Annotated in this window: 62 protein-coding genes, 1 tRNA gene, 2 pseudogenes and 1 riboswitch (2 of these 66 running past the window's edge); of the genes and pseudogenes, 30 read left to right on the forward strand and 35 right to left on the reverse strand. The window is 63.5% G+C overall.

Translation table 11 applies throughout. The features are described 5' to 3' along the window. Together LB577_RS01600 and LB577_RS01605 are read right to left on the reverse strand one after the other, a co-directional pair. Positions 1 to 201, reverse strand: the start of a protein-coding gene (locus LB577_RS01600) for a hypothetical protein (RefSeq protein WP_224685275.1). Its footprint begins 318 nt before the window's first position; 201 of the gene's 519 nt are visible here — the first part of the coding sequence; the start codon lies at positions 199 to 201; its stop codon lies off the left edge, out of view. 445 nt (positions 202 to 646) lie between these two features. Continuing rightward, on the reverse strand, positions 647 to 1,372 hold the full coding sequence (locus LB577_RS01605) for a methyltransferase family protein (RefSeq protein WP_224685276.1): 726 nt from the start codon (positions 1,370 to 1,372) through the stop codon (positions 647 to 649). Between the two features lie 196 nt (positions 1,373 to 1,568). Here LB577_RS01605 and LB577_RS01610 point away from each other — a divergent pair, with 196 nt between their 5' ends. Together LB577_RS01610 and LB577_RS01615 are read left to right on the forward strand one after the other, a co-directional pair. Beyond that, entirely contained in the window at positions 1,569 to 5,687 is a 4,119-nt protein-coding gene (locus tag LB577_RS01610) for a tetratricopeptide repeat protein (RefSeq protein ID WP_224685277.1), read from the forward strand. A gap of 45 nt (positions 5,688 to 5,732) precedes the next feature. Next, complete coding sequence (locus tag LB577_RS01615; protein ID WP_224685278.1) at positions 5,733 to 6,488, forward strand: hypothetical protein; 756 nt, start codon at positions 5,733 to 5,735, stop codon at positions 6,486 to 6,488. 65 nt (positions 6,489 to 6,553) lie between these two features. On the opposite strand, the gene LB577_RS01620 is transcribed toward LB577_RS01615, so the two are convergent. The 4 genes from LB577_RS01620 to LB577_RS01635 form a co-directional block, all read right to left on the reverse strand. Further along, entirely contained in the window at positions 6,554 to 7,570 is a 1,017-nt protein-coding gene (locus LB577_RS01620; RefSeq protein ID WP_224685279.1) for an ABC transporter substrate-binding protein, read from the reverse strand. Continuing rightward, entirely contained in the window at positions 7,563 to 8,330 is a 768-nt protein-coding gene (locus LB577_RS01625) for an ABC transporter ATP-binding protein (protein WP_224685280.1), read from the reverse strand. Before LB577_RS01625 ends, LB577_RS01620 begins: the two co-directional genes overlap by 8 nt. Beyond that, positions 8,327 to 9,079, reverse strand: coding sequence for an ABC transporter permease (locus LB577_RS01630; protein WP_023768324.1), 753 nt, complete (start codon positions 9,077 to 9,079; stop codon positions 8,327 to 8,329). Before LB577_RS01630 ends, LB577_RS01625 begins: the two co-directional genes overlap by 4 nt. A 109-nt stretch (positions 9,080 to 9,188) precedes the next feature. Beyond that, entirely contained in the window at positions 9,189 to 9,797 is a 609-nt protein-coding gene (locus LB577_RS01635; protein ID WP_224685281.1) for a Ykof family thiamine-binding protein, read from the reverse strand. After that, positions 9,788 to 9,901: riboswitch (TPP riboswitch) on the reverse strand. (Overlaps the previous gene by 10 nt.) A 183-nt stretch (positions 9,902 to 10,084) precedes the next feature. On the opposite strand from LB577_RS01635, the gene LB577_RS01640 reads away from it, so the two are divergent. Next, positions 10,085 to 10,399 (forward strand): hypothetical protein, encoded by a 315-nt coding sequence (locus LB577_RS01640; RefSeq protein ID WP_224685282.1) that lies wholly within the window; start codon positions 10,085 to 10,087, stop codon positions 10,397 to 10,399. A gap of 69 nt (positions 10,400 to 10,468) precedes the next feature. Here the strand turns inward: LB577_RS01640 and msrA are convergent, their stop codons facing one another. Together msrA and LB577_RS01650 are read right to left on the reverse strand one after the other, a co-directional pair. After that, on the reverse strand, positions 10,469 to 10,987 hold the full coding sequence (msrA, locus tag LB577_RS01645; protein ID WP_224685283.1) for a peptide-methionine (S)-S-oxide reductase MsrA: 519 nt from the start codon (positions 10,985 to 10,987) through the stop codon (positions 10,469 to 10,471). 189 nt (positions 10,988 to 11,176) lie between these two features. Continuing rightward, positions 11,177 to 12,721, reverse strand: a complete 1,545-nt coding sequence (locus tag LB577_RS01650; protein ID WP_224685284.1) for a glycosyltransferase family 39 protein — start codon at positions 12,719 to 12,721, stop codon at positions 11,177 to 11,179. A 197-nt stretch (positions 12,722 to 12,918) separates the two neighbouring features. Between LB577_RS01650 and LB577_RS01655 the strand changes: the two genes are divergently transcribed. Then, positions 12,919 to 13,626, forward strand: a complete 708-nt coding sequence (locus LB577_RS01655) for a hypothetical protein (protein ID WP_224685285.1) — start codon at positions 12,919 to 12,921, stop codon at positions 13,624 to 13,626. Positions 13,627 to 13,728: 102 nt separating this feature from the next. Here LB577_RS01655 and LB577_RS01660 read toward each other — a convergent pair whose 3' ends face one another. The 3 genes from LB577_RS01660 to LB577_RS01670 all read right to left on the reverse strand — a co-directional run bounded on the left by LB577_RS01660 (position 13,729) and on the right by LB577_RS01670 (position 15,106). Continuing rightward, entirely contained in the window at positions 13,729 to 14,127 is a 399-nt protein-coding gene (locus LB577_RS01660) for a GNAT family N-acetyltransferase (protein ID WP_224685286.1), read from the reverse strand. A 240-nt stretch (positions 14,128 to 14,367) separates the two neighbouring features. Beyond that, positions 14,368 to 14,703 (reverse strand): hypothetical protein, encoded by a 336-nt coding sequence (locus LB577_RS01665; RefSeq protein ID WP_224685287.1) that lies wholly within the window; start codon positions 14,701 to 14,703, stop codon positions 14,368 to 14,370. Next, positions 14,696 to 15,106 (reverse strand): hypothetical protein, encoded by a 411-nt coding sequence (locus LB577_RS01670; protein ID WP_224685288.1) that lies wholly within the window; start codon positions 15,104 to 15,106, stop codon positions 14,696 to 14,698. Before LB577_RS01670 ends, LB577_RS01665 begins: the two co-directional genes overlap by 8 nt. 484 nt (positions 15,107 to 15,590) lie before the next feature. Here LB577_RS01670 and LB577_RS01675 point away from each other — a divergent pair, with 484 nt between their 5' ends. From LB577_RS01675 to LB577_RS01685, 3 genes are all read left to right on the forward strand, one after another. Next, positions 15,591 to 16,355: a class I SAM-dependent methyltransferase gene (locus LB577_RS01675; RefSeq protein WP_224685289.1), complete on the forward strand. Its 765-nt coding sequence runs from the start codon at positions 15,591 to 15,593 to the stop codon at positions 16,353 to 16,355. Positions 16,356 to 16,789: 434 nt separating this feature from the next. Further along, positions 16,790 to 17,044 carry a hypothetical protein gene (locus tag LB577_RS01680; protein WP_224685290.1) on the forward strand — a complete coding sequence of 85 codons (255 nt, stop codon included), beginning with the start codon at positions 16,790 to 16,792 and terminating at the stop codon, positions 17,042 to 17,044. 83 nt (positions 17,045 to 17,127) lie between these two features. After that, the gene (locus tag LB577_RS01685; RefSeq protein WP_013894492.1) at positions 17,128 to 17,433 is read left to right on the forward strand and encodes a hypothetical protein; all 306 of its coding nucleotides are present in this window, start codon (positions 17,128 to 17,130) and stop codon (positions 17,431 to 17,433) included. A gap of 24 nt (positions 17,434 to 17,457) precedes the next feature. On the opposite strand, the gene LB577_RS01690 is transcribed toward LB577_RS01685, so the two are convergent. Further along, the gene (locus tag LB577_RS01690) at positions 17,458 to 17,886 is read right to left on the reverse strand and encodes a DoxX family protein (RefSeq protein ID WP_224685291.1); all 429 of its coding nucleotides are present in this window, start codon (positions 17,884 to 17,886) and stop codon (positions 17,458 to 17,460) included. Between the two features lie 644 nt (positions 17,887 to 18,530). Between LB577_RS01690 and LB577_RS01695 the strand changes: the two genes are divergently transcribed. From LB577_RS01695 to LB577_RS01705, 3 genes are all read left to right on the forward strand, one after another. After that, positions 18,531 to 18,710, forward strand: coding sequence for a DUF3606 domain-containing protein (locus LB577_RS01695; protein ID WP_013894490.1), 180 nt, complete (start codon positions 18,531 to 18,533; stop codon positions 18,708 to 18,710). 83 nt (positions 18,711 to 18,793) lie between these two features. After that, positions 18,794 to 19,237 carry a GFA family protein gene (locus tag LB577_RS01700; RefSeq protein ID WP_224685292.1) on the forward strand — a complete coding sequence of 148 codons (444 nt, stop codon included), beginning with the start codon at positions 18,794 to 18,796 and terminating at the stop codon, positions 19,235 to 19,237. A 103-nt stretch (positions 19,238 to 19,340) separates the two neighbouring features. Further along, positions 19,341 to 19,577, forward strand: a complete 237-nt coding sequence (locus LB577_RS01705) for a DUF982 domain-containing protein (RefSeq protein ID WP_224685293.1) — start codon at positions 19,341 to 19,343, stop codon at positions 19,575 to 19,577. 121 nt (positions 19,578 to 19,698) lie between these two features. Here the strand turns inward: LB577_RS01705 and LB577_RS33055 are convergent, their stop codons facing one another. Continuing rightward, positions 19,699 to 19,833 carry a hypothetical protein gene (locus tag LB577_RS33055; RefSeq protein ID WP_263495810.1) on the reverse strand — a complete coding sequence of 45 codons (135 nt, stop codon included), beginning with the start codon at positions 19,831 to 19,833 and terminating at the stop codon, positions 19,699 to 19,701. Between the two features lie 88 nt (positions 19,834 to 19,921). Beyond that, entirely contained in the window at positions 19,922 to 20,215 is a 294-nt protein-coding gene (locus LB577_RS01710; RefSeq protein ID WP_023768192.1) for a hypothetical protein, read from the reverse strand. 148 nt (positions 20,216 to 20,363) lie between these two features. On the opposite strand from LB577_RS01710, the gene LB577_RS01715 reads away from it, so the two are divergent. The 5 genes from LB577_RS01715 to LB577_RS01735 all read left to right on the forward strand — a co-directional run bounded on the left by LB577_RS01715 (position 20,364) and on the right by LB577_RS01735 (position 22,805). Beyond that, positions 20,364 to 21,251 (forward strand): alpha/beta fold hydrolase, encoded by an 888-nt coding sequence (locus LB577_RS01715; protein ID WP_224685294.1) that lies wholly within the window; start codon positions 20,364 to 20,366, stop codon positions 21,249 to 21,251. Positions 21,252 to 21,733: 482 nt separating this feature from the next. Continuing rightward, positions 21,734 to 22,024, forward strand: coding sequence for a hypothetical protein (locus tag LB577_RS01720; protein ID WP_224685295.1), 291 nt, complete (start codon positions 21,734 to 21,736; stop codon positions 22,022 to 22,024). Between the two features lie 36 nt (positions 22,025 to 22,060). Continuing rightward, a tRNA-Gln gene (locus LB577_RS01725) sits at positions 22,061 to 22,134 on the forward strand. A 99-nt stretch (positions 22,135 to 22,233) separates the two neighbouring features. Next, positions 22,234 to 22,440, forward strand: a complete 207-nt coding sequence (locus LB577_RS01730; protein WP_013894483.1) for a hypothetical protein — start codon at positions 22,234 to 22,236, stop codon at positions 22,438 to 22,440. A 119-nt stretch (positions 22,441 to 22,559) separates the two neighbouring features. After that, positions 22,560 to 22,805: a DUF982 domain-containing protein gene (locus tag LB577_RS01735; RefSeq protein ID WP_140576255.1), complete on the forward strand. Its 246-nt coding sequence runs from the start codon at positions 22,560 to 22,562 to the stop codon at positions 22,803 to 22,805. 19 nt (positions 22,806 to 22,824) lie between these two features. Here the strand turns inward: LB577_RS01735 and LB577_RS01740 are convergent, their stop codons facing one another. Further along, positions 22,825 to 23,898, reverse strand: coding sequence for a sensor histidine kinase (locus tag LB577_RS01740; RefSeq protein ID WP_224685296.1), 1,074 nt, complete (start codon positions 23,896 to 23,898; stop codon positions 22,825 to 22,827). Between the two features lie 86 nt (positions 23,899 to 23,984). Further along, entirely contained in the window at positions 23,985 to 24,227 is a 243-nt protein-coding gene (locus tag LB577_RS01745) for a hypothetical protein (RefSeq protein ID WP_023768197.1), read from the reverse strand. A 247-nt stretch (positions 24,228 to 24,474) separates the two neighbouring features. On the opposite strand from LB577_RS01745, the gene LB577_RS01750 reads away from it, so the two are divergent. Next, positions 24,475 to 24,813, forward strand: coding sequence for a hypothetical protein (locus LB577_RS01750; RefSeq protein WP_224685297.1), 339 nt, complete (start codon positions 24,475 to 24,477; stop codon positions 24,811 to 24,813). Positions 24,814 to 24,898: 85 nt separating this feature from the next. On the opposite strand, the gene LB577_RS01755 is transcribed toward LB577_RS01750, so the two are convergent. The 6 genes and pseudogenes from LB577_RS01755 to LB577_RS01780 all read right to left on the reverse strand — a co-directional run bounded on the left by LB577_RS01755 (position 24,899) and on the right by LB577_RS01780 (position 29,798). After that, the gene (locus LB577_RS01755; RefSeq protein WP_224685298.1) at positions 24,899 to 26,008 is read right to left on the reverse strand and encodes a D-alanine--D-alanine ligase family protein; all 1,110 of its coding nucleotides are present in this window, start codon (positions 26,006 to 26,008) and stop codon (positions 24,899 to 24,901) included. A 17-nt stretch (positions 26,009 to 26,025) separates the two neighbouring features. Then, a complete protein-coding gene (locus LB577_RS01760) occupies positions 26,026 to 26,643 on the reverse strand; it encodes a C39 family peptidase (RefSeq protein WP_224685299.1) in 618 nt (205 codons plus the stop codon). Between the two features lie 103 nt (positions 26,644 to 26,746). Next, positions 26,747 to 27,263 (reverse strand): annotated as a pseudogene (locus LB577_RS01765) (hypothetical protein). 209 nt (positions 27,264 to 27,472) lie between these two features. Continuing rightward, positions 27,473 to 27,901 carry a VOC family protein gene (locus tag LB577_RS01770; protein ID WP_224685300.1) on the reverse strand — a complete coding sequence of 143 codons (429 nt, stop codon included), beginning with the start codon at positions 27,899 to 27,901 and terminating at the stop codon, positions 27,473 to 27,475. Between the two features lie 71 nt (positions 27,902 to 27,972). Continuing rightward, on the reverse strand, positions 27,973 to 29,172 hold the full coding sequence (locus tag LB577_RS01775) for a PLP-dependent aminotransferase family protein (protein WP_224685446.1): 1,200 nt from the start codon (positions 29,170 to 29,172) through the stop codon (positions 27,973 to 27,975). Between the two features lie 131 nt (positions 29,173 to 29,303). Then, entirely contained in the window at positions 29,304 to 29,798 is a 495-nt protein-coding gene (locus LB577_RS01780; RefSeq protein WP_224685301.1) for a hypothetical protein, read from the reverse strand. Between the two features lie 146 nt (positions 29,799 to 29,944). On the opposite strand from LB577_RS01780, the gene LB577_RS01785 reads away from it, so the two are divergent. Beyond that, complete coding sequence (locus tag LB577_RS01785) at positions 29,945 to 30,511, forward strand: DUF922 domain-containing Zn-dependent protease (RefSeq protein ID WP_224685302.1); 567 nt, start codon at positions 29,945 to 29,947, stop codon at positions 30,509 to 30,511. A gap of 12 nt (positions 30,512 to 30,523) precedes the next feature. On the opposite strand, the gene LB577_RS01790 is transcribed toward LB577_RS01785, so the two are convergent. Then, complete coding sequence (locus LB577_RS01790) at positions 30,524 to 31,057, reverse strand: RBBP9/YdeN family alpha/beta hydrolase (RefSeq protein ID WP_224685303.1); 534 nt, start codon at positions 31,055 to 31,057, stop codon at positions 30,524 to 30,526. A gap of 108 nt (positions 31,058 to 31,165) precedes the next feature. Between LB577_RS01790 and LB577_RS01795 the strand changes: the two genes are divergently transcribed. Continuing rightward, positions 31,166 to 31,645 carry an Lrp/AsnC family transcriptional regulator gene (locus LB577_RS01795; protein ID WP_224685304.1) on the forward strand — a complete coding sequence of 160 codons (480 nt, stop codon included), beginning with the start codon at positions 31,166 to 31,168 and terminating at the stop codon, positions 31,643 to 31,645. A gap of 33 nt (positions 31,646 to 31,678) precedes the next feature. On the opposite strand, the gene add is transcribed toward LB577_RS01795, so the two are convergent. The 3 genes from add to LB577_RS01810 form a co-directional block, all read right to left on the reverse strand. Continuing rightward, positions 31,679 to 32,671 (reverse strand): adenosine deaminase, encoded by a 993-nt coding sequence (add, locus tag LB577_RS01800; protein WP_224685305.1) that lies wholly within the window; start codon positions 32,669 to 32,671, stop codon positions 31,679 to 31,681. 123 nt (positions 32,672 to 32,794) lie between these two features. After that, on the reverse strand, positions 32,795 to 33,853 hold the full coding sequence (locus tag LB577_RS01805; protein WP_224685306.1) for a Gfo/Idh/MocA family protein: 1,059 nt from the start codon (positions 33,851 to 33,853) through the stop codon (positions 32,795 to 32,797). A gap of 151 nt (positions 33,854 to 34,004) precedes the next feature. After that, on the reverse strand, positions 34,005 to 34,622 hold the full coding sequence (locus tag LB577_RS01810) for a helix-turn-helix domain-containing protein (protein ID WP_023768209.1): 618 nt from the start codon (positions 34,620 to 34,622) through the stop codon (positions 34,005 to 34,007). Between the two features lie 136 nt (positions 34,623 to 34,758). Between LB577_RS01810 and LB577_RS01815 the strand changes: the two genes are divergently transcribed. The 3 genes from LB577_RS01815 to LB577_RS01825 all read left to right on the forward strand — a co-directional run bounded on the left by LB577_RS01815 (position 34,759) and on the right by LB577_RS01825 (position 38,834). Next, on the forward strand, positions 34,759 to 35,877 hold the full coding sequence (locus LB577_RS01815) for an NAD(P)/FAD-dependent oxidoreductase (RefSeq protein ID WP_224685307.1): 1,119 nt from the start codon (positions 34,759 to 34,761) through the stop codon (positions 35,875 to 35,877). A 57-nt stretch (positions 35,878 to 35,934) separates the two neighbouring features. Continuing rightward, positions 35,935 to 37,551 carry an ABC transporter substrate-binding protein gene (locus LB577_RS01820; protein ID WP_224685308.1) on the forward strand — a complete coding sequence of 539 codons (1,617 nt, stop codon included), beginning with the start codon at positions 35,935 to 35,937 and terminating at the stop codon, positions 37,549 to 37,551. 185 nt (positions 37,552 to 37,736) lie between these two features. Then, positions 37,737 to 38,834, forward strand: coding sequence for a serine hydrolase domain-containing protein (locus tag LB577_RS01825; protein ID WP_224685309.1), 1,098 nt, complete (start codon positions 37,737 to 37,739; stop codon positions 38,832 to 38,834). A 2-nt stretch (positions 38,835 to 38,836) separates the two neighbouring features. Here LB577_RS01825 and LB577_RS33235 read toward each other — a convergent pair whose 3' ends face one another. Next, complete coding sequence (locus tag LB577_RS33235) at positions 38,837 to 39,151, reverse strand: 3-keto-5-aminohexanoate cleavage protein (protein WP_224685310.1); 315 nt, start codon at positions 39,149 to 39,151, stop codon at positions 38,837 to 38,839. 137 nt (positions 39,152 to 39,288) lie between these two features. Here LB577_RS33235 and LB577_RS01835 point away from each other — a divergent pair, with 137 nt between their 5' ends. Further along, a complete protein-coding gene (locus LB577_RS01835) occupies positions 39,289 to 39,483 on the forward strand; it encodes a hypothetical protein (RefSeq protein WP_181176884.1) in 195 nt (64 codons plus the stop codon). 131 nt (positions 39,484 to 39,614) lie between these two features. Here LB577_RS01835 and LB577_RS01840 read toward each other — a convergent pair whose 3' ends face one another. Beyond that, on the reverse strand, positions 39,615 to 41,708 hold the full coding sequence (locus LB577_RS01840) for an EAL domain-containing protein (protein ID WP_224685311.1): 2,094 nt from the start codon (positions 41,706 to 41,708) through the stop codon (positions 39,615 to 39,617). 228 nt (positions 41,709 to 41,936) lie between these two features. Here LB577_RS01840 and LB577_RS01845 point away from each other — a divergent pair, with 228 nt between their 5' ends. Next, on the forward strand, positions 41,937 to 42,386 hold the full coding sequence (locus tag LB577_RS01845) for an ester cyclase (RefSeq protein WP_224685312.1): 450 nt from the start codon (positions 41,937 to 41,939) through the stop codon (positions 42,384 to 42,386). Positions 42,387 to 42,462: 76 nt separating this feature from the next. On the opposite strand, the gene LB577_RS01850 is transcribed toward LB577_RS01845, so the two are convergent. Together LB577_RS01850 and LB577_RS01855 are read right to left on the reverse strand one after the other, a co-directional pair. Continuing rightward, complete coding sequence (locus LB577_RS01850) at positions 42,463 to 42,963, reverse strand: hypothetical protein (protein ID WP_411969178.1); 501 nt, start codon at positions 42,961 to 42,963, stop codon at positions 42,463 to 42,465. A 151-nt stretch (positions 42,964 to 43,114) separates the two neighbouring features. Next, positions 43,115 to 43,441 carry a DUF1330 domain-containing protein gene (locus LB577_RS01855; protein WP_013894455.1) on the reverse strand — a complete coding sequence of 109 codons (327 nt, stop codon included), beginning with the start codon at positions 43,439 to 43,441 and terminating at the stop codon, positions 43,115 to 43,117. Between the two features lie 199 nt (positions 43,442 to 43,640). On the opposite strand from LB577_RS01855, the gene LB577_RS01860 reads away from it, so the two are divergent. The 5 genes from LB577_RS01860 (at position 43,641) to LB577_RS01880 (ending at position 47,391) form a co-directional block, all read left to right on the forward strand. After that, positions 43,641 to 44,333: a winged helix-turn-helix transcriptional regulator gene (locus tag LB577_RS01860; protein WP_013894454.1), complete on the forward strand. Its 693-nt coding sequence runs from the start codon at positions 43,641 to 43,643 to the stop codon at positions 44,331 to 44,333. 81 nt (positions 44,334 to 44,414) lie between these two features. Next, the gene (ada, locus tag LB577_RS01865) at positions 44,415 to 45,539 is read left to right on the forward strand and encodes a bifunctional DNA-binding transcriptional regulator/O6-methylguanine-DNA methyltransferase Ada (protein WP_224685447.1); all 1,125 of its coding nucleotides are present in this window, start codon (positions 44,415 to 44,417) and stop codon (positions 45,537 to 45,539) included. An 11-nt stretch (positions 45,540 to 45,550) separates the two neighbouring features. Further along, a complete protein-coding gene (locus LB577_RS01870; RefSeq protein WP_224685314.1) occupies positions 45,551 to 45,775 on the forward strand; it encodes a hypothetical protein in 225 nt (74 codons plus the stop codon). 321 nt (positions 45,776 to 46,096) lie between these two features. Further along, positions 46,097 to 46,651, forward strand: a complete 555-nt coding sequence (locus LB577_RS01875) for a methylated-DNA--[protein]-cysteine S-methyltransferase (RefSeq protein ID WP_224685315.1) — start codon at positions 46,097 to 46,099, stop codon at positions 46,649 to 46,651. Further along, a complete protein-coding gene (locus tag LB577_RS01880; RefSeq protein WP_224685316.1) occupies positions 46,648 to 47,391 on the forward strand; it encodes a 2OG-Fe(II) oxygenase in 744 nt (247 codons plus the stop codon). The genes LB577_RS01875 and LB577_RS01880 overlap by 4 nt, the downstream gene beginning before the upstream one ends. A gap of 8 nt (positions 47,392 to 47,399) precedes the next feature. Here the strand turns inward: LB577_RS01880 and LB577_RS01885 are convergent, their stop codons facing one another. Further along, a complete protein-coding gene (locus LB577_RS01885; protein WP_224685317.1) occupies positions 47,400 to 48,302 on the reverse strand; it encodes a LysR family transcriptional regulator in 903 nt (300 codons plus the stop codon). A 120-nt stretch (positions 48,303 to 48,422) separates the two neighbouring features. Between LB577_RS01885 and LB577_RS01890 the strand changes: the two genes are divergently transcribed. Continuing rightward, complete coding sequence (locus LB577_RS01890; RefSeq protein ID WP_224685318.1) at positions 48,423 to 49,337, forward strand: alpha/beta fold hydrolase; 915 nt, start codon at positions 48,423 to 48,425, stop codon at positions 49,335 to 49,337. Positions 49,338 to 49,492: 155 nt separating this feature from the next. Then, positions 49,493 to 50,205 (forward strand): annotated as a pseudogene (locus LB577_RS01895) (alpha/beta fold hydrolase). A gap of 16 nt (positions 50,206 to 50,221) precedes the next feature. Here the strand turns inward: LB577_RS01895 and LB577_RS01900 are convergent. The 4 genes from LB577_RS01900 to LB577_RS01915 form a co-directional block, all read right to left on the reverse strand. After that, the gene (locus LB577_RS01900; protein ID WP_224685319.1) at positions 50,222 to 51,040 is read right to left on the reverse strand and encodes a sigma-70 family RNA polymerase sigma factor; all 819 of its coding nucleotides are present in this window, start codon (positions 51,038 to 51,040) and stop codon (positions 50,222 to 50,224) included. Positions 51,041 to 51,149: 109 nt separating this feature from the next. Further along, a complete protein-coding gene (locus tag LB577_RS01905; RefSeq protein ID WP_224685320.1) occupies positions 51,150 to 51,680 on the reverse strand; it encodes a dihydrofolate reductase family protein in 531 nt (176 codons plus the stop codon). 2 nt (positions 51,681 to 51,682) lie between these two features. Next, complete coding sequence (locus tag LB577_RS01910; protein WP_224685321.1) at positions 51,683 to 52,624, reverse strand: alpha/beta hydrolase; 942 nt, start codon at positions 52,622 to 52,624, stop codon at positions 51,683 to 51,685. Positions 52,625 to 52,732: 108 nt separating this feature from the next. Then, a protein-coding gene (locus LB577_RS01915; protein WP_224685322.1) for an SDR family oxidoreductase crosses the window boundary here: on the reverse strand, positions 52,733 to 53,255 show its 3' portion. The gene runs 359 nt beyond the window's last position; the window shows 523 of its 882 coding nt (coding positions 360–882); its start codon lies beyond the right edge, outside the window — the gene reads right to left on this strand; its stop codon occupies positions 52,733 to 52,735.

Here is a 53,255-nt window from a genome sequence, read left to right on the forward strand (position 1 = left end):
CAATCCGCCGACGGATGCACCAAGTCCGGCGTTGACGCCGCTGGAGCCACCGACAGAAGCACCGACGCCGGCGTTGACACCGCCGTTACCCCCGACCGACGCGCCAACGCCGAGCCCTGCCGCATTTGCCGGCAGGGAAAGAACCAAGACCATTGCACTACCCGCCAACACACTGGCGACTGTCTTGATGGTGGAAGCCATAACATTCTCCTGTTGTGGTTGCGCTAAGGCAGTCGGCTCACGGCCGATTGCAAAATCAACTACGTCGGGAGTGATTTTTCAGTTTCAAAATCGCTTTCTAAAATATATATGGTGGTTTTTATTTAAGAAACGAAATATATTTAATAGTATTAAAATTATAACATAAGTTTCTAAAAAAAGCAGATAACATTGCGTTATATGTACCGATATTTTCCGGTCATACAGCATTAAGTCGATTTTATGAAGCTGAGATTATACTGAGGTCTACCGGCACGGGACATCGCTTCAACAGTCGCTCTGGCCGACATCGTCGTTCGAGAACCGAAACATGGTGAGCGCTATGTCCTTAGCGCGGAAAACGCGTTCCCATGGCGGGCAGGGTAAAAGATTCCAAGCGATCTCAACCAGTCCGAACCAGTTGGCCCTCCGCTTGGGGCGGGAACTGTCAGGCGATGCCGTAGAACAGCCTGTAGCGCACGCGGCTCATGTAGTCGCGGTATTCCGGCAACGCCGCCAGCAGGGCCTCTTCACGCAGGATTCGATAAAGCTGAAGGTAGGTTATCACGGCGTAGACAGCGAGATTGTAGAAGGAAAAGGCCGACAGCAGGAACAGGATATGGCCGGCAAGGTAGCCGGCATAGATTGGATGCCGCACCAGGCGGTAGGCACCGCCCGTCATCACGCCGCGATTGCCGGGCAGCAAGGCAAACGAACGCCCCAGCGATGCTTTCCCCCAGATGACAAACGACACCGCCAGTATCTGCAGCGGGGCTGCGACATACACCGGAATGATGGCCGCTCCCGGTTCCAGCGTGATGAAGCCGGCGCCAAAACTGGCAATCATGGTGACAATCACGGTGAGAGGGTTCCAGTCGCGTGTCACCGGGCGCCGCGACAGCATCAGCCATGTGAAGGTGAGCACCTCCGAGATTGCCAGCAACGCAATGTTGAGTCGGGTCGGATCCTCGATGAGATGGGATACGCCGCGGTAGACGAATATGCCAGCAAAGGCCAACGCACACACACGAAAGAAGCCTTCGCGCAGGTCGATAAGGTTTTCGCCCTTTCGTGCCGCGGACAGAATCCCGCTCTCATTGGCGCTCGAAAGGGTTTCACTTTTAGACATGAGCAAGCCAAGCACCCCAATGATCCCTCCGGGTGACCTTTGCACGCAACCATTGCCGGGCCGTTAACCGAGAAGTTCAGATCGGCACTAAATAGGGCTTCCGAAAGGCATGCGAGCCCCTAGGAAGTGCCTATCGTCTCAGCCGTATTGCAATTTATGCTTGCATTTTTGGAACAAATAAAGAACAATAAGTCGATTGTTATTGAAACGATCAAAGGTTTTCGGGGGGAGGACCGGTGAAATGGTGAGCTGGAAGGCTGCGGGGCTGGTCGCCGCCGCGATCGGATCGCGCTTGCTGGCGAGAGCTTTGCGCCGAGGGTGGCCGGCAGGCCTTGCCGCTTTTCTCGCGCTGAACACGGCCGCGCTCGCCGCCGGCAAGGACTACGCCGTCTGCTTCAGCGACGGCAAGGTCGATGCCGACCAGCTCATTGCCGCCTGCACGCCGATTGCCGAGGACAAGACGGAGCCGTCGCGGAATCGCGTTATCGCCTATTTCAACCGCGGGACTGCCTGGTACAACAAGGGGGAAAACGACCGCGCCATTGCTGACTTCAACGTCACCATCAGTCTCGAGCCGGACTCCAGCGATGCCTACTACAGCCGTGGCCTGGCCTTCTTCCGCAAAGGCAAAACCGACGCGGCCATTATCGATTTCGAACAGGCGATCGCGGCCGATCCGAACTATGGCAAAGCGCATAACAATCTTGGCGTGGTCTGGCAGCAAAAGGGCGACCATGACCGGGCGATCACCGAATATGGCGAGGCGATCCGGAGCGATCCGCGGGATGTCCAGGCGTATGTCAACCGCGGCATAGCCCGCGCTTCCAGGGGCGACTACGACCTTGCCATCGCCGATTTCGACGCGGCCACGGGCTTCGATCCCGAGAGCGTGGACGCCTATACCAATCGCAGTGCCGCCTGGATCGCCAAGGGCGACTGGGCTCGCGCCTTCGCAGACGCCGATCGGGCGGTTGGGCTCGATTCCACCAGCATCGACGGCCACTACAACAGAGCCGTCGCCTTGACCAACAGCGGCGACGACGACCGCGCCATCGCTGATTTCGACAAGGTGATCGCCCTCAAACCGACGGACGCCGACGCCTACTTCGGCCGTTCGCTCACGCGGGCACGTAGCGGCGACACGGTCGGTGCAGTCGCCGATTGCCGAAAGGCCATCGAACTCGATCCGAAGAAGGCAGGTCTTTGTGACACAGGACCGGTCGGCACGAAGGCGCCGGCTGTGTCACAATCGCCCGACCCTGGCGCATCCCCCCTGTACGAACCGCTACAACTATATCCCAAAGAGGATCACTCCGAACTCGTTGCCTGGAACCTCGAACGGGGGCTGGAGCAGCAGGTGCAAGGCGACGTCGCAGGCGCGATAGAGTCATTCAGCTTCGCGATCCAGCTGGATCCTTACAACGCCGAAGCTTTTTACGACCGGGCGTTCGCCGAAGCGTCGCAAGGAAACCACGCGATTGCCGCCAGCGACTGTCGGCGCGCCATCGAACTCGAGCCGAAGCGCGCAGGCTCTTGCAGCCAACGCGCACCTGGCGAAACAGCTCCGCTGCCTGTCACGGAGACAAGAAACCCGGCAGCCGCAAAAGCCTTGCTTGAACGCGCCGAAACGCGGCTTGCAAAGTATAGTGTCGAAGGCGCACTTCTCGATTTCGACAAGGCGATCAGCCTCGATCCGGAGAGCGCTGAAACCTATTTCAGCCGGGCCGCCGCCAGGACACTGAAGGGCGATACGGCCGGTGCGGCGGAGGATTGCCGTCGCGCCGCCGAACTCGATCCAAAATGGGCGGCAGGCTGCAGTGAACGGGTTGCGGGCAACGAGAGGAAGTCGGCTCCACCGCCGGATGCACGACAGCCGAAGCCGCGAGCCGTCGTTCCGAATATTACGGCCACACAAGACACGCTGGCCGCGAGGGCCATGGAGGCGACCGATCCGCAAACCCTGGAAGCGGTCCTTGGCGGCGATGCCTTCCTGGACATGGGCAAGTACGATCAGGCGATCGGCGCCTACAACCAGGTGATCTCGCTCGATCCGAACGACCGGTTTGCCTATTTCGGTCGCGGCAAGGCCTGGGCTGCCAAACGCGCCTACAAGCAGGCGATCGCAGACTACGACAAGGTCATCGAACTCGCCCCCAATTTTGCCGCGGCGCATCTTCGCCGGGGTCTCGCCAAGGTTACGTCAGGCGATGCCGAGGGCGCGCTTGCCGATTGCAGCCGGGCTGCAACACTCTATGCAAAGGCGCGCGACGCATACTTCTGCAAGGGCATGGCATGGCAAGCGAAGGGCGACGCTGCCGGCGCGGTCGCCGCTTATTCGGCGGCGCTCGAGATCGATCCGAAGGATGACGCGAGCTATTACGGGCGCGGCATGGCGAGGGCCGGCAGGAAAGACTATGACGGCGCCATTGCCGATTTCGACAAGGCGATCGAGCTTGATCCAGGCAATGCGGACTATCTCGCCAGCCGCAGGGCAGCGGTGGCGACGAAAGCCGAGCTGCAACCCGGCGCCGAACCTGCGGTCCCGCAGGACGTCGACAATGATAGCCAGCCCGAGGCCAAGCTTTCGACCGCTGAGATGGCGAAGCTCATTCAGGCGACCGACCCGCGCGTTCTGGCCGCGGTACGGCACGGCGACAGCCTGTCGGATGCCGGCAAGTATGACCAGGCAATCAGCGCGTATGGCAAGGCGATCGCGCTCGACCCCGACAGCCCCCTCGCCTATTTCGGCCGCGGCAACGCCTGGAACGACAAGCGCGCCTATGATCGGGCGATTGACGACTATGACCGCGTGATCGAGCTCCTGCCAAATATGGTCTCTGCTTATGTTCGCCGAGGCATGGCCAAGGCCACCACCGAGGATGCCGAAGGTGCCCTCGCCGATTGCGGTCGGGCCGCCGCGTTCGATCCGAAGCTGGTGGATGCCTATTTCTGCATGGGCATGGCATGGCACGTGAAGGGCGATGCCCAGCGAGCGATCACAGCCTATTCGGCGGCGATCGAGATCGATGCCAACGATGCCCCCAGCTACTACGGGCGCGGCATAGAACGGGCCGATAGCAAGGATTACAGCGGCGCGATTGCCGACTTCGACCAGGCGATAAGACTCTATCCGGGCAATCCGGACTACGCGGTCGTCCGCAAGGCGGCCGTGGCCGCCTTGAAGAAAGGCGGCGCCGCGCCGCTCACCGTCGGTTCCGATCCCAGGAACCTCCAAGCCTTCATGGATCGTGGCGATGCGTTCTACGATAAGGGCAAATTCGATCGCGCCATCGCCGAATATAGCAAGGCGATTGCGCTCGACCCAAGGAAAGCCTCGGCCTATGTCGGCCGCGGTACGTCGCTTGTCGCGAAAGGCAAATATGACGCAGCCATCACGGACTACGGCAAGGTTATTGAACTCTATCCCGCTTATGTCGACGCTTACATCGGTCGCGCCGTCGCCTGGAGCAAAAAGAACCAACTGGATCGTGCCGTCGCGGACTACAGCCGCGTGATCGAACTCGACCCGCAATATGCTCCGGTTTATTTCGGGCGCGGCAGCATCTGGTTCACCAAGGGCGAGTACGACCAGGCCATTGCCGACTACGACCAGGCGCTGAAGCTCGATCCAAAGCTGGCCCTCGCCCGCAAGGGCCGCCAGATCGCCATGGCGGCGAAAGCGAACGCCTCAAAAATGCCAGGCAAAGCCGTTGGCGAGGCGCCGACCAAGCCAAGCAGCGCTTCGCCAGCCGCGCAGGCGTTCAGCAAGGGCTGGACGCTGCATGAGAAGAACGACTATGACGGCGCCATAGCCCTGTACGGCAAGGCGATTGCATTCTTTCCGGCGTTCCACGACGCCTATCTGGCGCGAGCAATGGCCTGGGAGGCCAAGCGGGACTACGCTCATGCCGTCGCTGACTACAGCCAGGCGATCGCGTTCAATCCGAATCGTGCCGAGACCTACTACGACCGCGGCCAGAATCTCGGTTTCCAGGGAGATTACGACGGTGCGCTTGCGGACTACGACAAGGCCATCAGTCTCAATACCAGGGACGCAAAGGTCTATGCCGATCGGGGCCTCATATGGATGGGCAGACATGAGGACGCCGCAGCGCTGCGCGATTTCGAAAAGGCGCTCGGCCTCGACCGCAAGAACCCCTTCGCCTATTTGGGCCGGGGCGTGATCCGGATCAGCAAGGCGGATTATGACGGGGCCATCGCCGATTTGAGCCAGACGATAAAGCTCAAACCAGATTTCGCCACCGCCTACAAAGTGCGCAGCAAGGCGTGGGACGCCAAGGGCAACCACAAGCGTGCCGAGGCCGACCGCAATAAAGCGTTGAGCCTCGGCGCGAAATAGACAGTTTAGGGAGGGTCGGCGATGGCGCGTTGGAGAGGCTTGGGCGTGACGGCGGTCGCCGCTTTGTCTTTCGTTGCGGTAAAGATATTGCCTTGGGCGCTCGGTTTTTCCGGCGGCAAATATCTCTACCAGACAGTGGCGGGCTCGCCCGATCCGCAGACCCTGACCACAGCTCAGGTGAGCGAACAGATTCAGAGCCAGGGAAGCCAGATATTCATGGCGATCCAGCAGGAGTTTCCAGACGACTATGACGCCGTCGTGGAAAAGATCACTGCCGTGGCCAGACTTGGAAACGTGGAGCAAGTGCGAAACACGAGCAGGATGGCGGTCGCCAGCCTCAGGCAAAAATATGCATCCCTGCTGTCTTCGTCCCCAGACGGCAATGCCGCCGAGGCGCTGCGTGCACAATTGGCCATGCTCAACCATGTCATGGCGCGGGAAACCGCAATCACTTGCAACAACTACCTTCGCAACGGGCCGGACGCGCTCAGCATGCCGGATCAGGACTTCCTGACCGACATGGACAAGATCGGAGCCACCCTGTTCCACGCCTTCGGCGCGGCGAAGAAGAGCGGTCTGGCTGCCGCTTCAGCCAGCGATGAGGACTGGTCACTGCTGGCCGACGCTTTCATCAACGCTGGCGGCACTCCCACCGAGATGAATGCCATAGCCAATGTCAGCCCGGAATTCGAAGGTCTCTGCCCGGCAGTCGCGAAACTATATACATCCGCTCTTTCGCTGCAGGGCGAGCCCGGGCGGCACGTCAAAACAACTTTGCTCTATGAGATCGCCCGGAATTAGCCAAGGTCTGCGCATCCGCGCGATTGATGAGGACCCATCAGTTCCGAGAGCCGGATTGGCCTCCCCTAGCCCAGAGTTGAATTGCTGAAATACTTCGTGAAATCAGGGCGTTGCGTCAGAACCTTGCCATCGGCGTCGCGCAGAATGCCCGCAGTGAAAAGATAGTCGCCGATCGCATCCATCTTGGCCGGATCCATCGTGCCGATGGCGCCGTTTTCCGCGCGCAGATAGTGCCCGTCGATCAGCACCTTCAGCGAGGCCTCGATCAGCGCCGGATTGGTCAGCGCATCCTTGTTGGCGGCGATGAGCAGCGCGGCCGCTTCATCGGGATGCTCGACGGCGAACCGGTAGCCACGCTGCGTCGCCTCGATGAAGGCCTCCGCAAGCTTTGGGTTCGCCGACAGATACGCCTCGCTCGACGAGATCAGCGTCGTGTGCTCGTCGGGCACGCCATAGTCGGCATAGACGAAGCTGCGCTGATGGACGCCTTTGAGTTCGGCCTCGACGCCCTCCCAGGTCAAAACCTCCAGCGTGAAGTCGACGGTGCCGTTGGCAAGGGCTTCGTAGGCGGAGGTGCCGAGCGTCACCGTTTCGAAATTGCCCTTGCCGCCATCGTGGCGGATGATGGTCGAGATCAGCGCGTTTTCCCAGGCGCTGCCGAAACCGCCATAGGTCAGGCCGTCAAGGTCCTTCGGGCCCTTGATCTCGCTGCGCGCGGCATTGAACACCAGCCGGCCGGTTTCGGATTGCACCACGGCGTAGACGGCTTTCAAGTCCGCTCCGGCGGCTTTCTGGGTGAACAGGCTGATGGTGCCGTTGATGCCGAAATCGGCGACACGGTTGGCGACCAGCGTGCCGGCGCCGGTATCGCTGTAGGGCAGAATGTCGACCTCGAGGCCGGCGCCCGAATAAAACCCTTTGTCGCGGGCGACGAACAGCCCGATGTGGTTGGTGTTGACCGTCCAGTCCAAAGCGACGGTGATTTTCTGCATCGCCGCGAAAGAGCGGCCCGGTCCGGCGATCAGCGGAAGACCGCTGGCGAGGGTAAGCAGCAAGGCCTGCCGGCGCGTCAGATCAGTCATGTTCATGTCCTTTGGAGGGTTGAGGGTTGAGCAAAATGTCGAGGATCTCGGCCTCGAGTGCGATGGCCTGTCGCGCGGCGGCACCGGTCGGGTCGCGCGGACGCGGCAACGGCACCTTGATCTCGCGCAGCACTCGGGCCGGGCGCGCCGACAGCACATAGATGCGGTCGGACAGGTGCACGGCTTCGCGCACATCGTGGGTAATGAGCAGTGCCGTCCAGCGATGGTGCCGCCACATCTGCTCGAGCCAGCGCTGCATTGCGGCGCGGGTCAGTGCGTCGAGCGCGCCGAAAGGCTCGTCGAGCAAAAGCATGTCGCGCTCCTGCACAACGGTGCGCAACAGCGCCGCGCGCTGGCGCATGCCGCCCGAAAGCTGCGCCGGAAAATGCCGCTCGAAGCCGGCAAGTCCGAATTCGGCGAACAGCGGCGCGACCCGCGCCCGTGCTGCCTTGCGCTTGATGCCTTGCACTTCGAGCCCGAGTGTCGCGTTGTCGATGATGCGCCGCCACGGCATCAACGCATCGCGCTGTGGCATGAAGGCAAAATGCCGGCCATGATCGTCGAGCGGCGCGCCGTCGAACAACATCTCGCCTTCGCCATGTTCGGCGCCGGTCAGAAGCTGGAACAGCGTCGACTTGCCGGCGCCCGAAGGCCCGAGGATCGAGACGAATTCGCCGGCACCGACGTTGAGCGAAATGTCGGCAAGCACGTCGAGCCCGCCAAACGCCTTGCGCACATGTCGCAATTCGAGCCGGCTCATCTTCGCGCCGCCTTTGCCGCGGCTTGCTTGCCCGCGGCCCGTTCCCAGGGCATGGCAAAGCGCTGCAGCAGCACCGTCAATCCGAACAGGATGAGAGTAAGCGCGGCGCTGACGCCGACGGCGGCCAGCACCAGGTCGGGGCGAAAATTGTTCTTGGCGTTGAGCATGTAGATGCCCAGCCCTTTGGCGGCACCCGCATATTCGGCGAAGATGGCGCCGACAACGGCATAGGTGATGGAGATCCGCAGGCCAGCGAAGAAATATGGCAGTGCCGAAGGCAGCCGCGCCAGAACGAAGACGCGCCAGCGCCCTGCCCCCATGGCGCGTAGCATCTGGCCGATCTCGGGCTCGGTTGCCTCGTAGCCCTCGACCAGCGCCACCAGCATCGGGAAGAAGGTGACCAGCGCCACCAGCATGATCTTGGGCGCCAGCCCGAAGCCGAACCACAGCACCACCAGCGGCGCGATCGCAACCAGCGGCAAGGTCTGGCTGACGATGAAGACGGGAAAAAGCGCGCGCCGCAGCGGTTGGAAGAAGTCGACCAGCATCGACAGCGCGAAAGCGGCGCTGAGTGAAAAGACGAAACCGATGAGCGTGGCGCGGATAGTGGGAACTGCGTTGTCGACCAGCGCGTCACGATTGAGCATCGCCTGCTCAAAGACACGTGAGGGCGCCGGCAGCGTCGTCGGCTTGATGCCGGAATAGGTAGCGTAGAGTTCCCAGGCCACGAGCAGCAGCCCGACCGACATTATGGCCGGCACTGCCTTGGCGAGGATGCCCGCGAGGTGACGCGGCCGGTTGAATGACGATGAGACCACGAGAGGACAACCTTGACGGTCGCGCATCAGCGCGAGCGGTTCAGACAGCAGTGGGGCTGTTGGCGGAAACCGTGACGTCGAGGGTTACGTGGCCGACACCCGGCCCGAAGCGGCAGAAAGCTTCGTTGAGCGCCGAAAAGATCGCGCCCGTATCGCCGCGCAGTTTGGTGCAGAAATTCTTGGAGCGATCGTAGACGCCGGACTGTTTCAAGAAATCGATGCAACCATAGATCTCGTCCATGTGGTCGCCGGTACCCATCACATAAAGCGAGAATTGCGCCGCCGCCGGCTGGCCGGTGGCGACCGCGCCATGCACGGCTGCGATGGCGGCTTCCTTGCGCGGGCCGAGCGGCCCGACAGGCCCGCCGAAGGCCTCGGAGCGGCAGATCGGATCGTCCGGCTCGCCTGGGCAGCCACGCGAAATGGCGGCTGACAAAACGCAATGCTTGCCGCTGCGCGCGGCCGCCACGAACAGGTCGCGCAGAGCCGGGAACAGCACTTCGGGCGGCCCGACCAGCAAGGTCGAGATGTCGTCGGTCTCGATCCTGAGCCGGTCACGATAGGGATCGAGCGCACCGAGCGCGCCCAAAATGACGCCGACGAAATCGTCGGCCATGGGATATAGGGAAATCTGTGCGCCTGAAAACATAGCCCGCCTCGCTCCGCTGGTATTACCCAGATCAGCTTCTAGGGTCTGTGGGCTTGCCGCCCCCGTCTCAGCCCCGACCGTACGGAGCACCCCTGTGGATGGGCGCGTTAAAGCACCATTCGACCGATTGGGGAAGCCGTTTTTTCAGCGAACTGCGCCAAAAGCATTGCGCCAGAGCGGGAGCGGTTGGCTCTGCCGGCGCGAGAATTTATCGGGAACCTTCACCAGACCGAGCGGTTGTCCTACCAGTCGCTACGCGACGAGTTCACAGAAAATGGAGACAAACCATGTTCATGAGAATCCTCGCAGCTTCGACGCTCACCATCGGCCTGGCCACATCGGCCATGGCGCAGAGCAATGGCACAAGCGGCACCGACGGAGCCGGTAGCGGCAGGTCGGTCACGGTCGATCCGAATACGCCAGCTTCGCCGAACACGGTCGACCCGTCGGTGACCAACAGCACGACTGGCACGCTGGATGATATGAATTCCAACGCGGATCGGAATTGCCCTGCCCATCCACAGGGCGCGCAGCCCGATGCCAACGGCATGTCGCCGGGCACCACAGCGCCGACGGTTAACGACAACCATTGCGGCAAGTAGGATGTGCAATGAGAAGAAGCCGCGGAGCGCTCGCTCCGCGGCTTCTCAAATCCTGTCGTATGGCTGAATCTATGGCACCGCTTTTTCTCGAACCGGCAGCTTCCAGCCTGGCCTGACGAAATGGCAGGTGTAGCCGTTGGGATATTTCTCCAGATAATCCTGATGCTCCGGCTCGGCCTCCCAGAAGGCACCAGCCGGCGCGACTTCGGTGACGACCTTGCCCGGCCACAGCCCAGAGGCATCCACGTCGGCGATGGTGTCCTGTGCGACGTTTTTTTGCTCGTCGCTGGTATAGTAGATCGCCGAACGGTAACTCATCCCGACATCGTTGCCCTGTCGGTTGCGTGTCGTCGGATCGTGGATCTGGAAAAAACGCTCCAACAGCGTCCGATAGCTAATCACGGCCGGATCGAAATTGATCTCGATCGCCTCGGCGTGCGTGCCATGATTGCGATAGGTGGCGTTTGGCACATCGCCGCCCGAATAGCCGACACGAGTCGAGACGACGCCGGGATAGCGCCGTATCAGATCCTGCATGCCCCAGAAACAGCCGCCGGCAAGCACTGCGCGTTCGGTCGAAGTCGCCATGTCACCTCTCCTCAAAAAGCAATTCACAGAAAACGGACCGCGGTTCCGTCTTGAATTGCACGACAACAAATTGGATTTCCCATAAATGGGCATTGTCGGCGACTTCGTCCAGTCGCCCGAACGCGGCGCCGGCAGTGCGTGCGGCCATGCACCGAAGAAATAGCACGACGCGGAACGGGATCGTGGACTTCAGCTGTGCGGTTGTCCAGTCGGGCTGTCGACAGCAACGGGCAGGCGCGTGCCGGGCGGGATGGCGGCAAAACTGATCGCCACCGGCGGCGCCTCTTGCGACCAGTTGAAAAGGACGGTCTTGACCTGAATGTTGTCCAGCCATGCGTGCAGCTGCGGTGGCACGCGACTGCCCGGCCAAACCATCAGCATGCCGTGGTCGTGCAACCGCTTCGGTGTGATCCAGGGTGCGAACCGCATATCGAGGTCGGTGAAAATCGACGGCTTGTCATAGGCATTGAGACCCGCCAGCATCGCCAGATTGGTGTCGCCGCCGACGATGTCGAGTCGGCCGGGCACAGCCGCGTGCCAGACCGCCTCGGCCTCGTCCGAGATCGGTCGTGCCGGCCAGCAAACGGCGTCCATGCGCCCGCGCACATTGCAGTCCGTCCAGCGGATGGCCGCATACGCGCCTGACATGCCGACGATGCAGATGAATGCGCAGATCGTCAGTTTTCGCATCTCTGTGGCGCCAAGCCGATGGCCCAAGAACGCGAGCGCGACGACGCCGACAAGATTGTACATCGGCGCGCCCCAGGCTTCGCCGGTGCCGGTAAACAGCGAGGCGACCATGACCAGCGCCGCGGGCCCAAGGCCCATCCACATGAGATAAACACGCGAGCCGCGCTCGACGGGCTCTTGCGGAGCCGGCGAGTGCCGCAGCAGCCCTGATATCGCCAGCACCAGCAAAAAGCCGGAGAGCCCGGCCATCTGGACACCGGCATAATAAAGGCGCGCTCGGTGTTCGGTCACCCATTCGTCACGACCGGCGAAATAGGTCAGCGGCAGGAAATCGATGCGGTAGAGTTCGACGGCCAACGGCATGGCGACGGCGAGAAAGACGGCAAGGCCAAGCCACGGCCAAGGTGTCTCCAGCCGGCTGCGCGCGCGCGCATCGGACAACAGCCACAGAGCGCCGAAGGCAAGCAGCAGGCCGGTGGAGAATTTGGCATAAAGCCCGACGCCCGAGACCAGCCCGAGCGCGAGCCACCAGCCCGGCCCGCCACCACGGCCCGCGCGCCAAAGCAGCCAGCAGATCGCCGCCCAGAACGGCATCTGCGCATAGTCATGATTGAATTGCGGGGTCGGCCAGCCAAAGAAATAGACCGACGGCATCAAAAGTACGGCAGCCAGCGCCCGGCTTTGGCCCAGCATGTCGCGGGCCAGCAGATAGACCAGGATGAAGGTCGCGGAGATGGTCAGCTGGGCGAGCAGATATTGCGGCCAGCGGAACGATCCGGTCAGAAGATGGCTGGTCTCGAGCAGCCAACCAGGGAGTTGCGGGTGCTTGTAGGTCAAAAGCACCCATTCGCGGCCCCACATGAAGCCCTCCACGACATCGCCGGGCGGCGCGGGATCGACGAGCGCTGGCACCACCGTCCAGCACAAGATCTGCGCCAGGCACAAAAGCGCCAGCAAATGCCAGGGTTGGCGAAGCAGGCCGGACCAGACAGATAACGAACTCAAACCCGGGGCAGGCAGCCCCGCCGGCACCCAGCGATCCAAGGAGTCATCGATCCCCACCATGCGGCGCTTAAACCACATCGTCCGGTTTGCCGAACAGCCCAAACACCAAAGCTTACAAAAATGTATACTTGCGTGCCATTGCGACACCAAGATTGAACTGGAATTTCAACGCTCTGCAGCCCCCGCCTTCTCAAGGCACATGGCCTGAAGGCCCTGCCTGAACATCCGGATTCCAGATGCGCCATCAACATGCCGTCATTCACTACCGTGCGCTCGACTTCTGGCTGGCGCGCGCAGCGGTTCTCGTCATCATCTGCCTGCAGCTTCTGGTCATCAACAATCTCTCATTCGGTCCGCGCTGGCTGGCGCCGGGACTGGAAGCGGCCCTGCTCGTGCCGTTGTCGGTGGCGACGGCATGGACACAGGTCGTCACCAGAAAAGCGGTCGAGGACCACGAATGGCATGCGATCGGCCAGTTTCGCGCCATGATCCGCCGAACCGCCCTGGCCATGACCGCTGTCATCAGCGTCATGAATTGCGGCTCGCTGGTCTTGCTGGTGCGTGCCTTGCTGGAGGGACATGCCGGCAGCAGCGGCACGACACTGCTGATCGACGCTCTCAACATCTGGGTGACAAACGTCATCGTCTTCGCCTTGTGGTTCTGGAGCACCGACCGCGGCGGCCCCCCGACCTGCGGCCTCGTCAAGCTTGCGCAGGCCGATTTCCTGTTTGCGCAGATGACGCTGAACGACCGTGAGCTTAGCCAATGGCTGCCGGGCTTCGTCGACTACTTCTTCCTCGCCTTCACCAATGCGACGGCGTTTTCGCCGACCGACACCTTGCCGCTCTCCCAGCGCGCCAAGCTGCTGATGATGGCGGAAGCCATGATTTCACTGCTGACGATCGCGCTGGTCGCGGCCCGCGCGGTCAACATTCTCGCCTAGGGTAAAAGCGCGAAATAGCCCGCTCCGGCGAACCGGAGCGGGCTATTTCGTCGTCTTCCATGGTCGCGATGCTGCGCTTGCTGAGCTTGTAGCTGTTGCCGCTCAATCCGCGCCGAGGTCGCGTTCGAAGATCACCTGGTCGCGCAGCGGAATGCCATTCACGAGCAAGCCTTCGGGATAGCCGCTCGACGGCCCGAACGCGTCCTGCACGATGCGGCACATCCGAAAACCCTGTCTCTGGTAAAACCGCAAATTGCCGATATCGGCCGTTGCGGTCGAGACGATCAGGCGTTGGCCGTTGCGCTCGCGGCAGCGGGTGATTGCCGCTGTGACAAGGGCCCGCCCCAATCCCTCGCTCTGCCTTGCCGGACGGACCGCAAGGCTCTTGAGTTCGAAGACACCGCCCTCGCCCGTCTCGATGATCTGCACATGGCCGACGATCCGGCCGCCCTCGCGAGCGACCATCACCTCGCCACGACCGATATAGCCGGAAATCTGCATGGGAGAATCGTCTGCCAGGGCAAACAGAGGCCGTAAAGCCTCGCGGTTTCCATCGTATCGTTCAATAAGCATTCACAAGTCCGGACTGGATCAACGCCACCGCAAGTTCGGCATTCCTGCGCTGGGATATAGCAGCGGCTGGCCATGAGCCACAAACGCAAAAAACCCGCCCGGCGCGAGCCGAGGCGGGCTTTGGCTTGATCGAGTTGTCAAATGCGAGATTCTAAACGCCCGGCAAAGTTACTCCTCCGGTGCCGGCTTGAACTTGCGCACGATCACCTCGAACAAGATATCCGACAGCCCGTCCAGTTGGTTGATGGAGACATCGAAATCCTTGGGCAGCACCGAAAGCACGATCTTCAGATATTGGTCCGGCTTGTCGGCCCGCACCTCGGCGATGACGCCGGCGCCATGGGCCCGGAAATCGGCGCGCACGGCGGTGAGAAAGTCGTCGCCCAGCGTCTTCTTCGCCCGCTTCGGGCGGGGCTTTTGGACAATCGCCGGGCTGGCGGCAGGTTTACGCCTTGCCGGCCTCGCCTTGCGCCGCGCCGGCACGGCATCGGCCTGGTCAGCCATCGGCTTGCCCCTCGGTGTTGGCGTCGCCGGAGGAAACCGCCGCCTTCGGCAGCGCTGGTCTGGCCCGCCTCGCCGGCTTTTTCGAGCGGGTGATTTTCTTCCTGGCCTTCCTGGCGCGCTTCGGCCTTGCGACCTCGGCAGGCTTCGCCGCCCGGGCCGGTTTTGCAACACCGGCCTGTGCCTTGAACCTCGCCATGGCAAGCCCGACAGCGCGGCCATCGACGCCAGCTTGCGGGAAACAAAAGCCGCCGGCCGCATCCCGCACCATGCCGACCAGCACGCCGGGCGCGACCTGCTCGACCCGGCCCAGCCGCGCCTGCGGCGCCGCGCCCTCGAATTCCCCGATGGCGCTGACAACCTCGCGGCCGTCGTCGCCGATGATGATGGTGGCGTAGCGTGGCATGGGATTTCTCGCAGACGTCGCGTTCTGTGGCGCCCCCCTCTGTCCTGCCGGACATCTCCCCCTCAAGGGGGGAGATTGGCAGCTTCGAGCGCCCGCTCCCTTGCGACGTCGAAAGGTCAGCGTGGCCGTGACTAGATCCGATCTCCCCCCTTGAGGGGGAGATGGCCGGCAGGCCAGAGGGGGGCACTGTCCCGCCAGCCCTCAAAATCGGCAACCAGAATCAAAAACCCGCCTCGGGGGCGGGTCGTTGGCGCAAATCAGCACCATGGACAAATATGTAGCATAGCTGCCCTCACCCGGTCAACGATTTTCTGAGAAAAAATTCCTATTTCGTTTTCCCCGGCAGCGTTGCCCTCGAGGCCCCTCGGGTCGCCCCCCCGTTGCCTAAAGAATCCATTGATGGGAAGCTGCGCATGAGGATGGAGGATGCGCCGTGAGCAACGTCACCACGCACTACGGCAGCGACGGCATAGTCGAGCGCATATTGGCCGCCATCCCCGATGCCAAAATCGACGCTCTCGATGCCAGGCAGCTCTATCCGTTCGACCAGCTTCACGGCCGCGAACTGATAGCCACGCAGGACCATGCCGCCCGCTTGGCGCCTTCATCTTCCGACCGCATCCTGGATATCGGCAGCGGCATCGGCGGTCCGGCGCGGTTCCTGGCCTCCACCTATGGCTGCGCCGTCGACGGCGTTGACCTGACCAGGGCTTTTGTCGACGCGTCCGCCCAACTGACCAAGCTCAGCGGACTAAGCGAGAAGGTCCGCTTCCACGAGGCGGATGCGACCGGACTGCCTTTCGCCGGCGATACGTTCGATGCGGCGATCTGTTTTTATGTCGGCATGAACATCGCCGACAAGCCCGCAGTCATCGGCCAGGCTTTTCGCGTGCTCAAGCCCGGAGGCAAGTTGATTTGGACCGAAGCGGTGCTTGCTGGCGGAGAGCCGTATTATCCCTTGCCCTGGGCGGTCTCACCGGCGACGAGCCACCTCGTCGATCGCAGTGCCCTGAAAACCCTGTTCGTGGACGCTGGATTCCGGATCGACGAAATCATCGACGAAACGGGCGAACACGTCGAACTGGCGCTCAAAAGGGCCAACTCCGGCATCTTGCCCTCGCCCGCCCAGCAGCAGGCCAATGAGATCGTGCTCGGCGCCGAATTCGTGCAGCGACGCAGGAACTACATTCGCAGCCTGAGTGAGGGCAAGCTCGCATCGCTGGCCGTGATCATCTCGAAGACTGGCTGACCGGAACCGATCCGCCAGAGGCCCCAGAAGGTCGTCGCAAGAATCAAAAACCCGCCTCGGCGGCGGGTCGTGGCGCAAATCAGCACCATGGCCAAATATGTAGCATGGCTGCCCTCAGCTGGTCAACGACTTTCTGAGAAAAAATTCCTATTCCGCACCCCTTCGGCCCGGCACCGAAGAGTGACCGGCATCGCTTGGGAGGCTAGAAAAACAAAAACCCGCCTAGCGGCGGGTCATCGGCGCAAATCAGCACCATAAGCAAATCATAGCATAACTGCCTTCACCCGACAACAGGATCGGCACCGCGCGGCCACCGAAGCCCGTCTTTGCCAGCCGGCTTTTCATCGGCCGGCACCTGTGAAATCATTAGGGGAAGCTCATGGAATGATTCGCGTCACGGCCTTTGTGGGAGAGGACGTTTGGACAGACCAGCCATGGCATCCGTCTTCAGGGTGCGACATGCTCCGGCAACGGTTTCCGGCGTGCGCAGCACCGGCCAGGGCCAGGCCGACCCTGTGATCCGGGTGCACTCGCTTGGCGAAGCGGTCCGCTTCGTCGCCAACGCTTTTGCCAATTACGACATCAGCGCCGTCGCCATCACCTGCGGCGATCCCTCGATCCCGCGCCTCGGCAGCCTGGAGGTCAAGGCGCTGTGGCGCGAATATGGCGAGCGCCTGACGCAGGAATAGACCCTACCCGCCGCCGACCCGCGCTTCGGATCGGAAATGCCGCTGGTGCGTTTCAACTTCGGTCAATGGAGGGAAAAAGCGCCATGAACGTCGCCAATCTGCAACTCGAGGGCCTGCTGATGGCCGTCGCATCGATCAACCACGTGCTGGTTCGAAAGGGCGTGCTGACATCGGAGGAGATCGACATCGCCTTGCGCAAGGCCGAGGCCGGCGAGACCGGTGAGGAACGGTCCGGCGGCATGTCGGCGTCGAGCCGCGACGCCGTCAACTTTCCAATCCGGCTGCTGGAACTCGCCAATCAATGCCAGCCGGAAGCTGACATGCCGTCCTTTTCGAAACTGGCCCGCATGGTCGGCCAGATGAAGGAGCCCTACAACGACCAGATGTGAGGCCACGACCAAAGCCGGGCCGGCTCACGCCCTGCCCGGCCATCCCAGGTTCAGCGCCAGCGCCGTGCCCGGCCCATGCACCGCCGCGAACAGCAGCCCGGCCACGAAGGAAAAATGGTCGACGAAGAAGCCGAACTCGGCCTGGTTGCCAGCCCAGTGGCTTGGCCCGTGGAAGGCGAAGGCCAGGAACAGGACATAGGCGGCGGCGACAAGGGCCGCCTGCGTGAAGAAGGCGCCGCTCAGGAAACACAGCACCAGCGCGACCTCCAGTATCGCCGCGCACCAGGCGAGGAAGAGCGGGAACGGAAAGCTGGCGGCGGCGATGTAGCCGGCCGTGGCTTCCATGCCCATGAATTTGAAGGTTACCGCCATCAGGAAGACGGCGGCGAAGATCAGGCGGGCGACGAGAAGGGCCGCTGTCTGCCAGGACGATTGGGTGATTTGCGAGGGCATGGATTGGTCTCCAGTTTCATTCGCCCCAAAGGACGCGCCGCCTGGCGCCGATCCGACATGGCATGTGAAGTTTTTTCCAAAGCCTGCCATCGGATGTCGCAAAACCCCGCATAAACCGATTTCGGCCCATCGCTGCCAACACGCTCCAAGCCGCGAAACTTGTTCGTAACCATGATCGTGCTAATATTAAGCTGGGGCTAATGCACTGGTGTCCAGTGCAGCGATTTCGGGTGGGTTCAAAGTGGGCGTGGGTATCAAATTAGGGGCAAAATCTTATCTGGTCCGGTCACCGGTTCTGGAGTGTATTGGCTGCGGCGGCACCGGGCAGGTGTTCCAATGCCCCCGCTGGACGAGTTCAAACGGCCTTTGCTGCCCGGCCGGCACGCACCAGCGCGGCTGTCCTGGCGCCAGCACGGGTTGCGCCGAATGCGGCGACGCCGGCAGCCACGACGCCGGACCGGTCCGCCCCTCGACCTGAACCGGCGGCTTGCGCTCCGCGCCGGGCGGGCCTTGTGCACGCGTCCGCCGCATGTCATGGAACCAGCAGCGCCGATCGCTGTTATGTCTGACTGCGGCATCGCTTGCCGAACCACGGTGGTTCGATGTCCGCGCGACCATGCGGCTGACAGAAAGTGAGGCCCGGCATGCCCGACGATAAATCCAAGACCAAGCAGGACCGCAAGCTGGTTTCCAGCGAAGACACCTATGAGGTTGCCGCTTTCGCGCGCAAATACGGGATCCCGCAGAGCGAGGCCCAGACCATCATCAAGCGTTATGGCCCATCGAGGAAGAAGCTCGACAACCACATGGCCGCGCGCGGATAGGCCTCGGCGGTACGGTGAACTGCCAGACTGACGAGGCCAGGCAGGCGGGCGAAGCCGGACTGGCGAGAACGGAGGCTGCAACCATGTCCGACACCATACGCAGGACCGGCAGCTGCCTGTGCGGCGGCGTGCATTTCGTCGTCAGCGGCCAGCCGTCACGGATTGGCCTTTGCCATTGCAAGGACTGCCGCAAGGCGGGCGGCTCGGTCTATTCGGCCTTTGCCATCTGGCCGCGCGCGGCCTTCGAGACATCGGGCGTCGTCGCCACTTACGGCACCCGCAGTTTCTGCCCGACCTGTGGCAGCCGGGTCGCGTGGGTCACCGACGACGAGGCCGAGGTGATGCTCGGCAGCCTGGATGTCGCGCCGACCGACCTCGCGCCCGAATATGAATTGTGGATCGGCCGGCGCGAAACCTGGCTGCATGCCTTGCCTGGCACCGAGCAGTTCGAACATGACAGGCCGCAGGCGCAGGACGCCGATCTGCCGCCGCCGAGGCCTCTGTCGGACGCCATCCCGCGCAATTGAAACGCGATTGAAAATTGATCTATCGGGCTTGGAACCCTCCCTTGTCGGCGACGTTATCCGGCGCCCCTTTCGTGGCGGCATGCACCAGTCACGGAGACGACCGTTGAACGACAAGATCTTTCCCCGACCGGTCCACCTCAAATTTGCCCCCGAGCGGGTGCGCGTGGTGCGCAGCGCCTGGGAGGGCCTCGAATGCCTCGGCGACTGGCCGTTCGGCCGCGGCCGGCGATACCGGGCGGCATTGCGCAGCTGTCGAGATGCCCTGGATGGCTGGGCGTCGCCTGCAAAGGCAATGCGGGCGATGATCGACGCCGCACGCGAAGCGCATATCCTCCAATAGCCCCCAACATCGCGAACCGATTCAGGTGCGCGCTTTAGATCTTTTGTTTTTATGCGTTCTATCAAAACCAAAGCCACTTTTGGGCGACAGGCATCGGCCTGTTTGTACGGCAAAGCCGTGATTACCGGGCCTGCGGATCGCCATTCACAATCGGGTGGGAAGCCTCGAACCCTAAGCTCTTCGGCGCCATCAGCATCAGGGCGATGACAATGGCGATCGAGGCGATAATCATGGCGGTGCTGGCGACATCTTTCACAACCGTCTCCTAAAATTAGCAGTTGCGAAAGAAACGTTTCGCCAACAGTCGAGTTCCGCCGCGCCACCTGAATACCGGCTTTGCCGCGTCACTTTGCCGGCGGTTGGGCCGGTACCTCGCCCGGCTTGATTACCGGCGTCTTGCCCTCGTCCGGAGCCGGAGCGGCCATGCCCTGGTCGCCGGTTGCTGGCGGCTTCAGCACCCCGCCGCAGTCGTCAAGCTTCTCTGTCAAATTGCCGTTTCCGGCCTGCTGCTTGGCGCCCGGATCCGTCTGGGCCCGGCATTTGTCGGTCTGCTGGGCAGGGTCCTGCTGCTGATTTGTCTGTGCTGCCGCCGGCACGGCCAGCATCAGGGCACATGATGCGATGACGAGAGATTTCATCTCGGTCTCCTTCTCTTCGGGCCGCCTGCCGCGGCCTTCCCTTCGCAAGGACAACGCCTTTCAGCGAAAAAGGTTGGCTGCCAAAAGAGCTGGCATGGCCCCGCAACCAAATCAGGCTTCCGCCGTTGCGCGTGGCGGAGGCACCGCCATGTTCGATGATTTTCAAAGCACGAAGGTCGAGGTCGGCGAAGCCAGCCTGTTTGTCCGGCATGCCGGCAGTGGCCCGGCGGTTTTGCTCCTGCACGGCTTTCCGCAAACACAATTGATGTGGCGCGACGTGGCGCCAGGGCTGACCGACCGCTTCACCGTCGTCTGCGCTGATCTGCGTGGCTACGGCGCCAGTTCCTGCCCCGTCTCGGACGCGGACCACGCCCCCTATGCCAAGCGCGCCATGGCCGCCGACATGGTGGCAATGATGGCGAAGCTCGGATTTGCCAGCTTCATGGTCGCCGGCCATGATCGCGGCGGACGCGTCGCCTACCGCATGGCGCTCGATCATCCCGACAGCGTCGACAAGCTGACCGTGCTTGACATCGTCCCCACGGCCGACGCCTGGGACCGGGCCGACGCCCGGCTGGCGCTCGGCTATTGGCCCTGGTCCCTGCTGGCGCAGCCCGAGCCTTTGCCGGAAAAGATCCTCGCGGCAGCCGCCGAAGCGATCGTCGACAATGCGCTGGGCGGCTGGGGCTCCTCACCTGCGGTATTTTCCGCGGATGTTCGCCAGGCCTATGTCGATGCCTTGCGCGACCCCGCCCATAGCCACGCGATCTGCGAGGAATACCGGGCAGCAGCCACGCTCGACCGCAAGCATGATCACGCCGACAAGGCTGCGGGCCGAACGATCCGTTGTCCTGTGCTGGCGTTGTGGAGCGAACAAGGGGCACTCGCCGAGTGGTATTCCGATGAAGGCGGCCCGCTGGCTCTTTGGCGGAGCTGGGCCGACGACGTGCGTGGCCAGGCAATGCCCGGCGGCCACTTCTTTCCCGAAGAGGCACCGGCGCAAACCGCGCAGGCATTGGCAGCCTTCTTCGGCTGATGGGATCCAGGCTTCCTAGCATCCGCACCCCTTGGCGGGGGCGCTGCCCGTCCGAGTCGCCTGCTTGCCCGCCTTGTCCTGCTTGCCCCCCTTGTCATGCTTGCCCCCTTGTCATGCTTGCCTCCTTGTCATGCTTGAAAGCATGTTTGACCCTCAGCGAGGTTTTCCGTCATCGTCGGTGGGCCGCTCGGCAGCCTGATCGGTCCTTTGCGGGCAATCGTCATAGCGGTGGTCGCGGCCGCCGCAGAAGGAACAGCACATGGCTTCGCGGCGCTCGTTTCCGGGCCACCATTGCGGCGTCTCGTAAGGCTTCCTGTCTTGCATTCCCAGCAATGCGCGACGCATCATTTGGTTGCGCAAGCCTGCGCCACGCCTCAAAGAAGAAACTGTCGCGGAACCGCCGGACGGGATAGTGGTTTTGTGGGAACATGCATGCCTGCCGGATGAAGACGCCAAATCGCGTCAAACAAAGAGAAGTCCTCATGTCTGTTCGTATCGTGTTGATGGCTGTGGCGACGCTGCTCGCGACGACCGCTCTCGCCGATGCCCGCCCCGACAGCCGCCGCATGAGCTGCGACGAGATCCGCGCCATGATCCAGAGCCATCGCGCCGTGGTTCTGACCACCGGCCCGAACACCTATGACCGCTATGTCAGGCAGTTCGGCAACGAGTGCGACTGGCCGGAAGTGCCGATGTCGGCCTATATCCCGTCCCGCGACGGTCACTGCCCGGTCTATCGCTGCGAAGATCCGCCAGACGATATCCCGAATTGACGGCCCACCGTACCGGCGTCATAACGGTCCGACTTCTCCCGCTTCGTCTAATGGTAGGACAGCGCCCTTTGAAGGCGTGAATCGTGGTTCGAGCCCATGAGCGGGAACCAGCCCTTCAGCCAGGCAGCGTCATGTTTTCAAACCGTCCCTCCTGAAACCATTCGATCGACCCTGCGTTGACGCCATGGCCAGACACTAGGAGACATCCCATGACCGTCAACTGCCGCATATCCATCGACAACAGGCCGGACGCCACGGACGTCGTTTTCCAAGCCGTGCCGCGGATCGGGGAGAGCGTTTCCCTGTCGGTTGACGGAAGCGCACAGGATCTGCGGGTCTCGCGCGTCGTGCATGTGCCGGATGGCACGTTGGAAGGCGCCGCGATCATCGTCGAGGTGACGACCAATATCCTCTAGCCCAACATGATCGGCTCGCTGGCGATGGCGCCCCGCGGCCTCACGCGACAGTGATCGGCCGCGATGAAACCTCACGCCGCCGCCGGGCGTTTAGCGGCTGGAGAATTGTCGAGGTTTCAATGCAGACTGCGTGGTTTTCCAAGCCCGTGGTGGTTTCGGTCGGCGTCACCGGCGCCACCCGCAACTTGTCCAACACCCAGCAGGCCATCGAATTGCTGACGACACATTGGCGCGACGCCGGCAGCCTGAAACATCAGTCGGCGCTGCGCGCCTGTCGCCGGGCTGCGAGCGGCGACATGTCTTCCGATGTCGCCAGGGAGGCGTTTGTCGAGGCCGCGCGCGAGGCGCATATCCTGGTCGAATAAGCAGGCTGGCAAGCAGTGCCTAAGTTCCGAAGCCCGTATTGTTGTTGGCCTCGGTACCGGCCTGCGGCACGATGATCGATGCCAGCGGCGCGGATAACCTCCAGCTGAGATGCCCGGGCGACCGCTCCAGAGTGGCGGAGCCGCCCAGCGACTGCGGTGCAACGCGCTGCAGGACGACCGTCCCGAACCCCTTGCGGGTCGTCTCCTCGCGCCTGTCGTCGGCATAGGGCGGCGATGTCTCGTTCCATAGCAGCTGGAATTCTCGCTCGCCCAAGGCATCGGGGCCTGACGCGCCGGAATCTATCGTCCAAGTGATCTCGATCCGGCCAGCCTCGCTGGCCAGTGCGCCATATTTGGACGAGTTCGTGCCAAGCTCGTGGAACGCCATGCCGAGATTCTGGACCGCGTTCGACTGCAGCGTCAGAACCGGTCCGGAGAGCAGAATCTGCTCCTCGCGGCCGAAGGGCTTGAGATGTTCCTGGATCAGGTCGAACAGGCTCGCTCCCGCCCATTCCGAGATGACGAGCAGATCGTGCGAACGTGACAGCGCCATGATGCGGGCGCGGATCATCTCTTCGAACTCGTGCGGATCGCTCGAGCGCTTGCTGGTCTCCCGGACCATCGACAGGATGACCGCGAACTGGTTCTTGACGCGATGGTTGACCTCCCGCATCAGCAGCCTGATGCGGCGCTCGCTCTCCTTGGCAGTGGAAATATCGCGGGCGATCTTCGAAGCGCCGATGATCTCGCCGTGGCTGTTCCTGATTGGCGACACCGTCAGCGACACGGCAATCAGCGTGCCGTCCTTCCGCCTTCGCGTCGTCTCATAGCTTGCCACCCGGTCGCCGCTGCGAACCTTGGTGATGATCTCGGTCTCCTCGCTCTTGAGGTGATCGGGAATGAGCATGAGGATAGATTGGCCGATAGCCTCCTCGGCGCTGTAACCGAACATGCGTTCCGCCGCCTGGTTCCAGCTTTGGATGACGCTGCTCAGATCCTTGCTGATAATGGCGTCGAACGAGGAATCGACGATTGCCGCGAGGCGCGCATCGGCGCTTGCCCCCTGTTTATCACCGCCTAGGACGTCGATCATCACCGCTCGCAATGCAGTTTCCCCCCATCAGATAAGGCGCAAGCGGACCAAGGCAATCGCCGGTGCGAGGATTACGGCACCGACTTTCACTCGGCTTGTTCAGGTGATCCCTTGCCGTCTCCGTTGGGTTTGATCACCCCGAACTCCTGCGATTTGGCCCCAAGTTCCGCCGTCAGGAAGCCATCCGAGGCAAGACCGCGGCGCAACAGTTCCCGCACCGCGGCCGAGCGGCTGGGCATGCGCTTGTCGAAACGCCAGTTTTCCAGCGCCGCGAGTTCATCATGGGTGAGCATGATCTGCAGTCGTTCCGGACGTTCCAGTTCAGCCATGTCCGCCTCCTTGCGCAGGACCAAAATGCGCTGAGTTAGTATCTACCTCATTTGTCTCATAGTTAGGAATAGCTTCATAGCACGTCAAGTGCCGCCAAAGAGTGGAGTCCCTAAATGTCGTGCCTCCCGCATGATGACAACGATACATAGGTAGAGCGCTTGTATAGCTATGCTAACTGACTGATTTCAATGCGATTTTTGAACATTTCTGCTTGCCCCGCGCCGGCATTCGGCGCATAGTGGGGTCTTGACGGAAACCACATCCCCTTGGGAGGTTTCGATGCGGTATGACTATTCCACCTGGTTGCGCGATGACGTCAGTTCGCTGGTCCGCACCGCAGTTAAAACGGCAGGCATCGTCAACGTCACTCTGGTGGCGGAAAGGATCAGGGTCAGGAACCTGACCGAGAATGTCGCCCTTGAGGACGTCGAATATTTGGTGCTGCAGGCAGCCCTGCTGCTCGGCGCGGCACTCGAATTCGACACATTGAGCAATTGGCCGGCTTTATCGGAAAGCGGCGTTCTTGATGGCGAAGAGCCTGCGATCAGCACACCCGCATTTTCGCAACTGGCCTCGATGCAATAACGTCGCCTCGCTGCAGCGCCCGGTGCGATCCAGTGCAAGCGCCCCAGTCAAACACTGGAACGGAGCTTTTTGCTCCCGAACGGTATCACCGGCTGCGCGCGGACAGAGCCGGGGTCACCGCACCCCCATGCCTGGCCAGCGCGTGCTCGATCAGCACGTCGATGACCTGGCTGTAGCCGATGCCGATCGCGGCGAGCGCCTTGGCGTACATCGAGATGTCGGTGAAGCCGGGCAGCGTGTTGACCTCGTTGACCAGCAGCGAATCGTCGGCGCGCAGGAAGAAATCGACGCGCGCCATCGCCTCGCAGCCGAGCGCACGGAAAGCCTGAGCGGCCATTTCCTTCGCCTTGCCGGCGACACCTGCCGGGACATCGGCCGGTACTTTCACCACCGCGCCGTCGGCGTCGAAATATTTGGCCTCGTAGGTGTAGAAGCCATGCTTGCCGGCCGGGATGATTTCCCCGGGCAGCGACACCGTCAGCGAGCCGTCGGCCCGCTGCAGCACCGAGCACTCGATCTCGCGGCCTTCGACGAACTCCTCGATCAGCACCTTGCTGTCATAGCGCAAAGCCGTCTCGACGGCCTGCTCGAAGCCATCCCTGTCCTTCACCTTGCTCACCCCGAAGGACGAGCCCTGGCGCGCCGGCTTGGCGAAGAAAGGCAGCCCGAGCGCGCCGGCAACCTCCTGGAAGGAACAGACATCGCCCCTAAGCACGGTGACCGAGCGGGCAACGGCAAGCCCGGCCTCGCGCATCAGCCGCTTGGCGACATCCTTGTCCATGGCGGCCGCCGAGGCGAGGATGCCGCAGCCGACATAGGCGACATCGGCGACTTCCGCATAGCCCTGTACCGACCCGTCCTCGCCGAACGGCCCATGCAGCACGGGAAAGACGACATCGACTGGCGGCAAGTCAGGCCGCAGGCCAGCTTGGGGCACGGCCACCAGCCGGCCCTTGCCGCCGGGCAGCAGGGCAATCTCCACGCCGTCCCCGGACACCGGAGCCCCTGCCCCGCCGACGCCGGCTTCGGACGATGGCTGCAGCAGCCATCTGCCGTCCCTGGAAATGGCGATCGGGACCACCTCGTAGCGCGCCCGGTCGATCGCCTTCAGCACATTGGCGGCCGACAGCCGCGACACGTCATGTTCGGCCGAGCGCCCGCCATAGAGGATGGCAACCCTGATCTTGTCCTTCATTGAAAATCCCCTGGAAATCAAAAGCTGACGGCAATGCCGCGATTGGCAAAGAAGCGGTCGAAATCGGACGGGGCCAACACTGCGTTTTCCTGTGTGGCGGTGGTATGGCCGGATGGATTGTGAAAGCGGAAAAGCTGATCCGACGCGGACGTGACCAGCACAAGATGCCCGCCCTTCGACGGCGGCTCGCGCTCGGGCCAGCGGATGGCACTGCTGACCGAAGCGATGAAGAAGCGCGACTGGCTAAGGATCGCCGGGATGTCCGACGTCGCGACATTGGTCATCACCTTCGCCTCCAGGCCAAATTCCGCCTGCACGAAGGTCACGAAGGGTGCGTAGATCAAGCCCTTGATCGATCCCGCGCTGACGACATAGCCGCCATGGCCAGTGCATCGCCTGGCAAGCTCGATCGTCGGCACGGTCTCGCCGCGGGTCGCCAGGATCATCTTGAGACACGCCATGCCGCAGATGTTGGCGGCCCAGACCGCGTATTCGTCGAGTGTTGCCGCGCCCGAGCCCTGCCACAGCGGATCGCGCCTGAGCGCTGCCTCCGCGCCATCGGCGAGCACGGCCAGCGTCATGTCGGGCGTTTCCCACTGGCTGAAAAACGGCACGGTTTCAGGCAGTGGACGCATGCGGACTCCCGGGAGTAGCTGGCTCCATCTCGTATACGAGGATACGAGATGGATGAAAAGCTGCTTGGTGCCCGTTTCGAAACTCCAGTAGCCCCGGCGCCGCCTACTCGACCTTCGTCCAGCCGAAAACCAGCCAGGCGTATTTCGATTTTTCGTCGGGCTCGGCCGTGTAGGTCATCTGTATGTCGCCGTCCTTGGCGTAGATATCAAGCCTGGGCGCGGTGTCGAGCTTGAGCCACAGCGAACTCTTGCTGAAGGACCAGGCTCCGCACCAGACGCAAGGCCCTGATGCCGGGTCGCCGGGCTGATGAAAATTGTAGCGGCCGTCCGCCGTGATCTCCAGATAGTCGAACGCGGTGTAAAAATTGGTCACCGTCTGCTGGAATTCATTGGCGGCCGCCTCCTGCTCTGGCGTGGGCGCATCCGTCATGTCGCGCGGCGGCCGGATGGTTGCGCCGCTGAGTTTCCACTTGCCGACAAAGTCCTTTTTGGGTCGGAAGATATTCCTCCTGGGCTTGCGCCGAAGAAATATGAGCAACGGATAATGTACCGGCCAGGCCCATGGTCGCGACCGCAAGTAGAAGTGCTGTGGAACAGACGGCCTTGGTCGCGTTTTGCATAAAATTATTCCTCGATGGCGGGGTAAGCGATGTCAGTTTGGGCGTTTTATTGAAAAATCCGCGGCACGCGTTGCATCGATGCTGATTCCCGTCCGCCATCGGCACGGTTAGCATCGAGGCTGGCAATCTGGCAACGCGGGGGATGTCGTCAATGTGCACGACCTCGGGTCAGGGCACGGAAAACGCCGGAGTAGGTCTCCCTGGATCTTCTAGAAGGTGATCCTCACCGAGGCCGCGCTGCGCGTATGCGGTCCGTGATGTACGGCCTCGATGTTGTTGCCGTCAGGGTCGAGCAGGAAGGCGGCGTAATAGCCGGGATGATATGGTCGCTCGCCCGGCGCGCCATTGTCCGTGCCGCCCGCCGCCAGCCCGGCCTTGTAGAAGGCATCGACCATGGCGTGATCCCTGGCCTGGAAGGCCAGATGATGACGGCCGGTGAGCTTTCCCAGTGCGGCGCGGCTGTCGGCACTGGAGACGAACAGTTCATCGGCCCAGAAATAATCCTCGGCGCTGCCGCCGATCGGCACGCCGAGCACGCCGAAGAGCGCCTCGTAGAAGCGCCGGCTGGCTGGCAGATCCCTGACCACCAGCTGGATATGGTCGATGAGCCGGCCGCGATGCAGTTCCTGGGTCGCCATGCAAAACTCCTCCTCGCAAGACCTCGAATTTAGGCCCGGCGGGAGCGCCGTCAATGCGCGCAGACCAGGCCTTAGCCCTTGAGCAGGGCCGCCAGCCGGGGAATGCCCTCGCTCACCGCGCGGCGGTCGGCCAGCGTGAAGGATAGCCGCAGCGTGTTGCGCCCGGTGCCGTCGGCATGGAACGCGTTGCCGGGCACGAAGGCGACGCGCGCCTCCTTCACCGACCGCGCCAAAAGCTCAGTGGCGTCTGAGCCTTCCGGCAGCGTCGCCCAGACGAACATGCCACCTTCCGGGCGGCTCCAGCTCACGCCCTTTGGCATGTTGGCCTCGAGTGCCGCGAGCAAGCCGTCGCGGCGCTCGCGATAGGCGCCGATCAGCTTTTCCACCTGGGCGTCGAAGACGGCTTCGGCGACGCGGTGCATGACGAGCTGGTTGATCGACGGGCTGTGCAGGTCGGAAGCCTGCTTCATCAGCACCAGTTTCTCCACCACGTGGCGCGGCGCGCACACCCAGCCGACGCGCATGCCCGGCGACAGGATTTTCGAGAACGAGCCGCAATAGAGCGTGCGCGCCTTGTCGATGCCGCCGGAGCGCGCGCAGTCGAGCGCCAGGATCGGCGGCACGCCCTCGCCGTCATAGCGCAGCGCCCGGTAGGCGGCGTCCTCGATGACGGCGATGTCGAGCTCGCCGGCAAGATCGAGCACCGCTTCGCGCTGCTTTTGGTCCAGCGTGTTGCCGGTCGGGTTGGCGAAGTCCGGCACCAGATAGGCGAATTTCACCCGGCCGCCATTCGCTGCGGCGGCGGTGTGATAGGCCGCCGGCGTCATGTTGCCGCCTTCCGGCCGCAGCCGGTCGTAACGCGGTTCGTAGGCGTTGAAGGCCTGCAGGGCGCCGAGATAGGTCGGCCATGTCACCAGCGCGGTATCGCCGGGCGACAAGAACAGCTTGCCAAGATAATCCAGCGCCTGCTGCGAGCCGGAGGTGATGAAGACGTTGCCCTCGTCGCAGGCGATGCCCAGCTTGCCCATCTGCCCGGCGATCCAGCGCCGCAGCGGCAGGTACCCTTCCGAGACCTGGTACTGCAGCGCCGCCCCCGCCTCCGCACCGCCCAGCACCGAGGCATAAGCGTCGCGGATGGCGTCGGCCGGGAACAGCGCCGGATCGGGAATGCCGCCGGCGAACGAGATGATGTCCGGCTGGTCGAGCAGCTTCAGCAGCTCGCGGATTTCGGAGGCTTTCATGCGCGACGAGCGCGAAGCCAAAAGGTTCATAAGGGTCAAGTCACGCCTCCCCGGACGTTTCGAATATAGGTCAACTTGGCTGACCTATATCCGCTTTGTCAGGCAATTTGAATAGTGCCTGAATGCCTTCCGCTATGCGCCAGGGAGCGAAGCGACGCGGTTCAATCCCCATCCGCGGACTTGGCCTTGCCGCACTGCGCCAGCACTTTGCCGATGGCTCCGCTGGAGCCCTTCAGCGGAAAACTAGTCGCGCCATATTTGGTTGAACCGACCGATACCTCGCCCTTGGAGCGCAGCAGGTCCAGCAGCGGATCGGCCTTGGTCAGGTCGACCACGAAATAATTGTACATCTCCTCCAGTTGCAGCGTCTTGGTCACTGTCTTGCCCTCGGCCTTGAAATCGAACGAGCCGCTGACGCCCGGTTCAAGCTGCTGGCCGGAGGCGCCGAGGTCTAAGCTCAGCATCGGCTTTTCAAAACAGGTCAGCATCAGCTGCGCGTCGCCCTTAGGCCCGCCGCAGACCGAGGCGGTCAGTACGCTGCCGCCCTCATCTTCCTCCATCTTCGCGCTCCAGCCGCCGCACGACGCGGCAAACGCCGGCTGCGCAGCCTGCAGTGCGGCCAAGGCACCGGCAACAGCGAGATATCCAGCTCTCATGACTTTCCCCCAATTCGCTCCTCTGGAGCATTTGCAGCACCCGCCAGCAGCATATAGGAAAAGCCATCCGGTGGCATTGGCTGTTCAGCACCGGTCCTGGTTTGGAGAGAGCGGTGTTGGGAGCCTGTGTTCGTCCGTGCCTTTTCATGGCCGCCCTGGTGGCCATGCCGCTCACCGCCCATGCGCAGTGGAAGCCGGTCGAGAAGGTCGAGACCTATGCCATCTCGGGCCAGTCCGGACCGGAACTGTACCGCTCGATCGGCGAGAACGGGCCGAATGTCGGCGTTGCCCGGGCCATCGCCCACACCAATTTCAAGCTGACCTGGACCCGGGACTATCAGGCGCGGGCTGGTGCCTGCGTGCTGGCATCGGCCAAGCCGAAGCTCATCATCACCTACACCTTGCCCAGCCCCTCCTCGCCGCTGCCGTCAGCCGTCCAGAAGAACTGGGAGGTTTTCCTCGCCGGCGTCAGCGCCCACGAAAAGGTCCATGGCGTGACCATCGTGGACATGGTGCGCAAGATCGAGACGGCGACCGTCGGCCTGACGGTCGCCGATGATCCCAAATGCAGCAAGATCCGCACCGAGATGACCAAGCGCCTGTCGGCACTCTCGCTGGCGCAGCGCCAGGCAAGCCGCGACTTCGACCGGATCGAACTCGGCCAGGGCGGCAATCTGCAGAAGCTGATCCTCGCCTTGGTCACTGGCGGCTAAGCGCTCTCACCTTCAAGCCTCGGACATGAGGCTGTCGAGCAGTTCGAGGCCCTCGGGCCAGTCGCCCAGGCCGGTGTCGGCATTGATGTGGCCAAACGGCCCGATGACAGCGATGCGGCTGCCCCATTGCTTCGCCCGCGCCTGGGCATATTCCTGCGAGCCATAGGGATCGTCGGTGCTGGCCACCACCAGCGAGGGGAAACGCAGCCGGCCCTTGGGAATTCTGGCGAAAGCCATGCCATATCCGGGAAAGATCGCCGACGCCGGGTCGGGAACGCCAACCAGCAACGCCGCCTTGACCAGCCTCAGCGAAATTTTCTGCCAATGCGCGACCAGCAGGCAGGACAGGCTGTGCGCGACCAGCACCGGCGGCCCGGGCGCCGCGACCACCGCTGCCTCCAGCGCCGCCAGCCAGTCGGTGAAATCAGGCAGGTCCCAGCTTGACGGCTGGAAGCGCTGCATGGCGTGATTGGCGCTTTCCCAGCGCGATTGCCAGTGCTCCGGGCCGGAACCGCCACTTCCCGGCAGGATGATGAAATGCGTCATGTCGCCTTGCTCCAATCGATTGTTCGGGCATGATGGCGTCTTGCGGCGGCGTCGGGAATGGGAAACCATCGGGTAAATCATTCTCCGGCCGATGGATTCAAGGTGAGCATGAAGATCAGTGATGAGCGCGCGCCGCTCGACCCGACCGACGTCGCCATTGTCGAGGCCATGCAGCAGAACGGCCGCATCGCCATATCGGAGCTCGGCCGCCGGGTCGGCCTGTCGCAGCCGGCCACCTCTGAGCGGGTCAAGCGGCTGGAAGAGCGCGGTGTCATCGCCGGCTACACCGCGGTGATAAATCCGGCCGCCCTCGGTCTTGGCATGATGGCGATCATCCGCGTGCGCACCACGCATGAGCACATCCGGCCCTGCCTGAAGCAGTTCGCCGAAATGCCCGAGATCACCGAGGTGCACCGGCTGACCGGCGAGGATTGCTTCATCCTGAAAGTGGTCGTGCCCTCGCCCGCCCACCTTGAAACCATCGTCGACGCCGTGGCGCGCCACGGTGCGGTCACCACGGCATTGGTGCTGCGCAGCGAGACGCCGAAGCCGATCGGCCGCGAGCTGATCCGGAGGTCGTCCGGTTAGACCAAGGCTTTTTCGCCGCGCAATGCGCGGGCTTTAAGCCCGCCAGGCTTGCAGATCGGCCAGGATCCGCGCCTTCAGCGCAGGGTCGGCGTAGCTCGCATGCACCGATGTCGCGGCGAGATGCCGGACGGTCTCGCCGTCCCAGGCGAAGGCTTCGGCGCAGGCGCCATAGGATGCTTCGAGCGTGGTGTCGAGCAGCGACGGGTCGTCGGTGTTGATCGAGACCGGGACACCGGCCTTGCGCAGGGCATCGAGCGGATGCCCGGCAAGCGAAGGGTAGACACCGAGCGCCACATTGGAGATCGGACATGTGCCTAGCGGAATCTGCCTTCGCGCCAGCAACTCCACCAGTTCAGGGTCTTCGATCGCCCGCACGCCGTGGTCGATGCGGTCCGCGCCAAGCAGTTCGATCGCATCACGCACTCCTTCGGGGCCGCTCGACTCGCCCGCATGAACGGTGCGCCGCAAACCCGCGGCGCCGGCGCGGCGGAACGCCTCGGCGAAACGTGGTCCGGTGCGGCCGGCAGCCGCTTCATTTCCATCGATGGATAACGCAACAACGCGCTTGTGCCTGATCGTGCTCAGCAGTTCCACCAGTTCGATCGCTTCCGCCGCCGACTGGGTGCGGAGCAGGCTGACGCAAAGCCCGACCGGCGGGTGCCCGTCCTGCTCGGCGGCCGCGAAACCCGCGTCGAACGCGTCGATCATCCCGGCGATGTTGCTGTGCCAATGTGGCCAGTGCGTCGGGTTGAAGATGACGTCGGCATAACGCACGCCGCTTCGGCTCATGCGCTGCGCGAATTTGTAGGCAGTGGTTGCGAGTTGCTCGCGTGTCCGGAATGTCCCGCACAGCCAGTCGAGCATCTCGAGGAAGCTCTTCAAATCATGCGCTTCGAAGAGCCTGTCGCGCGGCGCGCGCAGCGGAATGCCGGCTTCCTCGCAATTGCTGATCACATCGTCGGCCTCGAAGCAGCCTTCGACGTGGATGTGCACTTCGGCTTTCGGCAACCCGATGAAGTCGGTCAATGACGCCTCCCATGTTCTCCGGCGCCATCAGACCATGAAATGGCCGGCCTCCATTTCAAGAAATGATTGAAAGAATTGCGCCTTGGGGCCGAGAGATTGGTGGCGCATCGCGCCACCCAGCCCTCACCGCGTATCCGCACGTGCCGTCAGCTCCGCCCGTTTTTCGTCCGACACCACCGCCAGATCCAGCACCTTCTGCAATTCGGCGGCATGGCGGAAGGAAGGTTCGCTCTGCACGCCGCCCCGTACCGCATCGGCGAAACGCTGGTAGTTGGTCGGCACGGTGCCGGCGTCGAGCTCTTCCCATATGGCGTTCTCGACATTGTTGCCGACGCAGGCCTTCAGCGCCGAGCCGTCGAGATTATGCACCACCTCGATGCCGCCTCTGTCGCCATAGATGCGCAGGCGAAGCTCGTTGAGATGGCCGGTCGCCCAGCGGCTGGCATGCACCACGCCGAAGGCGCCGTTGGAGAAGTCCACCGTCATGGCGAAGCTGTCATTGGCGTCGAGCCCATAGTCGCCGATCCGGTTGCCGGGCGCCTTGTCGAAGGCGCGCAGCCGACAGAACACATGCTCGATATCGAGCGCCGCACCATAGCTGGCGAAATCGAGGATGTGGATGCCGACATCGCCGAGCACCCCGTTCGAGCCGTGGCCGCGCGACAGGCGCCACAGCCATTTCGGATCGGTGCGCCAGTCGCCCCAGAATTTCGACACCAGCCAGCTTTGCAGATAGGACGCCTCGACATGCCGGACGGTACCGATCTCGCCCGCCTGCACCATCTGGCGCGCCTTCTGGAGTGCCGCGACATTGCGGTAGGTGAGGTTCACCATATTGACGATGCCGGCGGCTTCCGCGGCGTCGGCCATCTCGGTCGCCTTGCCGAAATTTTCGGCCAGCGGCTTCTCGCACAGCACCGGCTTGCCGGCGGCGATCAGCGCCATGGTGGTCGGATGATGGATGCGGTCCGGCGTGACATTGGCGACCGCGTCGAAGGCGCCCCATCGCAGCGCTTCCTCCAGCGAGGTGAACCGGTTTGGGATATTGAACTCGTCGGCGAATTCGCCGACGCGCGCCGGATCGACATCGGCGGCGCCGACGATGTCGACACCCTCGACGACGCTGAAGCGCCTTGCATGTTCCTGCGCCATCCAGCCGGTGCCGAGTATCAAAAGCCGCATTTTTTCTCCCGTCGTCTCAAGGGTGTTGCCGGCGACTGTGGAGATACCCCCCTCCTCCCGACCCTCTCTCGTCCCAGCCAGCGCCTCAGATAGTGCGGAAAGTGCCGCCGTCGACACAGATGTTCTGTCCGTAGCCGGCGAAGCGCCGCCCCTACCCCTCCACCGTCTCCAGCACACTGAGCAGCGTGCCTTCCATGTCGGGCTCCTCGCCGGAGCAGACGCACAGTACCTCGGCGTCGCCCTCGCCCACCGACAGATAGGCGTGACCCATGGTGGAATCGATGTAGACGCTTTCGCCCTCTTTAAGCCGCACAGGCGCGTACTGGTCGGTGTGCAGTTCGATCTCACCCTTGAGCACGATCAGGAATTCCTCGCCGGCATGTTTTGTCAGCGGGCCGAACTCCTCCGGCGTGCGGGCGCGCGCATAGGCATGGATCGGCACCATGCGTTTGCGCACCAGATCGGTGGCGAGATAGCGGTAGTCGTAGTTGCGGGTCAGCTGGCGCAGTGTGTTGGACTGCGATGTCACCGAGCGGCGGGTGCGCGCCGAAGGCTGCTTGCGGTCGCCGCTGAGCAGTTCCGTCACATGGATGCCGAGCCCCTCGCAGATCTGTAAGAGCTTGTCGTAGCTCAGCGACATCTGGTCGTTCTCGACCTTGGACAGCGTCGACACCGCGACGCCGGTAAGCGTGCTGACCTCCTGCAGGGTCCAGCCATGCGTTTTTCTCAGGGCGCGAAGACAGTCACCGAGGTTCGGTTGCTCCGACATTGTCAGCTCCGTTGCGCGGCCATCGAGCCGCTTGCCCACCCTAGGTAGTCGAACTCCCCGGCTCCATCAACAACATCGACAATTTTCTTATACGCTAAATATTGACTGGATATGAAATTATTTTTACGACTGACGGATGCAGTCGAACTCCTCCAAAAAAATCGTTGTCATCGGTGGCGGCATTGCCGGCCTGTCGCTGGCGGCCGCCGTGCGGGACTGGGCCGAGGTCACCGTCATCGAGCGCGAGCCGCATCTCGGCTACCACGCCAGCGGCCGCTCCGCCGCTTTGTTCACCGAGACATACGGCAACCGGCTGGTGCGAGCGCTGACGCTGGCCAGCCGCCAGGCCATCGTCGAGGGCGGCTTCGTCGCACATCGGCGCGGCGCGCTGCATGTCGGCTGGAAAGGCGACGACGCGGCGATCGATAGGCTGGCCGGCGAATTGCAGGCGCTGGTGCCCAGCGTGCGCCGCCTGTCGGCGGCCGAACTCCATGCGCTGGTCCCGGTCATTGCCGCCGGCGCCACCTGCGGCGGCGTCTATGAGCCGGACGCGGTGGATGTCGACACCGGCAAGATGCTGGCAGCCTGCGCCTCGGCGCTGAAGGCCAGTGGCGGCACCATCCGCACCGGCGAGGAGGTCAGCGCCATCTCGACCCTCGGCGACGGCTTGCGGGTGGAAACCAGCGCCGGCGCCTATGCGGCCGACATCGTCGTCAACGCCGCCGGCGCCTGGGTCGATGTCGTCGCCGGCATGGCGGGGCTCCCCGGGCTCGGATTCCAGCCGAAACGGCGCACCGCCTTCCTGTTCGATCCGCCCGCCGCCACCGATATTGCCGGCTGGCCGCTGGTCGTCGACCTGCACGAACAATTCTACTTCAAGCCCGATGCCAGCAGGCTGATCGGCTCGCTCGCCGACGAAACCGATTCCGAGCCGTGCGACGCGTATCCGGAAGACATCGACGTCGCCATCGCGGTCGACCGCATCGAGCAGGCGACGTCGATGCGCATCGGCCGTCCGTCGACGCCGTGGGCGGGCCTGCGCACCTTCGCGCCGGACCGCACGCCGGTCGCCGGCTTCGATCCGCGCCTGCCCGGCTTTTTCTGGCTCGGCGGCCAGGGCGGCTACGGCTTCCAGGTGTCGCTGACTTTGGCCAGGCTGAGCTCGGCGCTGATGCGCGGCCAGCCCGTGCCCGAAGATGTCGCCACGCTCGGCGTCACCGCCGCGGCGCTGGCGCCAGATCGTTTCCTCACCTAGGCGGCGACGCCATGAGTTCCATGCCCACCCCGTAAAGTGTCATCAGGAGCGTTTGCGATGAAATCCACCGTTCTGCGCGAAGTCCTAACCAGATCCCTTCTGGCCTCGTCCGTCATGGCCGCATCGATGCTTGTCGGCCAGGCCAATGCCAAAACCCTGGTCTATTGTTCGGAAGCCAATCCCGAGACCTTCAACCCGGCGATCGGCATTGCCGATTCGACCATGGACGCCGCCGCCAAGACGATCTTCAACCGGCTGGTCGAGTTCAAGCCGGGCACGACCGAGGTCGGACCGGCGCTGGCCGAAAGCTGGGAGGTCTCGCCGGATGGCAAGACCTATACCTTCCACCTCAGGCACGGCGTGAAATTCCAGTCGAACGAGCACTTTGCGGCAACACGCGACTTCGACGCCGACGACGTGCTCTACACCTTCAACCGCCAGCGCGACGCCAACAATCCCTATCACAAGCTCGGCGGCGGCGCTTACGAGTACTTCAACGCGCTGGGCATGGGCACGCTGATCGACAAGATAGACAAGGTCGACGACCACACGGTGCGTTTCACGCTGACGGCGGCCAACGTCACCTTCCTGGCCGGGTTGGCACTCGACTATCTCTCGATCCTGTCGCTGGAACAGACCGAGAAGATGGTGGCCGCCGGCACGCCTGAGCTGATCGACAGCCAGCCGGTCGGCACCGGGCCGTTCGTGCTTCAAGCCTATGTGCCCGACAGCCAGGTCCGCTACGCCGCCAACAAGGATTACTGGCGCGGCGCGCCGAAGATCGACACGCTGGTCTTCGCCATCACGCCCGAACCGACCACCCGCGTCGAGCGCATCAAGGCCAATGAGTGCCAGGTCGCCGCCCCGCCGCCGCCCAGTGCGGTCGCCGACCTGCGCGCCGATCCCGATATCACGGTGCTCGACCTCAAGGGCCAGAATATCGGGATCCTCGGCTTCAACGTCGAACACCAGCCGCTGGGCGATGTGCACGTACGCACAGCGCTGGCCAAGGCGATCGACCGCAAGGCGATCGTCGAGGCGGTCTATGCCGGCGCCGGCACGGTCGCCGGCAGCGTCGTGCCGCCGGCGCAGCTCGGCGCCGTCACCGATGCCGGCATCGACTACGATCCCGCCGGCGCGAAGAAATTGCTGAAGGAGGCCGGCCACGAAAGCGGCCTCAAGATCAGCCTGTGGGCGATGCCGGTGTCGCGCCCCTACAACCCCAACGCCAAGCGCATGGCCGAGATGATCCAGGCCGACTGGGCCAAGGTCGGCGTCCACACAGAGATCGTCAGCTTCGAATGGGGCGAATATCTCAAGCGCACCGCCGCGGGCGAGCAGGATGCCTTCCTGCTCGGCGGCAGCAGCGACAATGGCGATCCTGACAACATGCTGAGCTACCTCTTGTCCTGCGACGGTGTGAAGGGCGGCTCCAACCGCTCGCGCTGGTGCGACAAGGATTTCGAGAAGCTGCTCGACGAAGGCCGCGTCGCCGCCGACCCGAAAGAGCGCGCCGCCATCTACGGCAAGGCGCAGGCAATCCTGAAGGCCGAAGTGCCGGTGGCGCCGATCGCCCATTCGATGGTGGCGATCCCGATCCGCAAGAGCGTGCTCAACTACGTGCTCGACCCCTTCGGCCGGCAGAATTTCGCCGCCGTCGATATGGCGGAGTGAGGGCGGGGCGCTTCTTACCTTCCCCCCCTTTGGGGGGGAAGGTGTCGCCGAAGGCGACGGATGAGGGGTGCTCCAGGGAACGCCAACGTCTCACTCCGCTGGAACACCCCTCATCCGTCTCGGCGCTAGCGCGCCGATCCACCTTCTCCCGCAAGGGGAGAAGGGAAAAAGAAAGCGAGACATCCATGCCAAACCTGACCGCCCTCCTAGACACCTATCTCGCCGATGGCGCGGTCGGCGCCTCGCTCGCCTATTCGACAGGCGCCGCACCAACCGCCCTCACCGCCGGCCTCTCCGACCGGCGGCACGTCACCCCTGTTACTCCGGACCAGCTGTTCAAGATCGGCAGTTGCACCAAGACCTTCGTTGCCGCCGCCCTGGTCAAGCTCGCCGAGACCGGCAAGCTCGATCTCGGTGCGCCGATCTCCGCCTGGTTCCCGGATCTGCCAGGCGCCAAAGACATTTCGGTGCGGCAGCTGATCAACCACCGCAGCGGCCTGCCGGAATTCGAGTACTACATCCCGATGGACCCGAGCCGGCAGTGGACGCCCCGACAGCTGGTCGATATCGCCTTCGCCTCCGACAAGCAGAAGGCGCCGGGCGGTCCCGCCGTCTACAACAACACTGGCTATGTGCTGGCCGGCTTGGTGATCGAGGCCGTCACCGGCCAGTCGCTGGGCGGCTATGTCAGGAGCGCGATCCTCGAGCCGCTTGGCCTGGAAAACACCTGGTCGCCGGCGACCGAAGCCTTCCCGGAAAAGGCGATGGTGCGCGGCTATTACCACCGGCCGCCGCCGGCGCCGAATGCGCCCACCGACATCGCCTCGGGCGGCGAGATGTGGCGCATGGACGGCGTGCTGCCCTACGCCGACGACCTGCAGGACTCTTCCGATTCCTTCCCGTTCGGCGCCGCCTATGGCTGCGGCGACATGGTGTCGACGCCATCCGACATGGTGACGTTCATGCGCGGCCTGTTCTCCGGCCAGCTGTTGTCGCCGCCCTTCTTCGCCGAGATGTTCGAACGCCGCGTGCCGGCGAGTTTTCCAGGCACCCGCATGCGCGAGACCGGTGCCGGCATGTTCCAGAGCAGCTATGCCGACCGCGCCTTCTACGGCCACCAGGGCAGCATTCCGGGCTATGTCGCCGTCATGCTGCACGATCCGCAGTCGAACCTCACCATCGCCATGACCAGCAATGTCGGTTCTGGCAACCGCCTGTCCTTCCAGGCCAGCGGCTTGCATCCGGTTGTCGACCAGGCGATCCGGATTATCCTGGGAGACTGACTTTATCCACTCAAGGGCGCCGGCCGGAAGACAGCGACGGCCGCCGCGACAATCTCCGCATTGTCTTTTGCCGTCCTGCCATCGGCGAGCGTCCTGTCATCCTCCAGCCCGACCCGCGTCGACCAGCGCTTCCGATGCGCAAGCTCCACGAACGGCCAGACCGTGGCGTCGACGCCATGCAGCAGGATCGGTCGCCGTACCTCGGCGCATTCTAGCACGGCGGCGATGCCATGCGCTTCGTCGAGTGCTGCATTCAGGTCCTGGATGTCGATCTCGGTCAGGATGCGCAGCACCCGGTCGCGATCGGCAAACGTCACGAGGCGCTCGGCATCTTCCGTCGTGGCAAGCCCGGCCTCGATACCGACGGCATTTGAATAAAAAGCGCCTGTGGATATTTACCTCGCGTTCCGCCAGGCCGGCCAAGATAAATTAGGGCGGGATCATGGAGGGACCATTGACCAGCGATTTTTCAGCCGCCCGCGTCCACCTCGAACGTGCCTATCACTATCTGCGTGGCAATGACGAGACGAGCCGTGCGGCGTGTGACGCCCTCGATCTGTTGATCGAAACGGTGGCGGAAGCACAACACAGGCGACCCGAAATTGGGGTAGTGGAATTTCCGCGATCGACGGCGCGGCAAAACCGTTAGAGAGCAATCCAGGAAAAATGTGAAACGGTTGTCCCGGGAAAAGCGCCTAGCACCTTCCCTTGGGATTGCGTCAAAACGTAGTGTCGAGTTTCAGGTAAGGTCATCCTCACCTGAAACTCGATACCCCCGGTTCACGATGCCTTGCGGGTCGCCACGTCGCTCGCACGTGCGACGATCTGCTCAAGCGGCTCCGGCCGGTGCAGCAGGAAGCCCTGGCCGAAGGCGACGCCCATGTCGCCGAGCATGGCCAGCGTGTCCTGGCGCTCGATTTTCTCGCCCACCACGTCGCAGCCGAGGCTGCGGGCAATGCTGGTGATGGCCAGTACGATCTCGCGGTCGAAGCGGCTTTCCGTGATGTGTTCGATGAAGGAACCGTCGATCTTGATCGTGTCGACGGGGAAACGCCTGAGATATTCGAATGAACTCATGCCGGCGCCGAAATCGTCGAGGCTGACCCGGCAGCGCCGCTCGCGCGCCTTGCGCACGAACTGTTCGGCGGCGTCGAAATTGGTGACGGCTGCGGTCTCGGTGATCTCGAAGCCGATGCCCGAATGCGGCACTCCGGTCTCGTCTATGACACTGTCGACGAACGCCCACAGTTGCGGATCGCTCAGCGTCTGTGCCGACAGGTTGAAGCCGAGCGTCAGCGCGCCCGAACGCAAGGCGGCGCCGTACCGCGACAGCGCGGTGCGGATGATCCAGCGGTCGAGCCTTGAAGCGATGCCGAACCGCTCGGCCACCGGAATGAATTCGCCCGGCGGCACCAGCCGGCCATTGCGCCCGGCGAGCCTGGCCAGCACTTCGACATGACGGCTTTCCTGCCAGGGCTTGCCGAGCAGGTGGATTTCCTGGCCGAACAGTTTCAGCCGTCCGTCTTCCATGGCGTCGACCGTATCGGCGGCGACGCGCGCGGCATTGAGCCCGCCAGACCCCGATTCGACCATCGTGGAGAACACCGCGAAACGATTGCGCCCGGCAGCCTTGGCCGCGTAGCAGGCGTCGTCGGCGCAAGCCAGCGCATCGGCGACCGTGGTGCTGGCGTCGTCGATGAAGGCGATGCCGATCGAGGCCGCCAGTTTGCGTGACAACGCGGTCGTGCCGAGGTCGGCCTCGCGCACCGCGCCGAGCACGGCAGTGGCGATCCGCTCGGCCTGCGAGGCATCGCAATGCGGCACCAGCAGCGCGAATTCGTCACCACCCAGCCGCGCCGCGTGCGCCGCCTGCGGCAGGCAGCCACGGATGCCGGCGGAAACGCTCTTCAGCGCTAGGTCGCCGGCGGCGTGGCCGGCAAAGTCGTTGAGCGCCTTGAAGTAGTCGAGATCGACATAGAACACCGCCAGCGGCACACCCGCGGCGATGTGGTCGGCGAGCAGCCTGTCGAAGGCGGCGCGGTTGCACAGGCCGGTCAGCGCGTCGTGGCGGGCCGCGTAGGCAAGCTCCTGCTCGCGCAGCTTTTCCTCGGTGATGTCGCGCACCGTACCGAGGATCTGGCCGGCAGCACCCGCGGCGGCGACGAAGCGCACCAGCGACTCGACATGGCGGATCTCGCCGTCACGCCTGATGATGCGGTATTGCGAGGCGGTGACGCCGTCAGAGCCGGGTGGCGGCAGATGCGCCCGCTCGGTGGCTTCCTTGTCGTCGGGGTGCAGATAGCTGTGCCAGAGGTCTGCTGTCACCTCGTCGGTGCCGGCGACCAAGCCGAATATGTCCCTGGTGCGAGCATCCCAATAGCTCTTGTTGGTGGCAATGTCGTAGTGCCAGATGCCGGTGCCGCTGGCGGCGAGCGCCAGGCGGAAGCGCACATTGACCTGTTCAAGCTCGGCCTCGGCGGCCTTCTGCTTGGAAATGTCGGTTTGCACACCCATCAGCCTGGTGGGCCTTCCGGACGTGTCGCGCTCGACGATGCCGCCGCGATCCAGCACCCACACCCAATGGCCCAGCTTGTGCTTGAGCCTGAGTTCGGTCTCGATGGCATCGGTCAACCCCGCAATATGGCGGTCGCCGCTGGCCAGCGCATGCTTGCGGTCGTCGGGATGGGTGAGTTGCAGCCACAGGTCGCTGGTGGCGGCGAGCTCATCCTCGCTATAGCCCAGCATATGCGCCCAGGTCGCCGAATAGAAGCAGTCGCCGGTCCGAATATCCCAGTCCCAGACGCCAAGCTGGGCGCGTTCCAGCGCTTTCGCCCAGAACGTTCCATCGCGACTTTTCTTGTCCTGACGCGCCATCGTCTGTTTCGCCTGCCCCACCCGCGGGCAATCTGCGACAGAACCAGAGAAGAAAGCGTTACTTCTGCCGAAGGGAAGCCGCTCAGCCTGGCAGTCGTTCGTTTGTGAACGCGCCTTTCGATTGGCGGGCAAGAACCGGAGTTTTACTGCCCCCGGTTCGTCCTACTGCTTGTCCCAGGCCACCGGCCCATCCGGTGAGCCCAAAGGCAAGGACAAGAGGATCCTCCAATGACCAAGCAAGAAGACAACAAGGCCGTCGTCGTCAGATGGTTCACCGATTTCTGGGGTGAGACCTGCGACCTGTCGGTCGTCGACGAGATCGCGGCGCCCGGCATGCTGCTGCAATATTCGCTGCATGAGCCGCGCCGCGGCCATGACGACATCAAGGTCTTCATGACCGATTTCCGAGCCGCCTTCCCGGATCTCAACTTCTGGGCCACCGCCGACCTCATTGCCGAGGGCGACTATGTCGTCGGCCAGTGGGAGGGTGGCGGCACGCATACCGGCCCGGCCTTCGGCGATTTCCTGGCCGGCTCGCTGCCCGCCGCCACCGGCCGCACGATGCGCTTCACCGGCACTACGGTGCTCAAGGTGATCGACGGCAGGATCGTCGAGGAGATCGGTCTCGACGACGGCGTTACCGCCCTCACGCAACTCGGCCTGATGAGAGCCGCTTGAGGCAGCACACGGGAACCATCGTCTCGGGCCAGGCGGCGTCAATGCCGCCTGGCTCGTCGACTACTGGCCCCGTTGCTTACTGGCTCGGCGCCATCGCATGCTCGCACGACACTTTCGGGTTCATGTCCGCGAAGGTGCCGGTCGGGTTGCCCTTCCAGGCCCAGACATGCAACTCGTAGAACTCACCCAGGCCGTAGCGGTTCGGCGCGCTGTTGAAGTTGAACAGTTGGCCGTCCAGGGATGCCGGCCCCTTCGAGGTGATGTATTCGACCGCCACCAGCTTCAGCGTGCCGTCGGCCATCGGCTCGTACATCACCGCTTCGGGACGGGCGATGTCGATCTTGTCGTCCTTCAGATACTGGCCGTTGACGTAGTGGATGCCCATGGCGCCACCGGTGATGCCGCTGGCGCAGGGAATTGGCGCATAGCCCTCGGCTGTCGCTGCCTTGACGTCGAAAAAGCGGCTGTTCGCGGCCCGCACCTTGTCGGCCAGCGGATTGGGACCGGACGCGGCGTCGGACGCCTCCTGATGCGCCTGTGCGAGGGTGGCACCGACGGCAAGCATGGCCCCCGCCATGACGAGCCTGTTTCGAAGATTTGACTTCATATCCATTCCATTCTTCTTGAAAAAGCACAGCTCGCCGGCCGCCGGAAATACGGAGGCCCGGCAGGCAAGCGCCGTGGCTGTTGTTGCTTGGCGATCCCGAATTCGATGTATCGTGGAAGGATCATCCCTTCGGCAGATACGGTATCGTTCCGGCCAGATCGGTGTCGTCGATGAGCTGGAAACGGCTGTCGCTGCCGCCCTGACGCGCCGAGACGAAAGGCGCGTAGGCCGGATCGTTGGTGAAGGCGCGCGCCGCGGCTTCCGACGGGAATGCCATCAGCGCGATCAGCGTGGTGTCGAGCGGCTTGCCCTCGAGCGTCTTCACATTGCCGCTGCGCGACAGATATTTGCCGCCATGCTTGTGGACGAGGTCGTGCACCGAGGCGGCGTAGTCCGGCACCCATTTCGGGTCCTTCATCTTGATGTCCGCGATAAGGTAAGCAGTCATGGTCGTATCCTTGGTTGCGGCGCACAGGGATATCCCGTGCAACCGGCCAAAGGGCTCGCATGGCAAGGCCTTTGCCAACCAGTCCGCGAACTGTACCGGGCCGGTACAGTTTCTGTACTCGCCGCTTCAATCATGAAGGGCTAATGTTCGAGTACGAAGGGCTAATGTTCGGCCCAACTTCGAGGGAGAGGCACCGATCATGGCCCAGCACGGATACAAGCAGTTCTGCCCGCTATCGATGGCCGCCGAGGTGCTGTGCACCCGCTGGACGATGGTGCTGATGCGCGAGCTGGTGGCCGGTTCGACCCGCTTCAACGACCTGCGCCGCGGCGTCCCCAAAATGTCGCCGACCCTTTTGTCGCAACGGCTTAAGGAGCTCGAACTGGCCGGCATCGTCGAGCGCAAGGCGGTCCAGGGCGAGAAGGGGATTTTCGACTATCAACTGACCGAGGCAGGCCGGGATCTGCGCCCCGTCGTCGAGGCTATGGGGTTCTGGGGGCAGAAATGGGTCGAGTCCCGGCTGTCGCTCAAGAACCTTGATCCGTCGCTGTTGATGTGGGACATGCGGCGCAATCTGAACCCCTCGCCGCTGCCCGATGGTCGCACCGTGATACAATTCCTGTACCAGGAACTCCCGGTCTCCAAACGCTCGTGGTGGCTGATCGTCGAGAAGCACGGCGAGGTCGACCTGTGCTGGTACGATCCGGGCTTTGAGGTCGACCTCTACGTCTCGACCGACCTGCATACGATGACGGCGATCTGGATGGGTCTGCTCACCGTCGAGAAGGCCGGCGCCAAGGTCGCCCTGACCGGCGATCAGGCTATCGGCAGGAAGATGCAGACCTGGCTCGGTCTCAGCCCGTTCGCGGTGGAACCTAAGCGCGCAGCTTAGCAGCGAGGGCTTGAGGGCGACCAGCGGCACTTTGTCAGGAAACGGGTGGCAAGGCCCGCGTTTGGCGGCTTCAATGCGGCCATGTTCATCACCCTGGCCAAAGATCTGAAACCCGTCCCGCTGCCGGTCGCCAATGATCCGCGCTGGACGCGCATCGTGGCGCGCGACAAATCGGCGGACGGCGAATTCTGGTATTCGGTGGCGACGACCGGCGTCTACTGCCGCCCCTCCTGCCCGTCGCGGCGGGCCAACCCGAAGAACGTGCAGTTGCACGACACGCTGGATCAGGCCAGGGCGACCGGCTTTCGCCCCTGCCGTCGCTGCAATCCGGATGGTCCCTCGCTTGAAGCCGGCAACGCCACGATGGTCGCCGGTGCCTGCCGCAGGATCGAGCAAAGCGAGGAGGAGCCCTCGCTGGCCGAACTGGCGGGTGCCGCCGGCCGCAGCGCCGGCTATTTCCATCGTGTCTTCAAGGCCATCACCGGCTTGACGCCGAAGGACTACGCCGCCGCACACCGTGCCGCTCGGGTTCGGCAGGGCCTCGAAGACGGCGCCAGCGTGACGGCCGCGATCTATGACGCCGGCTTCAATTCGAGCGGGCGTTTCTACGAAAAATCGACCGGCATACTCGGCATGACGCCGACCCGCTACCGTGCCGGCGGCGCCAACGAGGACATCCGCTTCGCCGTCGGCGAGACCTCGCTCGGCAGCATTCTGGTCGCGTCGAGCCAGAAGGGCGTCGCCTCGATCCTGCTCGGCGACGATCCCGACGCGCTGGTGCGCGACCTGCAGGACCGTTTTCCCAAGGCGCGGCTGATCGGCGGCGACCGCGACTACGAGGCGCTGGTCGCCCGCGTCGTCGGTTTCGTCGAGGCGCCGGCGCTCGGCCTCGACCTGCCGCTCGACGTGCGCGGCACGGCGTTCCAGCAGCGCGTCTGGCAGGCATTGCAGGAGATCCCTGTCGGCAAGACGGTGTCCTATGCCGAGATGGCGCGGCGCATCGGTACGCCGAACGCCACGCGCGCCGTCGCCGCCGCCTGCGCGGCCAACGCGCTCGCGGTGGCCATCCCCTGCCACCGCGTCATCCGCAAGGACGGCTCGCTTTCCGGCTACGCCTGGGGCGCGGAGCGCAAGCGCGCGTTGCTCGACCGAGAGGCGGGCGTGTCGAATGCTCCCGACAGCGCCTTTCGATCTGCACGAAGCTGACGGGCACCAGCATGCGCGCAATGGCAAGGTCTTCCACCTCCGGCGCGAACGTCCCGCCATCAGGCAGCATTGCGCAGCAGGAGGATGCGAAATCACAGGTGTTGGCCGCCATTGGCGAACTGGTCGATGAAGGTAAAGCTGAGTGGAGTCGCGGCGAGAGCGGCGAGATCGAGCTGCGGCTGGTGTCAGGCGAAGTGTTCGTGCTGGGTGAGGTCGCCGTCACCCGTGTTGGGTGAGCATGTTTGGGGCAGTGTGGTCCAAGTCCAGCACTCTACGGCGCCCCCCTCTGTCCTGCCGGACATCTCCCCCACAAGGAGGGAGATTAGCGGCTTCGTCGCCCCACTCGTTCCTGCAACATCGGAGATTAGCGAAGGCCGCGATAACAGCCAATCTCCCCACAAGTGGAGGAGATGTCCGGCAGGACAGAGGGGGGCGCCGTAGAGTGCCTACCTTCGCCGCAAATCGTCAAATCCCGAAATTTGAATTTGAAAGCAAGCACCGGAGTGAGAGCCGAGCACCCCACGGCTAGGGTTCAGGCACACAGAAGGAGTGAAGCAATGAACCTCATAGAAACCCATGTGCCGACAGCCTCCAACGCAGCCGCAGCCCTCGACACCATCACCTACGCCATCGGCCAATCCGCGATCGGCAACATCCTGGCAGCGCGCAGCCGGATCGGCGTCTGCGCCATCCTGATCGGCTCCAATGCCAAAACACTGGAGCAAGATCTCGCCAGCCGCTTCCCCGGCAGGATTCTGATTGAAGACGAACCCGCTCTGAGCGACGACCTCGCCGCGATAGCGCGCTTCGTCGAAACGCCCTCCGTCGACCTCGACCTGCCGCTCGACGTCAGCCATGGCACGCCGTTCCAGCAGCGTGTTTGGGGCGTGCTGCGCACCATCCCCCGCGGCGCCACCATCACCTACACCGCGCTTGCCCAACGCCTTGGCCAGTCCAACGGCGCCCGCGCCGTGGCGACGGCCTGTGCGGCCAACGCCATCGCGCTCGGCATTCCCTGCCACCGCGTTGTCCGCGCCGACGGCACGTTGTCGGGCTACCGCTGGGGCATCGAGCGCAAGCGCGCCTTGCTCGACAGGGAGGCACAGATATGAACGCCCACGCCAGGGTTGCCGCATCCGCGGTGGAAGCCGCAGAGACACGCGTCGGATCCTACGACTGGCCGGCATTGACCGCCGAACTCGACGGCTTCGGCTGCGCGGTGCTCGAAAAGCTGCTCTCTCGCGAGGAGTGCCGGCAGATCGCCGGCCTCTATCCCCAGGAGCAGCATTTCCGCAGCCACATCCACATGGCCAGGCACGGTTTCGGCAAGGGCGAATACCGCTATTTCCGCTATCCGTTACCCGATCTCATCGGCGGAATGCGCAGCGCCCTCTATCCCCGGCTGGCCGAGGTCGCCAACCGCTGGAACGAGCGCATGGGACGGGCGATGCGCTATCCCGCGACGCATGCCGAGTTTCTCGACCAGTGCCATGACGCCGGCCAGACGCGGCCGACGCCGCTGTTGCTGCAATATGTGCCCGGCGACTTCAACTGCCTGCACCAGGATCTCTACGGCGACCTCGCCTTCCCGCTGCAGGTGGCGATCCTGCTTTCCGAACCCGGCAAGGATTTCACCGGCGGTGAATTCGCGTTGACCGAGCAGCGGCCGCGTATGCAGAGCCGGGTCGAGGTGGTGCCGCTGCGCCAGGGCGACGCCGTTGTCTTCGCCGTCCACAATCGGCCGGTGCAGGGCACGAAAGGCAATTACCGCGTCAACCTGCGCCACGGCGTCAGCCGCTTGCGCTCAGGCATGCGCCACACCGTCGGCATCATCTTTCATGATGCGAAGTGAGCGCCGGCTCATGCCTCCCAATAGGGCGGATCGCCAAAGGCTTCGCGTAGCCATGCGGTGAGCGCGCGCAGCTTGGCGGATCCCCGCCTATCCTCGGGATAGGCGATATAGATGGTAGCTCCTTCAGGTTCGACACCGACATCGACGACCGTCAATCGCTTGTCGGCGATCTCGGTTCGGATGAAGTAGGCGGGAAGCAACGCCAGGCCGAGGCCGGCAAGCGCGGCGTCGCGCATCAAAATCCCGTTGTTGACGCGCAGCGAGGTTTCAGAGCGGATCGTCACCAGCCGACGCGAAATCTTGAACCGCCAGTCGGCGGCGCCCCTGATGGAATAGATGATGCCCTTGTGGCGTTTGAGGTCGTCGGTGGTCGCGGGCCATCCGAATCTCTCAATATAACCCGGCGAGGCCACCAGGAAACGGCGGCTCGAAGCCAGCTTCTTGACAATGACAGCTCCGTCATCGACGACCGGCCCGTGACGCACGACGGCATCGTAGCCATTGGCCACCATGCTGATGAAACGATCGTCGAGATCGAGCGTCAGTTCGATCCGCGGGTGCTTGGCCAAAAAGCCATATAACGCCGGGCCGAGATGGAGGATACCGAAGCTGGTCGGCGCCGATATCCTGAGCGGTCCAGCGAGTTCGCCGCGCTGTTCGGCGATTTCGGCGCTGGCCTCGGCCACCTCCTGCATGATGCGCTTGGCGCGCTCGTAAAAAACTCGCCCCGCTTCGGTGATCGAGAGTTTGCGGGTGGTACGGTCCAGCAGCCTTGTACCGAGGCTGCGCTCAAGCTCCGACAGCCGCTCGCTGATGACGGACTTGGACAGGCTCATGCGCCTGGCCGCCTCGCTGATCGAACCGGAATCCGCGACAGCTACAAACGCGGCGACGGATTCAAGCTTCAGCATTGTTCGGTTTTCCCGAATTCACAATCAGGCGACCGACACCTAACGAAATCAACGATATAGTGCAATAGTTGAAAGGACCACGATATCGTGGCGACAGAATAATACTCGGGGTAATGCTTCATGTTTCGTCCTTTGGTTATCGTACTAGGCCTGCTGTCATTCGCCGCTCCGGCGTCGGCGCGCGTGATCCCGTTCCCGACCGGCTTCAAGACGCAGACGATCGAGACCAACGGCAGCAGGCTTTATGTGCGCGTCGGCGGGCAAGGGCCCGCGGTCGTGCTGCTGCACGGCTTCGGCGATACCGGCGACATGTGGGCGCCAGCCGCGATGAAGCTGATGAAAGATCACACGGTGATTGTGCCGGACTTGCGCGGCATGGGCCTCTCGGCGCATCCGGACAGTGGCTATACCAAGAAGAACCAGGCGGTCGACATCGCCGGTGTGATGGATGCGCTGAAGATCGACAAGGCCGACCTGGTGACACACGATATCGGCAACATGGTCGGCTATGCGCTGGCCGCGCAGTATCCGAAGCGCATCACGAAATGGGTTGTCATCGACGCACCGCTGCCGGGCATAGGTGACTGGGACAAGATCAAGCAAAGCCCGTTGCTCTGGCACTTCAACTTCCGGGGCCCCGACATGGAGCGTCTGGTCGCTGGCCGCGAGCGCATCTACCTCGACCGCTTCTACAACGAACTTTCGGCCGACCCGAAGAACATCGACGAGGCAACGCGCGTCCATTATGCAAAACTCTATGCACGGCCGCATGCCATGCATGACGCCTTCGAACAGTTCAAGGCATTCGACCAAGATGCCATCGACAACCAGGCAATGCTTTCCACCACCGGCAAATTGCCCATGCCGGTGCTGGCAGTCGGCGCGGAGAAATCGGCCGGCACGACACAGGCAGACGTCCTGCGGTTTGTCGCGGCTGATGTAACGGGAGCCGTCTTGCCCACATCCGGCCACTGGATCATGGAGGAAAACCCGGACGCCACGGTCAAGCTCATCACCGATTTCCTCTCCAGATAACGACCGCCCGGCGCGACCACTTCGGGCTTGCTGAAACAGATCGCATGAACCAAGCCGAGGGGTTGTTCCCGGCAATGCGGCTGTCATGACAAAAGGGAAGCCATTCGATGTCGTTGTCGCATTTTCTTATTTCGGGAACCGCCGTCCTCATGGCGATGGCCGCGCCGGCTTCGGCCGCCGGCGGGCCGAAGAAAACCGTCGTACTGGTGCATGGCGCCTTTGCCGACGGCTCGAGCTGGAGCAAGGTCATCCCCTTGCTGGAGGCCAAGGGGCTCAATGTAGTGGCGGTGCAAAATCCGCTGAGCTCGCTTGCCGCTGATGTCGACGCAACCAGGCGCGTCATCGATGCCCAGCCGGGGCCAGTCATCCTCGTCGGCCATTCCTGGGGCGGTGTCGTCATCAGTCAGGCGGGCGTGGACGACAAGGTCAAGGCGCTGGTCTACGTCGCCGCTTTCGCACCGCCAAAGGGCTTGTCTGTGAACGATCTTGGCAAGGGTCAGCCGCCGCTACCCTGGGCAAGCGCCCTGCAACCCGACAGCGGCGGCTATGTCAGGCTAAGCGCCGAAGGCGTCGCCAAATATTTCGCGCAGGACCTGCCACCGCAGGAAATCAGCTGATCGCAGCCACGCAAGGTCCGCCCTTTGCCGGTATTTTCGACGAGAAGCTCGCTGCCGCCGCCTACGAGAGCAAGCCGAGCTTCTACATTGTCGCCAGCCAAGACCGCATGATACCGCCGGTTGCTGAAGCTGCGATGGCCAAGGCGATTGGCGCTGAGGTGACCGAGCTTGCGACCAGCCACGTTCCCATGCTCTCCAAACCGCGCGAAGTGGCCGATGTCATTCTGGCCGCCGCAGACTTGGTGAAATAGGAGTCAGACAAATCCGTCACCCGTCCTCGAACACCATCTCCAGGATCCACGGACACGCATAATAATCGGCGATGCGGTCGATCACTCCGCCGGCGGCATGGATCCGCACCAGATGGGCAGGCCGCCAGACATCGCCATACAGCCTGTCGACGACCAGCACGATCTCGGCGCGGATCGCGCCCTGCCGCATGCGCCAGGGAAGTTCCGCGCGCTCATACTCGACGAAATAGGGCGAGTCGGAGAGCAGGCCGTTGTAGCAATCCGAGACCCGCAGGCGCGCATCGGCGCTGGTCAGCGCCCGCACCCCGTCCCAGTCCCTGGCATTGAAGAGTTCGACATAGCGGCCGAGCAGCCGCGCCAGTTCGGGGCCGTGCGCGGGTATCGCCACCGGTTGCGCCGGCAAGGCAGCGAGCTTGGCGCGGCCGCGGTTCAGCGCCGATTTGACGCCGCCTGTCGTCGAACCAACGAGCTCGGCGATCTCCTCCAGCGAATGGTCGAAGACATCCTTGAGCAGCACGCAGGCCCGCTCCTTCGGCGGCAGGTGCACGACCAGCCGCTCGATGGCGCGGCCGGCGCCCTGCCCGGCAGGCTCGACCGGCAACACGATATCGTCGCCGGCATAGCCGGCCTCGGCTCGCTGCCGCGCGCGGCGGCCCCTGATGAAATCGATGCACCTGTTATGGGCGATGCGGAACAGCCACGGCCGCCACGCCAGCGTGTCGTCGAGCAACTCGATCTTGCGACAGGCCTCGAACAGCGCCTCCTGCATGACGTCCTCGCCATCGAGCGCCGAGCCGGTCATGCGCGCGCAGTAGCGGTGCAGACGGACGCGCAAATGCGAGACCGTCTCCAGGAAGGCGGCATAGCGCAGGTCGAACAGGCCTTCGGATCGAGCCTTGGCCTCATCCCCTGCGCGGTATCACGAGATCTGCGGATCTGCTGGTTCATCGCGGCACATAGGTCAGGGTCACCACGCCATTGTCGAAACGGTGCGTGCCGACGAGATCGAGGTCGATGGACCCGACATCGTCGAAGGCGCGCTTGCCGTGCCCGACGCGGGTTGGCACGATCGACAGATGATACTCATCGACCAGCCCGGCGGAAACCAGTGTTTGGTCGAGCTGCGACACCCCATATTTCAGGATGTCGCCGCCCGGTTGCCGCTTGAGCGCGGCGAGCGCCTGCGCGACGTCGCCCTCAAGCAGCGTGGCGTTCCACCCCACCGACTTCAGCGTCTTCGACGCGACCAGCTTCTTCAGGCCGTTGATGCGGTCCATATACGGACCCTTGAGATCGGGCCAGCGCGCTGAGAACATCTCGTAAGTGACGCGGCCGAGCAGGAAGAACTCGACGCCGGACAATGCCCGCAAGGCATGCGCCTGGTTCTGCTCGTCGAAGAAGGGCGACGCCCACCCCATCGGCCCTTCGATGACACCGTCCAGCGAGACGAAGCTGGACACGATCAGCCGGCGCATGATCAGGCCGCCTTCGCGCCGGCGGCAACATCACCGGCATCCGGCAGCCCAAGCTTTGGCCGCACCCAGGCAGCGAGGCGGGCGATCGCATCATCGGCTTCGGGCGCCCGGCCCGCCATCATCTGGAACGAGTGCAGCATGTCGTCAAAGACATCGAGCCGCGTCTCGACGCCGGCCTGGCCGGCACGCTCGGCGAACATGCGGCTCTCATCGACCAGCGTCTCGTCGGCGCCGGCCTGCAGGTAGACAGGCGGAAAGCCGGAGAGATCGGCATAGAGCGGGCTGACCTCGGGATCGCGCCGGTCGGCATCGCCGATGAAATTGGCCACCAGCCAGTCGACGCCGGCCTTGGCGAAGGCGGGGTCCTTGTCGCGGTTGGTCTCGTAGCTGGCGGCGGTCAGCGCCATGTCGAACCAGCCGGAGATGATCAGGGTGGCGACGGGCAGCGGCCTCCCCTGCGCACGCAGCCGCTGCAGGACGCCATAGGTCAGCACCGCGCCGCAGGAATCGCCGGCGATGACGATCCGTCCGGGGTCGAAGCCCTCGTCGGTGAGCCAGTTCCAGGCAGTCATCGCTGCTTCGAGCTGAGCCGGATGCTTCGCCTGGTGTGCCAACGGATAATCGTAGACCAGCGCTCGGCAGCCGACCGCCTTGGCGAGATGGCCGACCAGCTTGCGATGCGTGTAGATCGAGCCGCCGACGAAGCCGCCGCCATGCGCGTAAAACAGCGCCCGCTCCGCGTCGGCACCCTTCGGCACGATCCATAGCGCCGGCACGCCGCCGGCATCCACCTCGATATAGTCGACGCCGCCCGGTTCGCCGGTCAGCGCCGGCCAGTGAGTGTCGTTGAAATCGATGATCGCCTGCGGGCTGGTCAGCTTGCCGGCATTGGCGACGAACGCCGCATAATGGTTCCTGTTTGCCTCACTCTCAGTGCTCGCCATGATAGCCTCCGGGGTTATGGATCGCGGGTCCCGCGATCTTTCCAAAGCCAAGGACGGACGAGCGGCCAAAAAGGATACGTCGCAGCGCTCGCTTTTTTGGGAGCGCGCTCAGGCCACGCCGCCAAACGCCGCCGCGTGGCGCCGGGCGAACTCTACGAACGGCGTCGGCTTGACGCCGAACATCTCATGCGTCGCCAGGTGCACCCGCGATTTCGGCCGCCGCCGCCGCTCGGCCAGTTGCTCGTCCAGCGCGTCGGCGAAACCGGCCGGAATGCCGGCGGCCAGCAGGTTGCGCCGCCGCTGTTCCGGGCTCACGTCGACATAGCGGACCGGCTTGCCGGTCGCCTGCGATATTCGCGCGGCGATGTCGGTCATGGTCAGCGCCTCGGGTCCGGTCATGTCGAGGCTCTCGCCTGCATGGCCGCCATCGCGCAGCAGCCGGAAGGCCACTTTGGCGATGTCCTCGACGTCGACCGGCGACAGCTCGGTGTCGCCGAGCGCGAGATAGAAGGCGCCCTCGGCGGCGATCGTCGGTGCGTCGCGCAGATAGACTTGCATGAACTGGCTCGGGCGCAGATGCGTCCACGCCATGCCGACCGCTTCAAGATAGCGCTCGACCTCCTCATGCATG

The organism is Mesorhizobium sp. B283B1A, from assembly GCF_020165735.1.
In the GTDB taxonomy this organism is placed as follows: domain Bacteria; phylum Pseudomonadota; class Alphaproteobacteria; order Rhizobiales; family Rhizobiaceae; genus Mesorhizobium; species Mesorhizobium opportunistum.

What these genes read in the sequence shown, in the direction of transcription:
- LB577_RS01660 (WP_224685286.1), bottom strand. Translation starts at nt 14,127, where the DNA reads ATGCAGATTTCCGGCTATATCGGTCGTGGCGAGGTGATGGTCGCTCGC.
- LB577_RS01870 (WP_224685314.1), top strand. Translation starts at nt 45,551, where the DNA reads ATGCGCGCAATGGCAAGGTCTTCCACCTCCGGCGCGAACGTCCCGCCA.
- ada (WP_224685447.1), top strand. Translation starts at nt 44,415, where the DNA reads ATGTTCATCACCCTGGCCAAAGATCTGAAACCCGTCCCGCTGCCGGTC.
- LB577_RS01685 (WP_013894492.1), top strand. Translation starts at nt 17,128, where the DNA reads ATGAACGTCGCCAATCTGCAACTCGAGGGCCTGCTGATGGCCGTCGCA.
- LB577_RS01610 (WP_224685277.1), top strand. Translation starts at nt 1,569, where the DNA reads ATGGTGAGCTGGAAGGCTGCGGGGCTGGTCGCCGCCGCGATCGGATCG.
- LB577_RS01825 (WP_224685309.1), top strand. Translation starts at nt 37,737, where the DNA reads ATGCCAAACCTGACCGCCCTCCTAGACACCTATCTCGCCGATGGCGCG.
- LB577_RS01810 (WP_023768209.1), bottom strand. Translation starts at nt 34,622, where the DNA reads ATGTCGGAGCAACCGAACCTCGGTGACTGTCTTCGCGCCCTGAGAAAA.
- LB577_RS01655 (WP_224685285.1), top strand. Translation starts at nt 12,919, where the DNA reads ATGCGCCATCAACATGCCGTCATTCACTACCGTGCGCTCGACTTCTGG.
- LB577_RS01890 (WP_224685318.1), top strand. Translation starts at nt 48,423, where the DNA reads ATGTTTCGTCCTTTGGTTATCGTACTAGGCCTGCTGTCATTCGCCGCT.
- LB577_RS01860 (WP_013894454.1), top strand. Translation starts at nt 43,641, where the DNA reads ATGGCCCAGCACGGATACAAGCAGTTCTGCCCGCTATCGATGGCCGCC.
- LB577_RS01695 (WP_013894490.1), top strand. Translation starts at nt 18,531, where the DNA reads ATGCCCGACGATAAATCCAAGACCAAGCAGGACCGCAAGCTGGTTTCC.
- LB577_RS01875 (WP_224685315.1), top strand. Translation starts at nt 46,097, where the DNA reads ATGAACCTCATAGAAACCCATGTGCCGACAGCCTCCAACGCAGCCGCA.
- LB577_RS01905 (WP_224685320.1), bottom strand. Translation starts at nt 51,680, where the DNA reads ATGCGCCGGCTGATCGTGTCCAGCTTCGTCTCGCTGGACGGTGTCATC.
- LB577_RS01620 (WP_224685279.1), bottom strand. Translation starts at nt 7,570, where the DNA reads ATGACTGATCTGACGCGCCGGCAGGCCTTGCTGCTTACCCTCGCCAGC.
- LB577_RS01680 (WP_224685290.1), top strand. Translation starts at nt 16,790, where the DNA reads ATGGCATCCGTCTTCAGGGTGCGACATGCTCCGGCAACGGTTTCCGGC.
- LB577_RS01820 (WP_224685308.1), top strand. Translation starts at nt 35,935, where the DNA reads ATGAAATCCACCGTTCTGCGCGAAGTCCTAACCAGATCCCTTCTGGCC.
- LB577_RS01880 (WP_224685316.1), top strand. Translation starts at nt 46,648, where the DNA reads ATGAACGCCCACGCCAGGGTTGCCGCATCCGCGGTGGAAGCCGCAGAG.
- LB577_RS01625 (WP_224685280.1), bottom strand. Translation starts at nt 8,330, where the DNA reads ATGAGCCGGCTCGAATTGCGACATGTGCGCAAGGCGTTTGGCGGGCTC.
- msrA (WP_224685283.1), bottom strand. Translation starts at nt 10,987, where the DNA reads ATGGCGACTTCGACCGAACGCGCAGTGCTTGCCGGCGGCTGTTTCTGG.
- LB577_RS01840 (WP_224685311.1), bottom strand. Translation starts at nt 41,708, where the DNA reads ATGGCGCGTCAGGACAAGAAAAGTCGCGATGGAACGTTCTGGGCGAAA.
- LB577_RS01785 (WP_224685302.1), top strand. Translation starts at nt 29,945, where the DNA reads ATGGCCGCCCTGGTGGCCATGCCGCTCACCGCCCATGCGCAGTGGAAG.
- LB577_RS01735 (WP_140576255.1), top strand. Translation starts at nt 22,560, where the DNA reads ATGCAGACTGCGTGGTTTTCCAAGCCCGTGGTGGTTTCGGTCGGCGTC.
- LB577_RS01710 (WP_023768192.1), bottom strand. Translation starts at nt 20,215, where the DNA reads ATGAAATCTCTCGTCATCGCATCATGTGCCCTGATGCTGGCCGTGCCG.
- LB577_RS01740 (WP_224685296.1), bottom strand. Translation starts at nt 23,898, where the DNA reads ATGATCGACGTCCTAGGCGGTGATAAACAGGGGGCAAGCGCCGATGCG.
- LB577_RS01790 (WP_224685303.1), bottom strand. Translation starts at nt 31,057, where the DNA reads ATGACGCATTTCATCATCCTGCCGGGAAGTGGCGGTTCCGGCCCGGAG.
- LB577_RS01760 (WP_224685299.1), bottom strand. Translation starts at nt 26,643, where the DNA reads ATGCGTCCACTGCCTGAAACCGTGCCGTTTTTCAGCCAGTGGGAAACG.
- LB577_RS01720 (WP_224685295.1), top strand. Translation starts at nt 21,734, where the DNA reads ATGTCTGTTCGTATCGTGTTGATGGCTGTGGCGACGCTGCTCGCGACG.
- LB577_RS01910 (WP_224685321.1), bottom strand. Translation starts at nt 52,624, where the DNA reads ATGGCGAGCACTGAGAGTGAGGCAAACAGGAACCATTATGCGGCGTTC.
- LB577_RS01715 (WP_224685294.1), top strand. Translation starts at nt 20,364, where the DNA reads ATGTTCGATGATTTTCAAAGCACGAAGGTCGAGGTCGGCGAAGCCAGC.
- LB577_RS01780 (WP_224685301.1), bottom strand. Translation starts at nt 29,798, where the DNA reads ATGAGAGCTGGATATCTCGCTGTTGCCGGTGCCTTGGCCGCACTGCAG.
- LB577_RS01690 (WP_224685291.1), bottom strand. Translation starts at nt 17,886, where the DNA reads ATGCCCTCGCAAATCACCCAATCGTCCTGGCAGACAGCGGCCCTTCTC.
- LB577_RS01745 (WP_023768197.1), bottom strand. Translation starts at nt 24,227, where the DNA reads ATGGCTGAACTGGAACGTCCGGAACGACTGCAGATCATGCTCACCCAT.
- LB577_RS01770 (WP_224685300.1), bottom strand. Translation starts at nt 27,901, where the DNA reads ATGGCGACCCAGGAACTGCATCGCGGCCGGCTCATCGACCATATCCAG.
- LB577_RS01815 (WP_224685307.1), top strand. Translation starts at nt 34,759, where the DNA reads ATGCAGTCGAACTCCTCCAAAAAAATCGTTGTCATCGGTGGCGGCATT.
- LB577_RS01630 (WP_023768324.1), bottom strand. Translation starts at nt 9,079, where the DNA reads ATGTCGGTCGGGCTGCTGCTCGTGGCCTGGGAACTCTACGCTACCTAT.
- LB577_RS01795 (WP_224685304.1), top strand. Translation starts at nt 31,166, where the DNA reads ATGAAGATCAGTGATGAGCGCGCGCCGCTCGACCCGACCGACGTCGCC.
- LB577_RS01730 (WP_013894483.1), top strand. Translation starts at nt 22,234, where the DNA reads ATGACCGTCAACTGCCGCATATCCATCGACAACAGGCCGGACGCCACG.
- LB577_RS01755 (WP_224685298.1), bottom strand. Translation starts at nt 26,008, where the DNA reads ATGAAGGACAAGATCAGGGTTGCCATCCTCTATGGCGGGCGCTCGGCC.
- LB577_RS01775 (WP_224685446.1), bottom strand. Translation starts at nt 29,172, where the DNA reads ATGAACCTTTTGGCTTCGCGCTCGTCGCGCATGAAAGCCTCCGAAATC.
- LB577_RS01845 (WP_224685312.1), top strand. Translation starts at nt 41,937, where the DNA reads ATGACCAAGCAAGAAGACAACAAGGCCGTCGTCGTCAGATGGTTCACC.
- LB577_RS01885 (WP_224685317.1), bottom strand. Translation starts at nt 48,302, where the DNA reads ATGCTGAAGCTTGAATCCGTCGCCGCGTTTGTAGCTGTCGCGGATTCC.
- LB577_RS01700 (WP_224685292.1), top strand. Translation starts at nt 18,794, where the DNA reads ATGTCCGACACCATACGCAGGACCGGCAGCTGCCTGTGCGGCGGCGTG.
- LB577_RS01640 (WP_224685282.1), top strand. Translation starts at nt 10,085, where the DNA reads ATGTTCATGAGAATCCTCGCAGCTTCGACGCTCACCATCGGCCTGGCC.
- LB577_RS01805 (WP_224685306.1), bottom strand. Translation starts at nt 33,853, where the DNA reads ATGCGGCTTTTGATACTCGGCACCGGCTGGATGGCGCAGGAACATGCA.
- LB577_RS01635 (WP_224685281.1), bottom strand. Translation starts at nt 9,797, where the DNA reads ATGTTTTCAGGCGCACAGATTTCCCTATATCCCATGGCCGACGATTTC.
- LB577_RS01670 (WP_224685288.1), bottom strand. Translation starts at nt 15,106, where the DNA reads ATGCCACGCTACGCCACCATCATCATCGGCGACGACGGCCGCGAGGTT.
- LB577_RS01855 (WP_013894455.1), bottom strand. Translation starts at nt 43,441, where the DNA reads ATGACTGCTTACCTTATCGCGGACATCAAGATGAAGGACCCGAAATGG.
- LB577_RS01850 (WP_411969178.1), bottom strand. Translation starts at nt 42,963, where the DNA reads ATGGCGGGGGCCATGCTTGCCGTCGGTGCCACCCTCGCACAGGCGCAT.
- LB577_RS01665 (WP_224685287.1), bottom strand. Translation starts at nt 14,703, where the DNA reads ATGGCTGACCAGGCCGATGCCGTGCCGGCGCGGCGCAAGGCGAGGCCG.